Raw genomic sequence first — 56,646 nt, forward strand, 5'->3', positions numbered from 1 at the left:
CGAGGTTTTTGCCGATATCGGAAGAGGCGGGGTGTTGAAGCTGAAGAACTACAGACTTCTCGTGCTACTGCGATTTCTCTTCTGCCATTCTTCGGAGCCGAAGAATTTTTCTAGCTCATCCGCTGCATTCTCCGAGACCTGCGCATCGAGGCCGGTCAAAACAAACATCGGAAGATAGCCTTTTTGTTGGGCAAGATCATTTGCTATCGCAAGCACAGACATATCCGCTTGAGACACTGCTTGCCCGGCGAGCACGCGCTTTGCGATGTGTTCACATCCCGAGATCTGCAGGATCACCATCAAGTCAAAGTTCCGTAGCTCGTGCGCACGCCAGATGCTCTTCAGCAGGAGCGGCCCGTACGTCGAGTCGCCGGCTCTGCTTTCATGACTTGTCATGGCCTAGGCATCCGATTTGCGGGGTGGCACCCTGTAGTGTGGGCCAATTTCATGCTCAGGAACAGCGTCCTCGTCTTTCCCGTCAATATGCGTGGTAAAGATACCGTTTGACCGGTTACTTAACAACTCGCCGATGACTGGGGAAACAATCCCCTAGACGCGCTGCGGCCTGGACCAGAATGCCGGCGATAAGCCACTTGCGGCCCCACGTGTCGGAGGCGCGGCCAACCAACCTCAGCTCGTTGCTAGAAAGACCGCCATGACTACGCCAAAGACCATGACGACCGCCCGAAACAGGACGACCGGGACAACCCGCACGAGGCGGACGCCGGCGGGCGCGCCAAGGACGGAGCCGACGGCAAGGCAAATCACCGCGCCCCAGTTCACTTCGGTGGACACGATGAAGAAGATCGCTGCGACGACGTTAACCACTGCCTGTAGAAGGTTCTTTAGGGCGTTCTGTGTGATCAGGTCCGAGGCGACGAAGAACCCAAGTACGGCCAGAAGTATGATCCCTTGAGCTGCGCTGAAGTATCCGCCATAGATGCTCGATCCGAGCACGAGGAGGCTCAGCGCCACCCAGGACGTATCGTTCCTGGTCCCAAGTCCAAGGCGCTTGGCTATCAGTGGTTGAATGCCGATCAAAACTGCGGCCGAAAAGACCAAAACCGGCACCACCGACTGGAATATCGACGGCGGCAAAAACTTCAGAAGGCTGGCCCCGATAACCGCCCCTAAAGCTGCAATGGGGGCAATGCGAACGCACGTCAGTCGTTCGCGGAGGAGGATTCGTCTGTCATTCCATACTGCTGCAAGAGATCCCGGAACGAGTCCCACCGTATTCGTAATGTTTGCGGTCACGGGTGGTATGCCCACGGCAAGAAGTACTGGATAAGTCACAAGGGAGCCGGAGCCGGCAGCCGCGTTGATGATTCCAGCGGCGAACCCCGTGGCAATGACAAGCAAGATCTGGATCAGGGTCATGGCCTGAAGCCATTTCCGATAGGGGACTCCCCATCCCACAGCCGCCGGGGTGATGTAGCTTGCGCCATGCTCTGCACCTCTCTGGGAATCGGCCCCGGCACTCCGTCCTGGAACCTTGGTCTGCAGTCAGTGATTCGGCTCACTTGACTTGTAGGCAATGTATACATAGTATTATATGTATTACAACGTGATGGTGCCCACAGGTGGTGGTTCTGAGACTGTCCTCACCCGCCCCTGTACCATCGAGATATTGCGAGGCGGGAGAAACACATGAGCGTTGTGGATGAGGCTTACGAAGGTGTAAGGAGCATGCTCATCGCTGGGCATTTCAAGCCCGGCGACAAACTCCGCGAACCGGATTTGGCGACGACTTTGGGTGTCAGTAGGACGCCACTGCGCGAGGCCCTGAGGAGTCTTCAAGCAGAGGGACTTGTTACTCTCGCCGGCCGCGGTGCCGTCGTCACGAGGATGTCGGCCGAGGGGGTATACGACCTCTACCAGTACCGCGCTGTGCTGGAAGGTTTTACCGCCGAACAAGCGGCCCAACGGAACCGTGATGGAGAACTTTCACCGTCGCAGATCTCCAGCCTTTGGGCACGCGAGAAAGCAGTGGAGAATGCATCCACTGATTCGTCAAGGGTCGAATCGAATCTTGCGCTCCACCAGTACGTGGCAGAACTGTCCGGAAATAGTTCGGCCATAGAAGCCCTATCCCGGGTTTGGGCGCAGATTTCAGTTTCGAGCGCAATGAACCTGACCAGCGGTTCTTGGCGTGGCGAGATGCATGAACAACACAGGACCATCGTCGAGGCGATTGAAGCTGGCAATCCGGATCACGCATTTACCGCTGGACGAGCGCATGTCCGCACAGCTGCAGAGGTATTCCGCCGTTTGGCGACCTGACCCTGACGCTTTTATCTTCTGATTTTCCGGTACCTTAGGCGGCAGTTCGCACCCGTCTAAAACCGTGGACAACCAATAACACCGGCGCCGTCCGAGGTGCTGCGTTCTTTACTGACACCCACTCCGGGGACTGACGCATCCGGGGTAGCGTCTGGCCACCATCTTCGTTCGTTGAAGCAGGCCCTCATTCTTCGTGCGCTCTGTCGTCTGGATTAGCGCCACGCACTTCGCCGTCCCTTCCTTCAGTGGCGTCCCTTCCGTCAGGTAGCCCCTTACTTTCCCGCCATCGGTCGAAACATTTCAAGATAAGAGGAGTATTTCCATGAACTCATTAGCCAGCCCCCTGTGGGACGTTCAGTCAGTGCTGGTCCCGATTGTCGGCCAGGCACAGTCCTTCCCAGTCCGCCGCATCTATTGCGTTGGACGGAACTACGTTGAACACATCCGGGAAATGAAGGAAGGGGATGAACGCGATGCTCCGTTCTTCTTTCAAAAGCCTACCGATGCAATTGTGAGCAGCGGGGGACGCGTACCGTACCCACCGCTCACCGAGGACTTTCAGTACGAAGGCGAGCTCGTCGTCGCGATCGGAACCGGTGGGTCCGATATTCCGGGCGAAAAGGCAGAAGACCACATTTTTGGCTACTCAGCCGGAATCGACATGACCCGACGCGACCGGCAGAGGGAGGCGTTTAAATCCGGACAGCCGTGGGAGATCGGCAAAGGATTCGACCATTCAGCACCGTGCGGTGCGATTACAACTGTTCAGGAACGTGGATCACTCGAAGGCGCAGATTTGGTGCTCTCGGTCAACGGCGAAGAGCGGCAGAGGACCGGGCTTGGCTTGATGATCTGGAATGTCCCGGAGATCATCGAGAACCTCTCACGGCAGTATCGGCTGGAACGTGGAGACCTGATTTTCACCGGGACACCCGCTGGCGTCGGTGCCGTTACGCCCGGCGACGTCATTCGTGCTGAAGTGACCGGTCTCAGCGTCCTTGAGGTGACCGTGGCATGAACGCCGACCGGATCCTCCCCACTGATCGCATTGAGTACACTCCCATTCACCAGCGGGAGCGACTCGACCTCCCCGGCGGGGCACGGGTTGCCGTATGGCTGATCGTGAACATCGAAGAGTGGTCCATTCATGAACCGATGCCGCGAACAGTGCTGACACCCCCGGCTGGTGGACAACCCTCACCGGATGTTCCGAACTGGGCATGGCACGAGTACGGCAACCGGGTCGGCTTCTGGCGCCTCCTCAAAATTATCGATGAGGCCTCGATTCCAGCCGTCCTGGCAATCAACGGAAAGGCGGTCGAATCCTACCCGGAGATCGCCCGGGCCGCTGTGGAACGCGACTGGGAATTCATCGGTCACGGGTATTCGCAGAAGAACATGCAAAAGGTCGAAAACGAGCGGCTGGACATTCGCCGCACGGCCGATGAGATCGAAGCCGTCACCGGAAAGCGCCCACGCGGATGGCTTGGCCCAGGCCTTACAGAAACATGGGAAACGCCAGACCTCCTCGTGGAAGAAGGTTACGAGTACGTGTGCGATTGGGTGCTCGATGACCAGCCTGTCACGCTCCAAACCCGCACGGCGCCTATCGTCAACATCCCTTACACCCAAGAATGCAATGACGTAGCGATGATGCTCATTCAGCACCATCAGGCTAGCGAGTATTACCAGCGGGCAATCGACCAGTTCGACCAGCTCTATGCAGACTCCACAGATGCGCCTCGGGTTATGGCGTTGGTGGTGCACCCATACATCATGGGCGCGCCTCACCGGGCCAAATATCTTCGTATGGCCATTGATCACATCAAGCAATACGACCACGTGGTCTTCACCACTGGAGACCAGATTCTTGACCATTTCACCGCCAGATCACGATCCCTCACCCATCAGACCGTCTAATCGACGGCACAGCATCAATAAGTAGATAGGAAACAAAATGGAATTCATTACAGCCGGCGCAGTCCCCGAGGAAATGCCGTTCATGCCCGCAATCGTCACCAAGGGTGGAACCACAATCTGGCTCTCCGGGGCAACAGCATTTCCGCTGGTCCACAAGCACCCGCATGATCCCGCAGAGCTAAAGGTTCCGAGTGGCATCGCAGAGCAGACCCGGGCCTGCCTTAATAACCTCAGGACGGCTCTCGAAGCAGCTGGCGGTTCAATCACTGACATCGTGGAAGTGACGATCTACAACACGGATATGGACGCCCAAGACGAAGTCAACAAGGCGTACATGGAGTTCTTCGGCGATCACCGTCCCACCCGCACCCACCTGGGCGTAAACCGGCTTGTCGGCACGGAGCTGAAGATTGAAATCAGCGCGCACGCCGTTATTTCGGAGTAGCGACCCCTCGGCAAGACCTCGACTCGACGCCGCACTTCCTGACAAGTGCGACACAACCCCAATGCTCGAAACGACAACAGGAGGTGCGGCGCTATGAGCGGCGAAAAGACCTATTTGCAAGACAAGGAAGTCGCGAAAGCTTCAGTCATTGAATGGACCGGACTGTCACCCGTGGATGCCAAAGACCGGCACGGCAAAACCTGGCACATCGGCGGTCTCTGGTTCGCGGCCCAGCTCGTCCCCACGGCCCTCTTCCTAGGGGTACTGGGAGGACCATCAGGACTGGGGTTGAGCTATTGGGCTGCGTTCGGAGCCATCGTGCTTGGCAACGTCCTCGGTGCAATTGGCCCTGCGGCCATGAGCTTGACGGGTCCGAAGACCGGCCTGCCACTGCTGGCCCAGGCGCGGATCCCATTCGGGCGCGCCACCGGCGTCGTCGGCATTCTGGCGGCGTTCACGAGCGTGGCGTTCATAGCCTTGGGCGCCATCTTCGGTGCCGAAGCCCTTCAGGTGGCTTTCGGGCTGAACCCCACAGTTGCGGTACTTCTGGTTTTCGCTCTTGAGGGTCTTGTCAGTGTGGCAGGTTACCGGGTGATGCATCTCTTCGAGAGAACCATGGCCATCGTGGTGGCGGCCGGCTTCATTCTGATTTCGGCCGTCGTGATCGGCAACCTCGGAACGGTAACGGTATCAGCGGCTGGATCATCCAGCGCCGGGGTTGGATCCTTCTTTCTCATGGCAGCCATCAGCTTCGGGTTCTCCTTCGGATGGGCGCACAACGCCCCTGACTACTGCCGTTACCTTCCGGCATCGACGTCCCGGCCAAAGCTGTTCTGGGCGACGTTCGCCGGCATCGCAGTTGCCTGCGTCTGGATGGAGATTCTGGGCCTCACGGCAAGCACGATGCTCAGCCAAACCAGTCCCATGGCAGCGATTCACGCCTTGGTGGGCGGCGGTGCTATCGGCGCTTTCATCATGATCGCCATGTACCTCGGCGTCGTCGCAAATGCGACTGTTGCCCAGTATTCCGCAGGCCTGCAGATCCTTGGCGCGGGCGTTAAGCTTCCGCGGCCCCTGGTTACGGGTATCGTCACTGCCTTCGCCTTTGCCCTCACTATCTATTTGCAGACCGGAAACCTCGACGCGAAGTTCACCAACGTGTTGCTCCTTGCAACGTATTGGGTGGCGCCCTTCATCGGAATATGGCTAGTGCTCTGGGGCAGGAAACCCAATCACGAAGCCTTCATGAAGATGGCCACCACGCCCGTTGCGGTCCTTCATTCGGGGCGGTCGCCGTTGATTGCCCTAGCCGTCGGTTATGTTGCCGCCCTGCCGTTCTCCAGCACTGCCATCGGATCCGATCTCGCTCAAAGCAATAATCCTGCTGCAATATTGGTCGGCTCCTTGTCCCGTCAGATTTTGGATGGTGCCGACCTGGCATACCCTGTCGGCATCATCGTAGGGGCCATCGTTTTTGGAATCCTGACTCGCAAATCCTCTGAACAACCGATAGGAAATCCTCATGAATGAATACATCGATGCCGGTCTTGAAGCCCACTGGTCCGGGACTCTCGCCGAAGCGACGGGACTGCCAACGCCGCCGTTCGCCCCGCTGGTTCGGACCTCGGGCACCACTCTCTACCTCTCCGGACAGACGTTTCCCGTTATCGGGTCCGGAGACCAGCGACCTGCGGTCGAAGTCTCACTCGAAGAACAAACGCAAGCATGCCTCACCAACATAGACAACCTGGTTCGGGCAGGCGGGGCTCATCGGAACGACATCGTCAAAGTCACGATCTACAACACGCGCATGGATCAACAGAGCGTCGTCAATTCCGTCTACGCGCAGTTCTTCGGGGACCACCGTCCGACTCGAACGCACGTTGAGGTTTCACGGCTAGCGGACCCGGATCTGCTCATCGAGATTGAGGCCATCGCGGTCGTTTGCTAAAAGCGACGAAACAGCAAAACGATTCAACGAGCCGATGCGGCCCCGGAAGACTTCCGGGGCCGCATTTGTGAGCCATAGCGAACTCACGCCGAGACTCAACTACCCACCGCCGTCGGGCGCGTGGAAAAATGAGCGAGCAGGCGGGACCCACAGAGGTCAATGCGAGCGTCGTATGTGTATCTCGTGGAACTCTTACGAATCGAGGCGAATCATCCGTCGTAGCCATCTTCCAAAAGGGCCTTTGAATATGCCTGCTTTTTGCCCGCTTTTTGCTGGCTCGGCCCGAGACTGTCGACTCTGCTCACGGCATCAAGGTTGGAGGTGGCTCGGCACGCCGTTGAGTTCTCGACGCGGACCTAGAGCTTTCAAGTTTTGCTTCGATCCCGCTTTTGCCACTCTTCAGAGCTGAAGAACTTTTGTCGTCGTACTTCAGATTTCAAGGCAGGCTACAGCAACAGGGACGAGGACGATGGCAAAGGCGCAACGCGGGGTCAGTTGGCGCCCATTATTCGGGCCAACATGGGCCATAAGTGACCCCGCCATGCGAGGACGGCAGAAGCCCAGCCCGCCCACCGCAGTCGTACTCTCCGCGAAAGAACCGCACTCGGAACCTGCCAGCGCCACCTCCTGACCCCGAAGTCCGGTGACCCTATGCTTGTGCCATGACGCAGACGTCGATCAGCTCCGCCGCAGCGCTGGCAGAAATGCTGGCTGGGACCGGGTATCTCGCGGATGACGGCCTTGCCACGGTCGGCTACCTGGCGCTGAGCATGGAACGGCCGCTGCTTCTGGAGGGTGAGCCCGGCACCGGCAAGACTTCCCTGGCCGAGGCCATCGCCGAAGCGTTCGGACTGCCGCTCATCCGATTGCAGTGCTACGAGGGAATCGATGCCGCGCAGGCGCTGTACGACTGGGATTTCACCGCCCAAATCCTTCACCTGCGCAGCGTCGAGGCCAGCGGCGGCGCGGGATTGAGCGTCGCCGAGCTGGAAAGCTCGCTGTACGACCAACGGTTCCTGCTTGCCCGGCCCATCCTCAAGGCACTGCAGCAAAGCCCGGCCGTGCTGCTGATTGACGAGATCGACCGCGCTGACGACGAGTTCGAGGCGTTCCTGCTCGAAGTCCTCTCCACTTACCAGGTCTCCATCCCCGAGTTCGGCACGGTCAAGGCTGACACCGCTCCGATTGTCGTACTCACCTCCAACCGAACCCGCGACCTTCACGATGCACTCAAGCGCCGGTGCCTTTACCACTGGATCGACCACCCGGGACTGGCCCGCGAGGTCGAAATCGTGCGCACAAGGCTCCCGCACGTGCCGGCGCTGTTGGCCGAACAAGTGGTGCGGATCGTCCAGCAGATCCGGGCCACCAACGACGTCCTCAAACCACCCGGAGTGGCCGAGACCCTCGACTGGGCGCGGGCCCTGCACCAGCTCGGGCGCGCTGAGCTGGATCTGGCCTCCGCCTCTGCCAGCATCGGTGCGCTCTGCAAATACCGGGAAGACACCGAGCGCGTCTCCGCGGCCCTGGCCCGGATGCTTGGCTGATCCCGTGCAGTCCGCAGGGCAGCTCCCGGAGCGAAGCGCTGAAATGACAGGGCGTAGCGCCGAAAAGACAGGCCACAGCGCCGACGAGATTCTGCTGGCCTTCGCCGCAGCGGTGCGCGCGACCGGAGTAAAGGTGACTGCCGACCGCTCGCTCAGCTTCGTGGACGCCGTCGGCAGGCTCTCCTTGGATCGCCGCTCCGACGTCTTCTGGGCAGGCCGCGCCACCCTCTGCGCCTCCCCGGAGGATTTGCCCGCCTACCAGCGGACATTTGAGGCGTGGTTCGCGCCGGAGCATCCCACGGGCTACCGTCTCCAGGTCACGGCAAGCCCCGTGAGCGCAGCCGCTTTGGATAACGACGACGGCGGCGCGGACGGCGGGCGGGAACACTTGCGGGCGCTCGCCAGCAGCCGGGAGCTGCTGCGGCACCGCGATGTGGCCGTCCTTGACGACGCGGAACGCGCACAGCTGTACCGGATGTTCGAGGATCTGCCGGTGCGCTTGCCCACCCGCAAGACCAGGCGCAAACACCTTGACCGGCATGGGGACATCGACCGCATCCGGACCCTGCGCGACCAGTTGCGCCGCGGCGGAGAACCGGGGCCCCTGCGCCGCGCCCGGGCGCCACGCAAGCCCCGCCGCATGGTCTTGCTGATCGACGTTTCCGGCTCGATGGCTCCCTATGCGGACAGCCTCCTGCGTCTTGCCCACAGGGTGGTTGAAGCCGCCCCGCGGCACGTGGAAGTGTTCACGCTGGGGACCCGGCTGACCCGCGTGACGGGTGCTTTGCGGGTGCCGGATCCCGAAAATGCCTTGGCCCTGGCTGGCCGCGTGGTCCCCGATTGGTCCGGGGGTACCCGGCTCGGAGAGGTATTGCGCGCGTTCAACGACCGCTGGGGCCAGCGCGCAGTGGTGCGTGGCGCCGTCGTCGTCATCATGAGTGACGGCTGGGAACGCGGCGACCCGACCCTGCTGGGACGCCAAGCCGAGAGGCTGCACCATTTGGCACGGCGGGTCATTTGGTCAAACCCGCACCGCGGCAAAGCCGGCTACCAGCCGTTGCAGCGGGGAATCAAGGCGGTGTTGCCGCACGTTGACTACTTTGTAGGAGGACACTCAATGCAGAGCTTCGAGGAATTATTGGACGTGGTTGCCAATGCGTGAGGTCTTGGATGATTTAGTCGCCGCCATAGTTGCGGGCAACACCGTGGGACTCGGAACAGTGGTCCGCACCTTCCGCTCCGCACCCCGTCCCGCCGGGGCCGCGATGATGGTCGACGCCGACGGCAGCGCGGTTGGATCGGTGTCCGGCGGTTGCGTGGAAGGCGCGCTCTACGAACTGGCTACCAACGTGGTGCAGACCGGCAAGCCCGTTCTCCAGCGATACGGCATCAGCGACGACGCCGCCTTCGAGGTCGGCTTGACCTGCGGCGGGATCCTGGACATTTTCGTGGAGCCGGTTTCCGCTGAGATCTTCCCGGAATTGCCGCGAGTAGCGGACGACGTCGGAGCCGGTCGCCCCGTGGCGGTGGTCACCGTGATCGAACACCCGGATCCGGCCTGGCTGGGCCGCCACCTCGTGGTGCGCCCGGACGGCTTCGTCGGTTCTTTGGGTAGCGAGCGCGCGGACCATGCGGTCAGTGACGACGTTCAAGGCCTGCTGGCGGCTGGCCGCAACGCGACCCTCATGTATGGGCCGGACGGCCAGCGGCGAGGTGAGGGGATGCGCGTGTTTGCCCTCAGCTTCGCCCCGCAGCCGCGGATGCTGGTGTTCGGCGCGATCGACTTCGCCGCCGCCGTCGCACGTCAAGGCAGCTTCCTGGGGTACCGGGTGACCGTCTGCGACGCACGCGCGGTCTTCGCAACCGCAGCCCGGTTCCCGCAAGCGGACGAAGTGGTGGTGGAATGGCCGCACCGCTACCTGCAGGCACAGATCAGCGCCGGTCAAGTAGACGAGCGCACGGTGATCTGTGTTCTCACGCATGACCCGAAATTCGACGTGCCGTTGTTGGAGCTGGCACTGCGCCATGACGTGGCGTACGTAGGAGCGATGGGATCCCGCCGTACCCACCACGACCGCATGGAACGGCTACGCGAAGCAGGCCTGAGCGAGGCTGAATTGGCCAAGCTTTCCAGCCCGATCGGCCTGGACCTCGGCTCCCGCACGCCAGAGGAAACCGCTGTTTCCGTTGCCGCCGAAATCATCGCCCTGCACTGGGGTGGCGGGGGTGGACGATTGACCACCATGGAGGCCCGGATCCACCACGAACCCACGGTTGAACCGGACCATGAGGATGCGGGGTACAAACTCGAGCAGAGCTAAGGCTTTCGCCCCTTCCGAGGAGTAACCTGTGTCACATCAAGACTGGATTTCGGGCAGTCGCGCTCGTCTTCCAAGGCGACAGGAGATCCCCATGGCGAGTTCCAAGATCACCGTCGAAGTCGATAATGTGAGCTACACCGACGAAGTCGAGCCACGACTACTGCTAGTCCAATATCTGCGCGAACGGCTCGGCAAGACCGGAACATTGATCGGCTGCGACACCACAAATTGCGGCGCCTGCACCGTCCATCTGGACGGAGTCAGCGTCAAATCCTGCACTATGTTCGCGGTTCAAGCGGACGGCCACAAAGTCACCACCATCGAAGGCATGGCCACAGACGGCAAGCTCCACCCGCTCCAACAGGCCTTCCACCAATGCCACGCGCTGCAGTGCGGCTTCTGCACCCCGGGCATGATCATGCAATCCGCATCACTCCTCAGTGAAAACCCACACCCCACCGAGCAGGAAATCCGGGACGGCCTGGAAGGAAACCTGTGCCGGTGTACCGGGTACCAGAACATTGTTGCCGCGGTCCAGGCCGTTGCCGATGGCACCGTTTCCGCGGGTAGCAACGAAACCGAAACGGCAGGTGTGGCATGACCGTCACCGAAGTCGGCAAGGCACGCCTCCGCAAGGAAGATGCCCACCTGATCACCGGGCGCACCCGGTACACGGACAACCTCACGCTGCCAGGCACGCTGCACCTCGCCCTGGTGCGAAGCCCGTTCGCGCACGCGAAGATCACCTCGATCGACACGTCCGAGGCGAAGTCTTCACCCGGCGTCGTTGCAGTGCTTACCGGAGCGGATGTGGCGGACAAGCAGGGAAGCCTACCGAACGTCTGGCCAATCACAGCGGAACAGAAGGCACCCGCCCACCCGGCCATCGCCGTCGACACCGTAGCCTTTGCCGGCGAAGTGGTTGCCTGCATTGTTGCCCGCACCGCCGCAGCCGCGCGCGACGCCGTCGAACTGGTCGATGTCAGCTACGAGGAGCTGCCGGTCGTCCTGGACCTCGAGGAAGCCGTCAAGGACGAAGTGCTGGCGCATCCGGACCTAGGCACCAATATTTCGGCCACGTGGGTGTACGACTCGGGGACCGCCGGTAGCGGCAAACCGATCGCCGAGGCGCTCGAGGGTGCCGAAGTCCTCATTGAGCGCACGTACTACCAGCAACGGCTCATCCCGGCCTTCATGGAACCGCGATCCGTCCTGGTGGACCCCACGGGTGAGCAGCTCACGGTGTGGTCGGCCACGCAGATACCGCACATCCTGCGGCTTTTGCTGGCGCTGACCCTGGGCATCCCGGAAAGCAAAGTCCGCGTGATCGCTCCGGACGTGGGCGGCGGCTTCGGCGGGAAGCTGCAGGTGACCCCCGAAGAAGCCATCACAGTGCTGGCCGCCCGGCATACCGGCAAGCCATGCAAGTACACGGAGACCCGTAGCGAATCCCTGATGGCTGCCCACCACGGCCGTGCCCAAGTGCAGAAAGTGAAACTCGCGGCCACGAAGGACGGGATCGTCACCGGCCTGGATATCCACCTGCTCGCGGATATGGGCGCCTACCTGGGCTTGGTCGCCTCGGGCGTCCCGATCCTCGGCGCCTTCATGTACAACTCGATCTACAAGTTCCCGGCCTACCGCTTCGAATGCACCAACCTCTTCACCAACAAAGCATGGACCGACGCTTACAGGGGCGCCGGGAGGCCGGAAGCCACGTTCGCGATCGAACGCACGATGGACGAACTCGCCGTCGAACTCAACATGGATCCGCTGGAGCTGCGCAAGAAGAACTGGATCACGCACGAGGAATTCCCCTTCGCCACGGTCGCAGGGCTGGAATACGACAGCGGCAACTATGAGGCGGCCACGGCGAAGGCCGAGGAACTCTTTGGTTATGACGAGCTCCGAGCCGAGCAAGCCCGGCGTCGCGAAGCCAACGATCCCGTGCAGCTCGGCATCGGCATCTCTACGTACACGGAAATGTGTGGACTGGCTCCATCCCGGGTACTTGGCGCACTCCGATACGTCGCCGGCGGCTGGGACCACGCCCAAGTGCGGGTGCTCCCCACCGGCAACATCGAAGTGGTGACTGGTACCTCAGCCCACGGCCAAGGCCACGAAACCGCATGGAGCCAACTCGTGGCGGACAAACTCGGTGTGGCGTTCGAAAATATCGAGGTCCTCCACGGAGACACCCACATCTCCCAACGGGGCATGGACACCTACGGCTCCCGCTCGCTGGTTGTCGGCGGGATGGCGGTGCTCGCCGCGGCGGACAAAGTGATCGCGAAGGCCAAAGTCATGGCCGCCCACATGATGGAAGCGAGCGAAGAGGACATCGAATTCGCCGAAGGGAAGTTCAGCGTCAAGGGAACGGAGCAATCAACGTCGTTCGGCGACGTCGCTTTCGCTACGTTCGCCGGGCACGACCTGCCGGAAGGCTTCGAACCCAACCTGGACTCCGAAGCGACCGTCGACCCGGACAACTTCTCCTTCCCCCACGGCACCCACTTTGCCGCCATCGAAGTGGATACCGAGACAGGCGAAGTTTCCATCCGTAAATACGTCTGCGTGGACGACGTCGGCGTGGTGGTCAATCCACTGATCGTGGAAGGCCAAGTCCACGGCGGCCTGGCCCAGGGAATCGCGCAAGCCCTCTACGAGGAAGCCGTGCACGACGAGACCGGAACCCTCGTCACAGGTTCATTCGTGGACTACCTCGTGCCAAGCGCACCTGATCTGCCGCACTTCACGACGGCGCGCACCGAGACCCCGGCGACCACCAACCAGTTGGGTGCCAAGGGAGTCGGCGAGGCGGGAACGATCGCCTCGACCCCAGCCATCGTCAATGGCGTGTTGGACGCCGTGCGGCACCTTGGCGTGAAGGACATCAACATGCCTTGCTCGCCGTCGCGCGTTTGGGCGGCCCTCGAAGAAGCCAAGACTGCCGGAGGTGTGCAATGATTCCGAGCGCATTCGATTACGCCGCCCCTGCCACGGTCGCGGAGGCGCTCGCGGCGCTCGCCGACGCCGGCGACGACGTCAAGGTGCTGGCCGGCGGTCAAAGCCTCATCCCGGTGATGAAGCTGCGCCTCGCCGACCCGGCGATGGTGGTGGACCTGGGCCGGATCGGTGAACTATCCGGCGTCCGGGACGACGGCGATGCCCTCCTGATCGGTGCCATGACAACGCACCACCAAGTTGCCACCGACCCCCTGATCGCCGAGCACGTGCCGTTGCTGGCCAAGGCCGCGGCGACGGTGGCGGATCCCCAGGTGCGCCACCGCGGCACCTTCGGTGGCGCACTTGTGCACGCCGACCCGGCGGGCGACATGCCCGCACCGGTGCTCGCCGCGGAGGCGACGTTCATCCTGGCTGGTCCGGACGGCGAACGCCAGGTGGCAGCCGCGGACTTCTTCCAGGGGTACTTCACCACCGCCGTCGACGACGGCGAAATCCTCACCGGGATCCGGGTCCCGAAATACACGGGTTGGGGAGCGCACTACGAGAAGTTCACCCGGGTGGCCCAGCAATGGTCCATCGTCGCGGTGGCCGCTATGGTCCGTGTGGAGGGCGGCACGATCGCCGAGGCAAGGATCGGGCTGACCAACATGGCCAGTACGCCGGTGCGGGCCACCGCGGTCGAACAAGCATTGGCGGGTGCGCCGTTGACGAAGGAAGCGATCGCCGCCGCCAGTTCACATGCGGCTGAAGGGACCGAACCTGCCAGCGACCTCAACGGAGACGCGGCCTACCGCCGGCACCTGGCTGAGGTCCTGACGAAGCGTGCGGTCATCGCCGCCGCAGGACTCTAGGGGACGACGGGAGGGAAACGTGGAACTCAAACATCGCTTCGTGGTTCCGAGTTCGCTCGAGGAAACCTGGCGGTCCTTCAACCAACTGGAAGAAATTGCGCCTTGCTTCCCGGGAGCGACCCTTACCTCCGTAGACGGCGAGGGGTTCACGGGCACAGTGAAGGTCAAACTCGGGCCGATCGCCATGATCTACGCCGGCACCGGCGAGTTCGTGGAACGCAACGAGGACACGCACACGGTCGTCATATCGGCGACGGGTAAGGACAAACGCGGGAACGGCACGGCAGGTGCCACGGTGACGGCGGTACTCACCCAAGACGGCGAAGGCACCGCCGTGGACGTGACCACCGACATGAACGTCACCGGCAAGCCTGCCCAATTCGGACGAGGCGTCATCCAGGACATTTCGGACAAATTGCTGGCCCAGTTTGTTGAGTGCGTCGTTGGGAAGGCGGGTGGTGGTGCCGGAGAATCAGCCGAGCCGGCTGCCACTGGGGACGCTGGGGCGGACACTGCGCCTTCTGCTGCGCCTGCCGCCGAGGCTGCCGCTGCAGCGGACGCGGCGGGAGCGCCGCCGTCGGGCGCTGCAACCTCGGCCGCGCCACCGGTAACCCCGACGCCGGCAGCCTCCCCTCGTGCCGCGGCGCCCCAAACGGGAGGGACGGCGTCGAAACCGCCCGTCGCCCCGGCAGCAGAACTGGACCTCGGCTCGACAATGTGGCCGATCCTGGTACGCCGCTATGGCCCGACGGTACTCTTTGCCGCCCTCTTGGTCCTGCTCGTTTGGCTTATCCGAAAGCGCGATCGGGGCTGATGGTTGGTGCACCACGAGGGAGCTCCAGCATGTTGAATGCTGGAGCTCCATTCGTGTGAGTGTTGGCCTTTGCCGCCACTCAATTTGGTGCTAATTACCACTCAGTAGCGGCCTCTGGAGCACCTAACGGGGCGATCCGGCCATAGTTTTGTTTGTGGGGGATCCGCCCCCGGATGGTCCGTCCCGATGCTTCAGCCCCCCTGAGAATTCCGGACGCGGGACATTGCTTCGGGGACCCGCCGAGCGATGTCTGTGGCCGGCCACGCGGTATGGCCGGCCACACCATCCGACAGCGAAGTGAAGAACTGGGCAGGCGGGTGGCTCGTCCCGTCACCCAGTTCTTCATGAAGGCTTTACGCCCGTACGGTCTGCAACCTCGACTGCCGGTGCCCACGCAGAGAGCAGCCGAAGCGATTCCTCCGACGCCGAACCCGGCTCAGCCGGATAAACCGCAAGCGTCAGACCCGGATCCTCGGCGAGATGCATCGCTTCGAACAAAAGACTGATGTCGCCCACCACAGGATGGTGGTATTCCTTCCGGCCCGAGTAATGATGCCGGACGTCATGGGCAGCCCAACGTACGCGGAAGTCGTCGCTACGCATTGACAAGCTGCCCACCAGGTCGCCCAAGGCTTTGTCGTAAGGGTTGCGTCCAGACTCCGAGCGCAGGATGGCCACGATGTTGTTTGCCGCGAGGTTCCAATCGCAATAGAAATCGCGTGCACGGGGGTCAAGGAACGCGTAGCGCGCCGAATTGGCCGGATGCACGGGGTCTTCAAACATTTGGGCGTAAAGGGCACGGCCCAGATGATTCGCCGCGAGGATGTCCCTGCGCCCGTTCCGGACGAACGCCGGAGCGTCCGTGATGGAATCGAGCACGACCTGGATGCTGGGCCGGACCCGCGTCTGAGCTTTCGGCCGGTACTCCCGGGAACGCGCCTGGGAGGACGCATTGGCCGTGCGGGCAAGGGCGAACAAGTGGTCCCGCTCGTCGTCGTTAAGCCGGAGGCCTCGGGCCAGCGCTTCGAGCACGCCCTCCGAAACACCGGACAGGTTCCCGCGCTCGAGTCGCGTGTAATAGTCCACGCTCACGCCCACGAGCATCGCGGCCTCCTCGCGCCGCAACCCCGGCACACGGCGATACCCGCCGTACACGGTGAGGCCGGCCATCTCAGGGGTGATCCGCCCGCGGCGCGAAACCAGGAAGTCGCGCACGTCCGTCCGATTGTCCATGGACCAACGTTAAGCGCAGTCCCTCGAGCTCAGGGAGGTTCTGCCAGAACCAGTATGAACAGCCCCCTCCCATCGCCACGGCGATCGCCGTTCCATGGAAGGGAACCGAGCGCAGGAAGCAACGTCGGCGCGCAATCAGCAAGGAAAAGCCGTGCAGACCACCCACCTCACCGCAACCCGTACCAACCCGGTGCCGGGACAGACCCGGGCCGCGCTTGGCGCCGCGGCGCTCGGGAACTTCATCATCACACTCGACGCCGTGGTGGTGAACGTAGCCCTCCCCAGTATCAGGAACGACGTCGGAGGAGGCATGACCGGGCTCCAATGGGTAGTGGACGGCTACACCCTCATGTTCGCCGGGCTACTCCTCACGGCAGGTGCCGTTTCCGACCGCCTCGGTGCTCGGCGCTCCTTCGCCTTCGGCCTGGTCCTCTTCGTGATCGCGTCACTCGCGTGCGGACTGGCCCCGAACCTCGGCGCGCTCGTCACGGCCCGGTTCATCCAAGGTGCAGCCGCGGCGATCATGATGCCTACCACCATGGCCCTCATCGGGCAGACATTCCGCGACCCGAAGCAGCGGGCGCGCGCAATCGGCGTCTGGGCCGCGGCAGGTGCCATCGCCGCGTCCTCAGGTCCCGTCGTCGGGGGCTTGCTGAACCTGCTGAGCTGGCGGCTGATCTTCCTCGTGAACCTTCCCGTCGGAGTGATCGGCCTTCTCCTCCTCGCGCGGGTGCGGCGCTCGCCGCAACGGGACGTGCCGTTCGACTGGGCCGGGCAGGCGACGGCGGTCCTCGCCATGGGCGGTATCACTTACGCGACCATCGAAGCAGGAGCATTGGGACTCGCCGCCCGCACGTCCTGCTGGCCTTCGCTATCGGGATCCTGAGCCTCGCGGCGTTCGTGATAACCCAGCGCCGCGGACGCCATCCGATGGTCCCGCGAGTGCTGGCCACCTCCCGCACCATGGCCGTATCGGCCGGAATTGGATTCGCGTTCATGGTCGGCTTTTACGGACTTCCGTTCGTCATGAGCCTCTACCTCCAGCAGAACAGGGGATTCAGCTCTCTTGCCACGGGCATCGCGTTCCTGCCCATGATGGCCATCGGAGCCCTCGTCACACCGTTCATTGCGAAGATCATCGGCCGCTACGGCGCGCGCCGATTGGCAACCACCGGACTGCTCATCATGGCGGCCGGACTCGCCGCCGTCGCACTCGCCCCCGAACAAACACCTGTCTGGGTGCTGGCGGTCGCCATGATGCTCGTCGGGTTCTCCGCCCCGCTGATCATGCCGCCCACCACCGCAATACTGCTCGACCACGTTCCCGAGCAGCTCTCCGGCACAGCAAGCGGCGTGTTCAATACCAGCAGGCAGACGGGCGGGGCGCTCGCCGTCGCGGTCTTCGGCGCCCTATTGGCCGGACCCGAACCCCACGAAGGGGTGCTTGTCAGCCTCTCCCTTGCCGCCGTCGTCGCACTCGCCGCCGCGGCAGCAAGCCGGCTAATGCCGCGGACCTAGGTCTGGTCAGCCGTCCGTAGGTGTCGGCGGGGCTTGGCGTAGGCCGAACCACCTGTTCGCCGCGCCCCGCGACCCCTCGGTGAGTACGGTGAAGGGGCGCGGCTCAAGTCCACGGTCACGGACCACCTGCTCCAGGAAGTCCCGCAGGAGCCAGACGTCCGCCGGATCGGTGGCCGGATCCGCGTCCAGGGCGCGCTGCAACTGCACGTCTGTGAAGTCCAAGGAGTCGCGCAGTTGCTCCGTGCTCAATCCGGACAAATCGAGGTTCGCATGGAGCTCATCGCGGGTGGTTTGGCGTTGCTTCGAGTTCAGGGACATGGATTCTTCAACTTTGCAGTGGCGTTTTAGACAGGATCCATGTGTTCGTTGCGCCTTGTCTAGTGAACGTCACCGTGGTGACAAGGGCGCGGATCAGGGCCAGACGTCCGGCTCGGCATCGCCGTCCGGCATGGTGCCGTGCCCTACTGGCCGGTACCGGATTTTCCCCGTAGTCTTTTGGGCGGACCTGTGGCGTGCTTCACATTTTGGCGCCGTCGGGGTCCATGCTTTTACCAGACCGTCGGGACGGCAGCCCAGCGCCGTGTTTCCGTCTCGACAACGGGAAATCTATGGGCCGTCAAGAGCAGCGACGACGACAAAGAGGGTAAGCGCAGCTAGGACCACCAGGACAAGATCGCGCCCCTGCCCGGCAACGCGTGTCGCGGCTGTCCGGCGTGTTTGATTCGGCTTAACGCGTGTGGGCGGTTTCGTCGGAATCGTTCCGGGGCACGTGGCGCCAGGCCTGCCAGTCTGCAGGGCGGATCGTGGGCCGGCCAAGGAAGTATCCTTGTCCGGCATTCATGCCCAGTGCCGTGACGGCGGCCAGTTCTTCGGGGTTCTCGATGCCTTCGGCGATGATCGTGGCGCCGATCTGTTTGGCGAAGTCGACCATGGCGGCGCCCAGGGCCTGCCGGGCCGGGTCATGGTCGATCCCGGCGATCAGGGCCCGGTCGAGTTTGATGATGTCCGGGCGCAGCTGCAGGATATGGCGCATGGAGGCGTATCCTGACCCGGCGTCATCAATGGCTAGCCGCAGGCCGCGCCGGCGCAGGGGAGCAAGGGCTGCCGTCAAGGGCGCGTATTCGGCCACCGCCAGGTTTTCGGTCAGTTCAAGGACGATCCGGTCTTCCCGGAGAGCGGCTTTTTCCAGGAGCCCGGGCAAGCGGGGGTCAAGGCATGTCTGCGGGGACAGGTTCAGCGCGACATAGAGCCCGGCCGGCAGCCGTCCTGCTGCGTTGAGGGCCGCTTCGAGGGCGACGAATTCCAGTTCTCCTCCGAGCCCGACGGTGTTGGCTTCGTTGAACCAGTGCTCCGCGCCCTTGCCGTCCTCGCTCGGGAACCGGGCGAGGGCTTCAACACCAATGATTTCCCTGTCCGGCAGACGATAGATCGGCTGGAAGGCCGTTAGGATCACGCGGCCGCGGAGGGTGGCTTCGACCTGGTCGGTAATGCGTTGTTTCAGCAGTTCCCTGGCGCTTTGGGGAGGAAGGGGCCGGCTGGTGCCTTCGAACCCCGTCCCGGCCGGGCGGGCCCGGCCTGATGCTTCCATCCAGACCGGGGCCCCGTTGCGGTGGCGGCAGACCATGACAACGCCGTCCCAGCCCGATCCGTGGCTGTCCATGGCCGCCGCCACCGACCGCCGCGCGCTGGCCAGGTCCTCCAGATCAAGGACCATTTGGCAGGGCTGGCCGACGAGTTCGGCAGGGTCGTAACCCAGCAACGCCTTGCTGGCCCTGCTGGAAAAGAGGAACGTCCCTTCCGCGTCAACGGCCCACAGCCATTCCTGGCTGGTCTCGGCGACGGTTTCGATCAGTGCGTATGCGCTTCTGGCGCGGGAGCGCTCCGCGTGATTGTCCCGGATCCCCTTCAGGGCAACGAAGAACGTCACCACGATCAGGCTTGCCGCGAGCGACACCAGGACCACAACCGCCTCGCGGGAGACATCGGTACCAGAGCCCAGTGCTGCGGCGATCCCGATGGCAAAGGCGCCTTGGAGGCAAAGGACGACCAGCAGCAGCCGGCCTCCTGGAAACGACCGGATCATCCCTTGATGCCGCTGCACCATTTCATCCCCCTGACCTGGATCCCGTCCCCCACGGACCGGCACTTCAGTCAGGATAATCCTCCCCGTATGCTCGCCACCGCCATTCCGCCGAACTATGACCTTGTTGGCCTTCTACTACCGGGCGGGAGTCCATTCCTTCCAGTCCGCGGGGCGCGTGGTGGGCCGGCCGAGGAAGTAGCCTTGCCCCGCGGTGACGCCCAGGGCGGTGACGGTGGCCAGTTCCTCGGCGGTTTCGATGCCTTGCGCGATCACCACGGCACCGATGTGTTCGGCCAACCCGACCAAGGCTTCGACCAGGGAAGAACGGACTTCGTCCGTGTCAATCCCGGCGATGAGATTCCGGTCCAGAGTGATGATCTCCGGGCGCACGTGCCTGATGTGCCGGATCGAGGTGAAGAACGAGCCCGCGTGGTCGATCGCCAGGCGCAGCCCTTTGCGGCGTAGCGGAGCCAGTGCGGCAACGACCGGTGCTGGCTGCTCCCGAGTCATCGCCTCGGTCAGCTCAAGGACCATTCGGGCTGGATCCAGTGCCGTCTCCTCCAGCAGGACCGGCAGGAGAGGATCCAGGCAGGTCGCGGGGGATAGTTTCAGCGTCACGAACAGGTGCGCGGGCAATTCCGCGGCGGCGGCAAGGGCCGACTCCAAGGCCGCGAATTCAAGATCGCCTGCAAGCCGGGCGTGCTTCGCGTCGGCAAACCATTCCTCCGTGCTGCCACCGTCCTCGCCCAGGAATCTGGTCATCGCCCCGGCCCCGATCACGCTGCCATCCGCGAGGTCACGGACTGGCTGGAATGCGGTCACCAGCATCCTGCCGTGAAGAACTGCCTCGATCCGCGACCGCACCGCCGCTTCGGAGCGCGGGAAAACGGAACCGGTCAGTTGCCGCGCCCCTGCCGTGCCAGGCCCGGGCACGGTGTCCTGCATCCGGTCGCGGAACCTGGCCACGGCCCTGACGGCGATCAGGTGCTCCAGCAGCGCGGTTTCGGGATGTCCGGGATTTGCGGCAAGGCTCTCACGCAACCGCTCCTTGATCTCTTCCTGGTCAGGTCGGGACTCGGACAATACCGACTCTATGATCTCGGCAGCTTGCCGGCGGACTGGCGGTTCCTCCCCGCCAGGCGCCCGGCCATCCTGGCTCCCGGAGCCGGGCGCAGGGACAGTGCCTGGGGTGAAAGGCTTCGGCTCTGTCGACATCGACTATTCCTTTGTTCCCTGGCCTCCGGCTGAGCCCGGAAACCCACCCGGCAGCCACGCCCCTTCCCCCGAAGTCACCACCGGGAGGAACAAGCCTGCCGTGAAAAGACGGTACAACGAGACCGGCCGTTCTGTCTCCCCCACGAGACACCATCCGCGCCGTCAGGGCTGTGCTGGAATCTGAAGGTTAATGATGGTCTCGGGCTCCTTTGTGCGGCACCGATGCGACGCCCGCGCACGTCAGGGCGCGCTCGTCGGCGGGATGTGAGCGGGCGTTGGTCTGGAAGGCGCCGGACGTGAGCGGGCGTTGGTCTGGAAGGCGCCGGACGTGAGCGGGCGTTGGGGGTTACGGCGACGGCTCGCGACGTTACATGAAGTCGTGTACCGTTGTGGGTGTGAAGACGTTGACCGTAAACGAGGTACTGGCGCGCTTCGGGAAGGCCCTGGCCGATCCGACGAGGGCCGCCGTCCTCATGCGCCTGAAGGATGGTCCTGCATACTCGGGGGACTTGGCGGATGCCATCGGAGTGAGCAAACAAGTCCTCTCCAACCACCTTGCATGCCTGCGGGACTGCGGTTTGGTGGTTGCCGAGTCGGAAGGCCGGAGGGTCCGTTACGAGCTCTCGGACGCGAAACTCGCGCACGCACTGGGAGACCTCCTCGGCGTGATTCTCTCGGTGGAACCCGTCTGCCTCTGCGCGGTGCCGGAGTGCCCGCAATGAGCACCCTCGCCGTCGACCGTCGTACTATGTTGGCCCGCAGGATCCGGTTGTTCTCGGCGGCGGTGATCGGCTACAACCTATTCGAGGCGATCGTCGCGATTGCGGCCGGGGCCGCCTCCGGCTCAGCTGCATTGATCGGATTCGGCCTCGACTCGGTGGTGGAAGTGGCTTCCGCCGCGGTAATTTTCTGGCAGTTTGGCGTCGTGGACCACGAGCGCAGGGAGAAAGCCGCGCTGCGGATGGTGGCCGGCCTGTTCTTTGTCCTCGCTGCCTATCTCAGCGTCACGTCGGTGGTCAAGCTGCTGGGCGTCCAAGAACCGGTCGAATCTCCGGTAGGGATGGCTTTGACTGCCCTCAGCCTTCTGGTGATGCCGCTCTTGTCCTACGGGCAGCGCCGGGCGGGCCACGAGTTGGGCTCACGCAGCGCAGTGGCCGACTCCAAACAAACGCTTCTTTGCACCTACCTCTCCGCGGTGGTACTCGTTGGCCTCGCGGTCAACGCCTTGTTCGGGTGGGCGTGGGCTGATCCGGTGGCTGCCCTGGTGATCGCTACGGTCGCCGTGAAAGAAGGCGTCGACGCCGCCCGCGGCGATGCGTGCTGCGCCCCGGCTGCAGGGTGGACCACCGAGGCGGAGCAGTCCGGGGTTGTTGAGGGCCCGGACGATTGCTCATGCTGCGCGCCCCAAGCCACCACGATTGACTTAGGTACACGCTCCGAAGCCGGAAGGGGGAAGTCATGAGCGGGCACGACCACTCACATGCGGATGCAACCCAGGACAGGTCGCGCCTCATAGCGGCCCTCGCTGTGACGGTGTTGATCCTCATAGCCGAGATCATCGGTGCTGCCCTGTCCGGATCGCTCGCGCTGCTGGCGGACGCGGGCCACATGTTCACCGATGCTTCCGGACTGGTCATCGCCCTGATCGCGGCGTCCCTGGCATTACGCCCGCGGACGCCTGAACGCACGTGGGGATTCAAACGCGCCGAGGTCCTCGCGGCCGCGCTTCAAGCCGGGCTTCTGCTTGTGGTAGGCGGATTCGTCCTCGTTGAAGGCATCCGCCGCTTGGTCGAACCGCCCGAGGTTGGCTCGTCCGCGATGCTCCTCTTCGGCATCATCGGCCTGGCGGGAAATGCAGTGGCCCTGATGGTGCTGGCCTCGGGCCGCCACAGCAGCTTCAATTTGCGGGCAGCATTCCTTGAGGTCCTGAACGACGCCCTGGGTTCCGCAGCCGTAATCATCGCGGCAATCGTGATCAGCCTGACCGGTTGGACCCGCGCCGACGCTCTGGTTTCGCTGCTCATCGGAGTCCTGATCATTCCCCGGACGCTCCGGCTGCTCAAGGAAACCACCGAGGTCCTCCTGGCTGCCACCCCTAAGGGCCTGGACCTCCGTGCCGTCCGTGACCACATCCTCGCGCTGCCCCACGTCGTGGACGTGCACGATCTCCACGCCACGCTCATCGGCACGGGAACTCCCGTGATCACCGGCCACGTGACCCTCAAGGACGAATGCCTCACGAACGGACATTCCCAGCAGATCCTCGCCGACCTGCAGAAATGCGTTGCCGAGCATTTCGACGTCCCCGTGGAACACTCCACCTTCCAGTTGGAGACCGCCGCCCACCGCGACCAGGAACACCTCCACCACTGACGCGAAGAGCCGTGCACAACTGAAGCCAAAAACCCCTCAGCACTCGGGATGCACTGCCACCTTCACGAACGCCGCGGTTTGGTACAGGTATTGGTACGCCCAGGAGTACGTGGGCTGGGTCAGTGACACCAGCGGCAGCTGAGGCTGGTCGGCAACCATGTGGAGCTCGTCCTTGTAGCAACGCTCCACGATCACCCGGGCCCGCGTGACGTGGAACTGGGCCGTGAGGACGTTGGCGCTGTGCCAGCCATAGCGATCGGACATGCTCTTGAGGGCCCGCGCTTCGCCCTGGGTGGTGAAGGGTTCCGGATGGAAGCAAATCACCCGGTAGGACATGTGTTCCCCGCAGATGTCCGCAGTGAACCGGCCGTACTTGTCCACGGGACTCGACACAGCGAGGGTAGGCGCGTAGCCCTCGTCCATCAGTTTTTCGGCATAGTCCATGCGGGAGTCGGGCGGACCGAGGACGAACACCACATCCGCGCGCTGGGGTTCATCGGACTGGGGTTCCACGTAGAGGAAAATGCCTGCGATCGCCCACACGAATCCAAGGGAAGCTGCTATTGCCAACCACCTCACAACAAGGCGGTTCCGTCGCCTGGGCGCCGGAGGCTGCGGCGCGGCCTGTGCCTCGGGTGTGCGAATAAGGGTCATACCGTCCTCTTACCAATGCGGAATGCGGGCGGCAGCGCTGCACCCGTCCAACTCTACCCAGTGCGGAGCCGCGACGCACTACGCGGAGGACCCCCTACTGCAGCTTCATGAGGTTGTGCGTCGCGGGCCCCTCCAGCAATTTCCCCGTAGGCGAGAACCGCGAGCCGTGCAGCGGGCAATCCCAGGACTTCTCGGCGTCGTTCCAGCGCAGGATCCCGCCGAGGTGCGCGCATTCGGCGGACACCCGGCACACCGTGCCGTCCACCGTGCAGACCGCGGCAGGCTTGCCGTGGAACAGTCCTGTGACGCCGGTGCCCTCCTCCGGGTTGGTCTCCTCGGTGATTGCCGGCCTGTCCTTGAGGGCTGCCTTGTCCTGGAAATTCTGCCGCTGGGTTTCGATGTTGAAAGAGATCGCCGAGCCAGCTCCGCGCGGCGACGTGATCCGGTGGTGGATGGTCTTGGCCCACTCGTGTTCGCCGCTCCCGGTGATCGCGGAAACCACATCCAAAGCCGCAACCACCCCGTTGGTCATGCCCCACTTGTTGTAGCCCGTGCCGAAGAAGATCTTTCCCCGGCCCCTCGGGAACTTCCCGAAGAACGGCACGAGGTTCACGGCCTGGTAGTCCTGGGCGGCCCATGTATGCGTGACTGTCGCGTCGGGATAGTACTGCTGCGCCCACCCGAGCAGCTGGTTGACGTGGGACTGCGGCGACGGTGCCCGGCCACCCGCGTGCCCGAACCCGCCCACCAAAAGGAGGGCTCCGCCGTCGGGCACTGGATAGTCGCGCAAGGACCGCGTGGGCGGTTCGGCGGACAGGTACATCCCGGGCGGCGGGCTCATGCCGTCCGGGAGTCGCAGGGCGGCGGCGTACGAGCGGTTGGGGCGAAGCTTGGCGAAGTAGAGGCCGCGGTCCAGCATGGGCGTTCCGGTGGCGAGGACCACGTTTCCGGCGCGGACCTCGCCGCGACGGGTAACTATCGACAGCGGGTCGCCGTTATGGACGTTCATGACCCGGATGCCCTCCACGATGCTGCCGCCGCCCGACCGCACATCCATCGCCAGTGCGTCCAGGACGTCCATGGGGTTGAACTGTGCCTGGCGGGGGAGCCGCAAGGCGGTTTCGACGTCGAATGGCAGCCCGGTGTCCGCGGTAATCTCGACGGCGAGCCCGGCCTCGCGGGCCACTTCCGCTTCCTCGTGGAGCCGCTCGGCCCCTACCGCCGTGGTCGCGAAGGTGTAGGCGTCGCGGTACTGGAAAGGCACGCCGCGGGATTCCAAGTAGTTGAGCAGCCAGGCCTGGCCCGCCCGGTTCGCCTCGACGTAGGCGCTGACCACGTTCGGGGCGTATTGGCGCCGGAGGTGGGACAGGGCTGTGCCCTGCAGGAGACTGAGCTTGGCTGTTGTGTTTCCGGTATTGACCGCGCCGATATATCGGGCTTCGAGGACCAGGACCTTGCGCCCGGCCTGCGTCAGCATGAGCGCCGTCGCGAGGCCTGTGATGCCGGCACCCACCACCACGGTGTCGTAGCTGCTTCCGGGGGTGAATTCGTCAGGGCTGGTGGCGCCGGCGGCACCCCCGTCCGGTCCTCGCCCGTCTAGCCACAGAGAAGTCATAGCAGTCCCATGTCCCTTCATCCGGGCACGATCCACACCGGAATTAGCGCGGTGGCGGCCCGGTAGTGCCAGAGAAGCAGAACGCCGGGAGAGAAGCAATAGGGGAGCAGATCCCGACGGCGCGGCGCAGCACCGAAGGTGCGGAACGGCCGGGCCGCGCGGTCCGGGCAGGCGACGCGACGCGCCCAAAGTAATAGTGGACAGACAGGTCTGTCTCTACCCGCCCGCGAGTAAAATTGGTGTCACCATGAGCTCGCCAGACGCTTCGGACATCCCCAGTCCGGCATCGTTGCCAGCCGGACAAACGACCACGAGAGATGATGCGGTGGATCGCATCCTCGACGCCGCCTACGAACTGTTTTCCCGGCGCGGAATCCGTGCTGTGGGCATTGACCAGCTCATCGAGCGGTCAGGGGTAGCGAAGGCCACCTTCTACCGGCACTTCCCGTCCAAGGACGATCTTGTGCTCGCCTTCCTGGCGTTGCGGGACCAGATCTGGACCGTGGACTTGATCATCTCCGACGCCCGGAGCCGCGGAAACACTCCCGAGGAGCAACTGCTGGCCATCTTCGATGTTTTTGGTGACTGGTTCAAACGGGAAGACTTCGAGGCATGCTCGTTCATCAACGTCCTGCTCGAGATGGGCCGTGAGCATCCGTTGGGGAAAGCCAGCATCGCCTACCTAGCCAGGATCAGGGGACATGTCCGGGAGTTGGCCGAAGAAGCCGGGCTGGAGCGCACCGAGGAATTCGCACGCTCCTGGCACATCCTCATGAAGGGCTCCATCATCTCGGCCACCGAAGGAGATGCCCTCGCGTCCAGGCGGGCGCAGGAAATGGCCGTGTGGCTGATCGACCACCATCGCGGCCACGTCCGCGTTCCCGCGTCGTGAGGTGGCCTGGATCCCGTGAGGGGCCTGGCATCGGTGAGGTGAGCCCCTAAGCGCTTGCCGTCCGCCGGCTCCTGGCAGGCGCCGTAAGGTGCACGGTGTGCTCCGTGTGTGCGCCCCAAGCAGCCCATTCCCGTGGCTGCACTGACGGCCGGCCCAAGTGGAAACCTTGGCCGAGCGCGATTCCCAAACCGGTAACCGTGGCGAGCTCGTCCTCCGTTTCAATGCGCTGCGCGGACAGCACTGCGCCGATTTCCGCTGCGAACGCCACCTCGGCTTCCACAAGTTCCTGCCGGAGCAGGTCCCGGTCCAGGCCCGATGCCAGGTTGCGGTCGAGCTTGATCATTTCCGGCTTGAGGCGGGAAATGTGGCTGACGGCCGCGAAGTAGGAGCCCGTGTTCTCGATGGACAAGCGAACGCCGGCGGCGCGCAAGGGCTTAAGGGCGGCGTCGAGCGAAGCCGATTGGTCATGGAGGAACCGGCCCGTGAGTTCGAGGACTACACGGCTGGGAGCCACCGGAGAATTGTCGAAGAGCACATGGAGCCGCGGATCGATGCAGGCGACGTGGGAGAGCTTGAGTGCGACGAACAGGTCTTGCGGCAGTTCTGCCGCGGTCGAGAGTGCAGACTCCAGCGCGGCGAATTCAAGGTCCGTCCGGAGTCCGGAATCCTCGGCCTCCGCGAACCAGTAGTCCGCGGGATCTCCGCCGTCGCTGACGAAGCGGGTCAACGCCTCGGCGCCGACCACTGCCTGAGTGCGGAGATCGAACACCGGCTGGAAAGCGGTGACCAGCATCCGGTCGCGGAGGACGGCCTCAAGCCGTGGGCTGCCATGGGGTTCGGAAGTTTCGTCCTGCGGCTCGTCGGACTCGGGAGCCGGTTCGGGTTCTGCAGAGTCCGGGTCCGCCGCAGGAACGACCATGCCGGACTCCTGCTCCTTCAGTGAAGCCAGATGTTCCAGCAGCGCAATTTCCGGCCGACCGGGATGGGCCTCAAGGTGCTTTCGAAGTTGTTCGCGCACCTCCTCGCTCGTCTCTGACGAATCCGCCAAGACTTCATCAATGATCTCCAGGACTTGGCTGCGCAGCCCCAGGAGCTCATTGGTGGACGGCCTGATGGTCTCGGAGGTGGCGTGCCCCAGCGCCTCGGCCACTGCGAGAGAAGACGGCTTTTGCGTCGACATATAGTATTCCCTTACCTGCAGATCCGGCTGAGCCCGGGTCCTACCAAAAGGAATGGTACAGCTAAACAAACCGGTCAGTCCGAACTGTGAGGAAATCGTTGCGCTCTATTTACACGTGTTCACTTGCGCCCGGTTCACGATCCTCCCAGCTGCGCGTGGGTAGAATCAAGGCCTGAACACCGCCGGAACGCAATTGAAGACGGAGTAACAATGGCAGCATGGCTCGAAGTCGGCCCGGACAACTACGTGTTGGAGACCGAAGGATGCCTCCTCAACACCGGCCTCGTTGTAGGAACTGAACGAGCCATGGTGATCGACACCGGTTGCGGACCCCGCCAAGGCAAGCAGATCCTCGCCGCGGTGCGCGAAAAGACCCAGTTGCCCCTCGTCGTCGTCAACACGCACGCGCACTACGACCACTACTTCGGCAACGCGGTTTTTGCCGACGATGGCGTCATCGAGTTTTGGGGGCACGTCAACACTGCCGCGACGATCGACGACGACGGCGACCACCAGCGGCGCTTTGTCGCCGCCACTGAGCCCGAGATGGCAGCGGGCAAGGGCGAAGCCGTGGAGATCGTGATCCCGAACGCCATCGTCAAGGACCAGCCCGTCCTGGTGGACCTCGGCGGATTGACCGCAACCTTGTTCTACCTGGGCCGAGGCCACACAGACGGGGACCTCCTGGTGGGAACGCCCTCCACGCTCTTCGCGGGCGACCTCGTAGAGCAAGGCGCCCACCCCTCCTTCGAAGACTCCTACCCGGAGGAATGGGCCGACGCGCTCCGCCACATCTCGGCATTGCGCCACCGCTACGAATACCTGATCCCGGGCCACGGAAAGCCCTGCAGCGACCAGTTCGTGAAGACGATGGCTGACACGATGACCACAGCGGTACGGCAAGCCAGGCAGTCGATCCGGGACACGCCGTCGGACGCTACCAAGGCGATTCCGGTGCTTCCCTACGGACCGGAACAGTCACGCTGGTTCATCAAGCGGCTCCAGGAGACTGCCGCCCACCACTAAGGTGCGGATGGCTCGGGCGGATCCGCTCGAGCCCCACGCCGGGCCGCCTAGGCTGCGGATGGTGCCAGAACCGGCGGTGCGGCAAACTGCTTGCGGGCCCAGCGGGCGAGCTTCTTGCCCTTGCCCTTCCACCAGTTGTCCTCGTCCTTGTCGTGGTGCCAGCGGAAGATGATCGCCACCATCACGAAGACGCCCATCACCAGGTCCGTCCACGACAAGCGGATGACGTCTTCCAGCACGCTGACCCCCATGATGAGGATTGACGGCACGGCGAGCGTCCTGAAGATGGTGCTTGCAACGTAGCGGCGATGAGACCTCGGCACGGACAGGGCGCGGACCATGTCGAAACACAGGCACACCACCACCAAGGTCTGGCCGAGCGTCATCAGGAGCAGCCCCGGCAACGAACCCGCGAACGCGGCAGCCGATTCCATTCCCGCGCTCATCGGACCGTCTCCGCATCGGTGCGACCCGCGAAGGGCAGGGCAGGATTACAGAATGCAAACATGTGAATGACCCCCAGAGATCAAGTATTGCGGTTGAGACCAACTGGGATTCATTCAAGCTTTCACAGCAGGTACCCGTCACGAGTAGCGGGTACTCCATTATGTTGCCTAGGTACACTTGCCTGCCTGAGTAATACTCGGCCCGGTCGGCGATTGACTACTCGGAAGAAGATCCCGCAGCGACCGGCAATGCCACTGTGAACGTGCTTCCCCGGCCGGGCTCGCTCTCGCAGGTGATGCTGCCGCCGTGGCGCTCCACGATGGATTTGGTGATAGACAATCCCAATCCGATTCCGGGAATCGAGGCCTCGCGTGCGCTGCTGGTGCGGAAGTACCTCGTGAAGATCCGGGTGGTCTCGTCCTGGGTCATGCCCATGCCGGTGTCCTCGACCTCGAGCCGGACCCAGTCGCGGTCGCGTGTTGCGCGCACGCTCACAAGGCCGCCGCCCGGCGAATACTTGATCGCGTTGGACACCAGGTTGTCCAACGCCTGGCCCAACCGCAGGGGGTCGGCGTCCGCCCAGAGGGGAGCAGGCACCTCGGCGACGAGGCCCACGTTGGCGGCATCCGCCTGGGCTTGGGCGGAGACCAGGCTGTTCTCCACCAATCCAGCCAGGTCCGTAGGCCGGAGGCGGATGCCCTCCACCGCCGCGGCAGAGGAGAGGAGATCGTCCATCAAGGCCCGGAGCCGCTCCGCGTTACGTTCGGCTACCTCCAAGCCGGTCCGCGTACGAGGTTGCAGTTCCGCCGAGCCATGGAGCACCAAGTCGAGGTTGCCCAGGATGGACGTCAGCGGGGAACCGAATTCGTGCGAAACGTTGGCCACCAGTTCGTCCTTGGCGGCAAGGGCTTCCACCACCTCAGTCACGTCCCGGAAAACGATCACGGCCCCGCCGAAGTCGTCGTCGCCGTCGTTCTTCATGCTCCGTGCCGCGGTAGAGATGGCCCGCTGTTCCGAACCCGAACCGAACCACACGAGATAATCCGAAAAAGTCTCGCCCTGGACCGCCCTTTGAACGGGACTCTTCTCCTTGGGAAGGGGAGTCAGCCGGTCCTGTCCGAATATCAAGCGTTCGGCCTCAGCCGTGCCTTCGCCGGGGGTCAGCAGGCGAAGGAAATCCTTTTGCTGGTTATTGGTCAGGAGCGTTCCGCCCTTGGAATCCACCGCGACAATTCCGACGTCGATCGTGTCCAGAATTGTCTTGAGCAGCGTCTCGCTCCGCCTGCTGGCGGTGAGCAAATGCCGCAAGGCCTGGTCCCGCTGCTTTACCCGCCGTTGCTGCAGGACAGCGAACGAACCGGCCAAACGAATCGACGCCGCCACCGCAAACATCATGAGCGGCACAATTACCGCGGCGGAAATGTACGTGGACCCGGGATTTGGCTGGTGCGAAATCAATGGTGGAAGCGCAATGATGAATGGCGCCGCAAAACTGAGAATAAGGCTCCAATTAGGCATCAAGCCGGAAGCCGACAACCAGATCACCGGGAACAGCGACACGAGGATAAGCGACGGTATGGCCGGGATTGCGCCATTCCGCGTGAAGAAGATGGCCACCAAGTCCAAGAGCGGAATTGCAAGGTTCGCGCTGGGCGGCAAGCGCTCCCACGGAACCACCAGGCAGGCGAGGAAAAGGATCCCATGGAAGATGGCGCCTGTCACAAACATCGAGTTCTGGATCAGGGTCGGCCAATGTGCCGGAGCCGCGACCACCAAGGCCGCTATGGTGAGCGTCAGTGGTAATTCGCAAAATGCCAGCCGTACGCGGGGTGTGAGCCTCCTGAAGAAACGGTTTGCCACGCGTAACAAAGGCTGCTCACCCAAGGTTGTACCTTTCGCTGAAGCGTCGCGGTCCAATTACTGTTCCACATATTAGGTGCTATGTGACGGCAATGCTTGTATCGTAGGAAATCGGGTGATACTTCCCGCATTGCGCTGGGCTGTGCGGCGGTACACCGACTCGAGGATATCAATGAGCGAGCCTGGGGTAGCTGTTGTCATTGAAGACGACGAAGACGTCCGGAATTTGGTGGACGCCATTCTCAAGGAAGCTGGTTTTGAGGTGCACTCCGCCTCAACCGGCCGCGAAGGCGTGGAAGTCGTACGCCATCAAAAGGCCTCCGTGGTCACCTTGGATGTCGGTCTTCCAGATATGGACGGCAATGAAGTCCTGCGCCGAATCCGGCAATTCAGCGACGCTTACGTGGTGATGCTGACGGCCCGTCGCGAAGAGCTGGACACCTTGACCGCATTCCTGACCGGCGCGGACGACTACCTCAAGAAACCGTTCCTGCCCCGCGAATTACGTGCGCGCGTGACGGCGATGATGCGGCGGCCACGCGTGGGTGTTCCGGAGCCGACCGGGGACACCGGACGACCGGAGCCTGACCGCCAGCCCCGCGACGACGCCGCGATCGAGCACAACGGATTGGCCGTCAACCACAAAACCAGGACAGTCACGCTCCGGGGTTCAACGCTCACGTTGACGAGGAGCGAATTCGATTTGCTGTTCGACATCCTCCGCCACCGTGGAGGAGTCCGGACGAAAGCCGACCTTGTTCGGGCGGCCCGTGGCGATTACTACGACGACGACGCCTACATCAGCGAAGCCGATGAACGGGCCGTTGAGACCCACATTGGCAACCTTCGACGCAAGCTCCACGAGGATGCGCAATCGCCGCGGTTCCTGCAGACCGTCCGCGGAGTCGGGTACCGGCTGGCGCCGGCGAGGACCGATTAGGCCGGAGCGCCGTCGTCCGCCAACTGCTTCCGGAGTACGTAACTGGACCTAAGCTCGCCCACGGTAAGACGGCCGCATTCGCCCACCTCGTGGAGGAGGCCGCGGGCCGCGAGGAAGTCGTTGGTCCGCAAGAATCCCTCCAACTTTGCCGCCAGACGCGCAAGCCGAACACCGCCCACCATGGCGGAAGAGGTCCTCAAGCTCAGGACGGCGTCCAAAGCCGCGGCTTCGTCGCCACGTCCGACAGCAGCCGCCAGGACTTCATAACGCATGCCCCAGAGCTTCGCGAAGTCTCCGGCAAAGCTCCGGGCGATCGATGGATTATCCACTTGGTCTTCCAAAAGCTGGAATTCCGCAAGGTCCAGGATGGGATGCTCAGCAAGCTCGGCGGGAGGTGCCCCGACGGAATCGACGGACGCACCGGTAGGGCCAGAGCCTTCCGCTCCGGTAGTTTCGCTGGCACCTGAACTGAACATGACCCAATGCTACTTTCCGAATTTCGAAAGAAACCGATCTTATGCAGATCCTGAGGAAAACTTAAGCCTTTCTTGACGTAGCCGAATTTAGCCGCTGGAATGCAAGTAAACCGCGGGGAATTCTTATATCATCCGCCGCCGCTGAAGGAGGAAATCGCATTGATGACAGCCGGACCCAGGATCGCGATGAACAAAACCGGGAAGATGAAGAGCAGCAGCGGAAAGAGAACCATGACCGGAAGCTTCATCGCCTTTTCTTCAGCGCGTTGCCGGCGCTTCACCCTCATGACCTTCGCCTGGACCCGAAGGACCCGGCTGATGGCGATGCCGTACGTATCTGCTTGGATCACGGCTTGCACGAAGCTCCGGAGTTCCGGAACATTCGTGCGTTCTCCCAAAGCCAGATAGGACTCGCGGCGGCTGCGTCCAACCTGCATGTCCTGGAGCGTTCGCACAAGTTCCTCAGCCAGCGGTCCCTTTCCATTTTCCCCGGCGCGCGCCATGGCCCCTTCGAATCCAAGCCCGGCCTCCACTGAAATCAACATTTGATCCATCGTGTTGGCGAGTTCCAACTGCATTGCTTTCTGGCGTTCCTTGCCTTTGCTATAAAGCATCAAATCCGGAATAAAGTATCCCAGCAATACCACGAATATCCCGACCAGCTTGATAATCCCGCTTGAGCTGTTGCTGGCGAGGAACAAACCAAAAAGGGCGCCACAGAGGCCGAGCGCGGGCTTGGCTGCGAGGACGCGTCCCAAGGGCAGGGACGGTGGCCGACCGGCCAGGGAAAGGAGCTTATCAAGCTTGTGGACGTAGCTGCCCGGCGTGAGCCTGTAGCCAATGCGCTCCAACACAGCGGTTTGCCTTTGTTCCTCGACTGCGGCGACATCGTAGCCCTGCGCGAGCAGCTCCCTCACTGCGCGCTGGGCTTTGCGGTCGACGGAGAGGAAGGACCACAAGAGGTAGGAAAGCGGCAATGGCACCAGCAGCAACGACAGGAAGAGCATAGGATTCATGCCACACCTCAAAACTTCAAGTCGATGATTTTGCGCATCCACAGACCACCGATGGTCATGAGGATGGCCGACGCCGCGATCATTCCCCAACCGAGTGGATGCGTGAACATCGGTTCCATATAGCCGGGATTGACCACCATGAGCATCGTGACGATGCCGAAGGGAAGGGCCATGAGGATGTATCCCGAGAACTTTCCTTCCGCGGCCAGGGACTTGATATGTCCCTTGATTTCGCTCCGTTCGCGGATGGTCTCGTTGACTTGGTCCAACACTTCAGCCAGGTTTCCGCCCACTTCGCGGTTGATTTGGATCGCTTGGGCTATCCAGACGAAATCCTCGCTTCGCATGCGTTCGGCGGTGTCGTTGAGCGAGTTTTGAAGATCCCGTCCCAGGCTTGTCTCCGTGATGACGCGGCGCATCTCTTCCGATGTTGGAACGGCTGATTCGGCAGCCGCTGCATCAATTGCTCGAAGAATACTGTGACCGGCTCTCAGACTGCCCGCGAGCAATTGCAAGGTGTCTCCGAGCTGGTCATCAAACTTTGTACGCCTTTTGCCCGCGAGGAATCTGACGACGAGTTTTCCGACTAGTGGGGCCGCGAGGAAGAACAAAACCGCCAGCCAGGGGCCGCCCACAATGAGGCCAATCAAGGCCCCCACGAACGCACCGGCGATCACCAGGATGAAGAACTCCGCTTGGCGCATTCGAAGGCCGGCGTTTTCCAGTTCTTCGCGGTTGAACATCCGGATGTTGCGTCGGGTCAGGATGCCGTGAAGCTGGTCGGTGGCTGAGCCCGTAAATCGGGTTAGCTGGGACCCTGTGCCCACTTCGTATGGCCGGCGGCGATCCACCGGGACCTCGTGTGCCTTTGGCAGGATGACCGCCACCCCGAATAGAAGGATGGCTAAAAGCATCAAGGCCATTCCGAATAAGAGCATCTCAGCCCCTTGGTGAGGTCAGCGGAGCGGCGAAAACTCCCGGTGAGACCCGGATCCCCAGGTCTTCGAAGCGGTCGATGAACCGGGGACGGATTCCCGTTGGCACCGGCCGTCCGAGGAACACTCCATGGGCGTCGACGCCGGCCGAGTAATCGAAAACAAAGGCGTCCTGGAGGGTGACAATATCCCCTTCCATGCCTTGGACTTCGGTCACATGGGTGATGCGCCGCGTTCCGTCGCGTAAGCGGGAGATTTGGACGATGAGGTTCACCGCCGACGCTATTTGCTCACGGATCGCGCGCAACGGAAGGTCCATGCCCGCCATGAGCACCAATGTTTCAAGGCGCGCGATTGCATCCCGTGGCGAGTTCGAGTGGACAGTGGAGAGCGAGCCGTCGTGGCCGGTATTCATGGCCTGCAACATATCCAGCGATTCTCCACCGCGGACCTCGCCCACCACGATCCGGTCTGGGCGCATGCGGAGCGAGTTCCGGAGCAGGTCGCGGATTGTCACTTCGCCTTTGCCTTCGGTGTTCGGCGGCCGGCTCTCGAGCCGGACCACGTGTTGCTGTTGGATCTGCAGTTCTACCGCGTCTTCAATAGTGACGATGCGGTTGTCCTCCGGGATGAAGGCGGAGAGGACATTCAAAAGCGTGGTTTTCCCGGTTCCCGTACCGCCGGACACGATGATGTTCAGTTTTGCCTTGACGCAGGCGTTGAGGAGTTCGGCCATCTCCGGCGTGAGGGTTCCGAAGTCGATCAGGTTCCGGACGGTCAGGGGCACCTTGCTGAATTTGCGGATGGTGAGGGAGGAACCCCCGACGGCGAGTGGAGGGATCACGGCGTTGACGCGGGAGCCGTCTTCAAGCCGTGCGTCGACGAGGGGCGATGACTCGTCGATCCGGCGCCCCACCTTGGAAACGATCCTTTCGATGACCCTACGGAGATGTTCCTCCGAGTTGAATCCCGAGTCCGTGAGGGTCAGCTTGCCTCGCCGTTCCACGTAGATCTGGTCCATCCGGTTGACCATGATCTCGGTGACTTCGGGATCGTCCAGCAAACGCTGCAGTGGGCCGTATCCGAGGACGTCGTCGGCAACATCGGCCACGAGACGGCTGCGCTCATCGGGGGAGAGGGGCACCTGCTCTGCGTCGACAATTCGAATGAGTTCTTCCCGGGCCGTGGCACGCAGTTCCTGCTCGCTCACCGTGGAGTCGTTGAACCTGGTACCGAGCCGCTCGAACAAGGCCGTCGCGGCACGCTGCTTCAGGGCGGCGAAAACGTCCACCGGTTGTTGGGCCCTCGGTTTAGGCGTATCCACTGTTTCAGTGATCTTCAGTGGGGTCTGGGGTTTCGCTACCGGGCTGGGCTTGACCGGCGGCAGATCTGCACGTGCGCCTGGGGACGCCGCATCCGGGTCTTCCGCAGCTTGTAAACGCTGGGACAGTTTCACTAGACCACCACCCTTCTGTGGAGTTTGCGTTGGGCAGTGGCGCGCCAGGCCGGGTTGAAGCGTTCAACCAGCTGCTTGAATCCTTTGACGGCGGGGTCCTTCACGGCCTCCTGGAGCACGGGGATTCCGCGATTGGTGGAGAACGCTACGGCCTTCGACCGAGGGATGCTGATGTCGACTGGGGCACCGACAGTCGATTCAACATCCTGGACGGACAACCCGGACTTCGAATCGGCCATGTTGAGCACCACGTGGCGCGTTTCCGGAAGCAAGTTGAGCCTCCGGAGGATGTCCAAACCGGAACGAAGACCACGAATGCTCGGAACGTCCATGCCTGTCACCCACACTGCGTCTGTGCATTGTTCAAGGGCCGCGAGGCCGATCTCCGGTAATCCGGGTGCCGTGTCCACCACGACGTACTGGAATTGTTCGGCCAGTTGTTCCAACAGCCGTCCTACCTGGTCCGGCGAAATTTCATCAGCCTCGACCGGACTCTTGGGGGCGCACAAGGCGTAAATGCTCGCCGGGTGGACGGTGAGGAAGGCTTTGAGGACCAAGGAGTCCTGGCTGGCCGCCGGCGTGACGGCATCCGTAACTGTGTGTTCCGGAGTGAGATAGAGGCCCGAAGCCACATCGCCGAATTGCAAATCCAGGTCCACGATCACCACGCTCATGGGCGCAATCTTTCCAAGTCCCACCGCGATGTTTGTGGCGATGGTCGTCTTGCCTACGCCACCCTTGGGAGAAAAAACGCCGATCACGAGGCCCTTGGGCGCGCCGGATTGCTTTGGCTCTGCGGTTCGCTGACGGCTGGCGAAGGACTGGCAGGCGCGCTCCAGCGTGACTCTCATCTGGGCCAGGTCCGCCGAGGGGCTCATGATGTCCCGGATTCCGGACCGCATGGCCTGGAGAACGAATCCATGGTCCGGGTCGCTGACGAGGATCACACTCAGTTCAGGCAGTTGCACGTCGAGGACGGTGGCAAGGCGTAGTGCGTCCTCCTCTGGGACTTCCGGTCCCAGGATCAGCACTTCGAGTTGTTCCTGGTTGAGTGCGCCGAACAATTCCGCGGGGTCGGAAGGCAAAGTGCTGGTGAAGAACGTCTGGACGCTCCCAGGTAGACCGCCCGCAACCGCCTGGCGCAGGCGCTGATCGAATTCGGTGTTCGGGGTAATCAGGACAAACCGGCTCATCGGTATACCCCGCCCGGCTGGATGACCGTGGGTCCACTGTCCTTGGCGTCCAGAGACTCCTTGCTGAGCCAGATTTTCTCGAACTCTGCCGCGAACACGATCTTCGACGCGTCGACGTCGCTCACGGCGACCGTTAAGAGGAGCGAGCCCGTGGGGAGGCTGGTGTCGCTGGGATTGGCGGCACCGGAACTCGGTGCCGGCGCAGGCTGTTGACTCGCCGCCGTTTGCGGGGCGCGCTGGACGGAAGTCACGAGAACCTTGGGGATGGTCAGTTCAGTGCTGGGTTTGTCCGACTTCGCGTCAACTCCGCCGCTGGACATGGAAATGAAGATTCCCACATGGTCGCCAGGGACAATCCGTCCGCCCACAACCCTTTGGGGCTCCAGTTGAAAGGAGACCTCCTGGAGACCTGCTGGCACCTTGACATCGCCCGGGGCTTGGAGGGCGTCCGGGGCCACCAACCGCTCGGACACCAGCGTCTCGCCCGGGACGAGGTCGACGGCGGCAACTTTGCCCGCGGAATCGTTCAGGGAGTGCACGGCCGTTTGGGGGACGGCCGATTTAGGGAGTTGCTCTGCGGTCAGGGAAGCCTGCATTGCATTGACGGGAGTTCCTGCGGGAATCGCAGTCTTCACCACGAGGACGTCAACAGGGGAGAGATTCTGGACCGCCCGTTGGTCTGCGCCCTGGGCGTAGGAAAAGACGAGAATCACTCCGATGACGGCCAACAGTGCTGCTGCCGAGCCTGCCAACAAGCGGGACTTCACTGACTGCTCCTGTGCTCTGAGAGGGTTTTGGAACTAGCTGATGAGGCGGACAATCGTGGCTCCGTACGCGTCCACCGGGCCCAGCGAATAGCCGTCCGCCAAGGACACGTACTTCACGAAACTCCCGATGATTCCACGGCAGTTTCCCGTGCAGGCCAGCGCGTTCCCGACATCCGAATTCGTGTTGCGGAAGGCGTCCGGGACAGTGTTGTTGCCGCTGAACTTCCACCCGGCCACCTTGAATGCGGCGAAGGACACGAGGTGGTAGACCGCACCGCTGCCTGTTCCCGTGACCGAGTCGAAAACAGGGAGCAAGACAATCACGTCGCGACCCGCCGTAATGGTGTCTGCCCACTTTTGGAGGGTGGCTGAGCAGTTGTTTGGCGTGCTGTTCCCGGGGGCGCTCCCGCCTTCGCTTGTCGCGAGGTTGATGGTGCCGCCGCACGCGCCCGTATCCTGGACGATCCAGCCGTAGCCGCCCGCAACCGTGGCGCCCGAAGGGCCATAGTTGCAGCTGGGGTTGGCTCCCGTTCCGTGGTCCTGGAGGAGCTGGAGGGCCCCGCCGATGTATCCCTTCACCTGGCAGATGGAATACGCGAGCGGAAACGCCGTCCGGCCCGCAAGGGCGCTGCCCCACTGGACGCTCGAAGTAGCTAAGACGTCGGAAGTGTTGAACCCCAGCACCCGGGCGAAGAAGAGCGATACGGAGTTTGGCGTTCCGCCGGACTGCTGCGCTCCCGCAGTCACTGTCACTTTCCGGTTGGTGAGGTCGACGCTGAGCGACTTGACGTTGTTCAGGCCGTCTAGCGCGTTCTTGTTGGCAAGGCTTGTAGCGAGCGGCGATGTGGAAGAACAATTCGGATCGCTCGTGTTCGAGGCGCATTTCTGCGCCACGCCCAGGGCCGCGGCGTCTGCTCCGTTCTGGACCTGCGCCTTCTCCGAATAGAGCATCCCGACGTCGACGGCAAGCGCCGCGAAGCCGAGGAGCACCACCAGGAGGAGGGCGACGAGCACGGCGACCGCGCCGCGCTCGCCGTCGTCGCCCGTGCTGTCCCCGCAAAATGCCAACGCCCGGAGCCTCAGCCGCTGCATACCATCACTCCAACGCCCTGCATGGAGAACGGACCGGCGATTCCGGTGAGCGTGCTGAGGGTGTAGTTGATTGTCACGGACATCTGCGCCCCGGATGTGCAGCTGGCCGGACTAAACGTGAAATTGGTATCAGCCAGCTTGGGGTTCAGTGTCACCGCCGCATTCTTCGCAGCGGTTTTGGCGGCCGTCTGGTCATTTGAGATTGCCATGACGCGCACCCCTTCCCGCGCTGCGTTGGTGAGCGAAACCTGGGCGTTGTAAGCCCTCCCGAACTCCATGATTCCGAGGACCAGCAGCACCAGAATGGGTGCCACCAACGCGAATTCGACTGCCGCGGCACCGCGCTCTGATGCCTTGGCCATGGTTATTGCCTTTCCGAGGAACGGGTAGTCCGATGCAAGCCGAGTGGCGGCGTCCGAACGCCGCCGCCACTACAAAATTGCTTGGTGTGCCTCACGTGGCTTTCAAGGCACCGTGACGACGGCTCTTAGGCGCAAGTACCACCACCGGCAGACGTTCCTGCCGTGTAGGTCTTGCCCGACACAGAACACTGGACCTGGGTGAACGTGTCCTTGACAGTGCCGCCGAGGAGCGTTACCGCGACGATGATTACCACGGCGATAAGGGCAACCATGATGCCGTATTCGACAGCGGTGGCGCCGGTCTCGTCATTCCGAACGCGGGATACGGACTTCAGGAAAACGGAAAGCATCTAAACTCCTTCGTGACTGGTACTTACGAGCGAGAGCAGGACAGGCGCCCGCTACGCGCAGGTGCCACCACCAGCGGAAGTTCCCGCGGTATAGGTCTTGCCAGCCACAGAGCACTGGACCTTGGTGAACGTGTCCTTGACGGTTCCGCCCAAAAGCGTGACGGCGACGATGATCACGACTGCGATGAGGGCGACCATAATGCCGTATTCGACGGCGGTTGCGCCGGTTTCGTCACGACGGACACGGGAGACCTGGTTTGTGAACAGAGAAAGCATGTGAAACTCCTGAGCGAGTTGGGGAGGCGGGCTGGCCCAGTACCAGCCCACTAGCAAGGTAGCAACGGAAAATACCCCAAAGGTCAGTCCTTGGCACATCCTGTGGGAATGCTCGCCAAGCTGCGCATTTCTTGTGCGAAAGCTAGGGAAAACCCGCTTCGCGCGGGGAGTCAGGCCCCCGGAAGACTCAGCTCCCCTGAAGACTCAGGGGAGTGCCGCCGTTGGCCTCGCAGCTTGGAGCTGGGACGCGTTCAGCTTTGCCCAAGGCGAGTCGGCCGCGCCTTCGATAGCTGCTTCCGGGCTGTCGCCCTGGGTCCACCACTTGGCCTCGAATGCCAAGGCGTCGAACATGATGCGGTCGCCCTGGTGGTAGCTCTTCTCGGGCACCCACTGGGGGAACGTCCCAGGAGCCACGGTCGCTTTGGGGCTGGGCTTGTCCCCGGGCAGCACAGGGCCTACGAGTTTCCACGGCGTGGCACCGCCTTGGAGGACGGGGTTGTCCGGGACATCCCCGCGCGTCCACCATTTGGCTTCGTAGACGCTCCCGTGCCACACGATCCTGTCCGCGGCCACGTACGCCGCATTCGCGTTCCACACCGGGTAGGGGCTGGTCGACGGATCATCTGCTGCGGCCGTCGCGCTGCTGGTTGTTGGCGAGGGAGCCGCGGCCTGGGTGGGAAGTCCCACATCGTTTGCCAAGGTGGCCGAGAACAGCTGGGAGCCCTGGTCGATTCCGCTGCAGCCGTCGGAAACCTTGCTCAAGTCCGGATAGTTGGGGCTGCAGGTCCGGTCGCGGTTCATGGACCACATGGACACCCTGCCGAGGTTCTTGGACGTGACGAAGCCATTAATCGTGGCGGCGTCGGCCAAGGTGAAGACTTCGCCCGCTGTATCGTTCTGGCCGATCATCACCGTGACGCCCAGCTTCCGCCAGAGGGTTTCGCTCCCAAGGTCCGTTCCGGCGTCGTGATACAGGTTGGCGAGCTGATTGTGTGCGGCCTCGGCGGCCGCGCTCGCTGCCTGGGACATGCTCTCCGAGGCCGCCTTGCTGCCTCCGAAGTCCATGGCCATGACGTTCACGCCTTCAAGGTCCACCCCGCCGGCCAAGGTGCGCGCCACCATGTTCCGGCCGTCCGCGGTGAGGCCATTCGGGTCGGCCGGAAGCGTCAGCCACACAGAGAGCGGTTTTCCATTCGCCTTGTGTTCTTTTTGGAGGGCGGCAATGGCATGCGCCCTCCGGTCCGCGGCCGCGGTGTCGGCCAAGGCGGGTCCTTCGACGTCGAGATCGATCGTGGTGAGGCTGTAGCGGTCAACGATCTGCCGGTAGGCGGCGGCGAGGGCGTTCGGGTCCGTGCAGGAAACGGCGAGCTCGGAGTTGATCAGGCCGCCGAAGGACACGGCCGCCGTCCCGCCGAGCTGGCGCAAGCGCGCGATCCGGCGATCCAGGTCAAGGTCGCTCGCGGCCTGGTCCGGGCTGTAAGCGGCACCCCAAGAGGGAGTACAACCCTGCTTCGGATCGGCGACGACGAAGGAGAGAACCACGGCCTTCGCACTGGGCACAGCAGGGTCTTCGAACGCGAAACGCGGAGTGGCAGTGACGTCCACATAGCCGGAAAACGCCGACGGCATGGTGGCAGCAACGCTCACGTCCTGAACGTTGCGGACTCCGAAGTATCCGGCCGCGACGAGCGCGATCACAATCGCACACAGGACACCCAGGCGTGGCAGCGACAAGCGGCGGCCGGGAAAGCGTTTGGACACAGAAGACCCCCAGGGATTCCAAGAAAAAGACCTTCGCGGATGCCTGGAAAAGATCTCATTCCCGTGGATTTGCCCCGGTGTGCGTAGCATTTCCTTGAGTCCTATGGGAACCCCGCGTTCTTCGCCTATCATAGGGGCGCACTGGGGTGCAGTCCGTTACATTACGCTGCACTGTGCCGTGTGCCCGCTGGGGGCCCACGGACCTCGGATGGGGACACATTGCCGGAACCGATTGCGTTGCTTCGCCCTGACGCCCAGGGGCCCATGGAACTGCCTTCCTCCAAGAGCCGAAGGCGGCAATGGGGGGCCGAGAAACGCTCGGAGCCGCTCTCGATCGTCCACCCCACACCGTCGCGGCGGAAGATCGTCCTCGGCCGCATCGGCATCCTCACCACTATGCTCGCGTGGATCGGTTATGTGGTCACCACCGTGCTCAAGCAATTGGTGGACAACCCCGGTGCAGGGTTCCGCTTCGGCGTCGAAACCCTCTCGTATCTCGTGGTTGTGACGTTCCTGACGTTTTCCGCCCTCATGTACCTGACGGCCCGGCAAGGTGCCTTGACGCGCTTCCGCAACCACCGGCGTGTCCCCCGCGGCGAACTCGACCGCCACTTCTTCGACTATTCCGACGGCGTCACCGTGCTGATTCCTTCGTACGCCGAGGAACCGGAAGTTGTCCGGGGCACCATGTGGTCCGCGGCGCTGCAGGAATTCCCGGACCTCCGGGTTGTGCTGCTCCTCGACGATCCGCCCTTCCCCAAGGATTCCGACGTCCTCCGCAGGCTTGAGGCAACCCGGGCGCTTGCCGGACAGATCGAAGAAACCCTCCGCGAACCGGCAATGCGCGTCAATGCCGCATATGCCGCGTACCGGACGCTCCTGCTGAAGGGCGAGGAGTTGGTGCCCGGCACCGAGATCCAGAGGCTCATCGACGAGTACGAGTATGCCGCGGCCTGGCTTGAAGGCATGGCCGAGACCGAAAGCGTCGAAGACCACGTTGATGAGTTCTTCGTGGACCTCGTCCTCATGGGCCTGGCCCGGGAACTGCGTCTGGTGATCCTGGCCCTGACCGCCGCCAAGGCGCAACGTACCTCGCCCGGCGGGCAAAGGATCTCCGAGCTGTACGCGCGCCTCACCTGGATCTTCAACGTCAAAGTCACCACGTTCGAACGCAAGCGCTTCGCCAGCCTCTCCCACGAGGCCAACAAGGCCATGAACCTCAACGCCTACCTCTCGCTCATGGGCGGACGGTGGCTTCGGGAAGAGACAGCCGACGGAACAGTGCTGCGTCCGACGGCGGCCCTCGCCGAAGCTGCGGCCGTCGGTGATGCCGTGGTCACCGCTGATTCGGCCGGGTCTGGTGCCGACGTCGACTTCCTGGACGTCCCGGACACGACGTATGTCTTGACGTTGGACGCGGACTCGCTCCTCCTCCGCGACTACTGCCTCCGCTTGGTCCACCTCCTCGAATCGCCGGGGAACGAAAACGTGGCCGTCACGCAGACCCCGTATTCTTCCTTCCGCGGCGCCCCCACCCGTATCGAGCGCATCGCCGGGGCCACCACCGACATCCAGCACATCCAGCACCAAGGCATGACAAGTTATGGCGCCACTTTCTGGGTGGGTGCGAACGCCGTGATCCGCAAGCAGGCGTTGGAAGACATCGTCGAGATCTCCACGGTGGGCGGTTTCGAGGTGAGGACCTACATCCAGGACCGCACCGTCATCGAGGACACTGAGTCCAGCGTGGACCTCGGCAAGCATGGATGGACCTTGGTCAACTACCCCGAACGGCTCAGTTACAGCGCCACGCCGCCGGACTTCGGCTCGCTCGTGGTGCAGCGCCGGCGTTGGGCCAACGGCGGCTTGTTGATCCTGCCCAAGCTCGTGGAGCAGGTCCGCAAGCGGCGCGGCACGGACCGTCCCTTGCTCTTGCGTGAAGTCCTGCTCCGGGTCAACTACATGGCTTCCATCACGTGGGCGAGCTTTGGATTGCTGTTCCTGCTCGCGTACCCCTACGACAGCAGGCTCCTCAGTCCTTTGGTGTTCCTCGCCGCGCTGCCCTACTTCCTCGCCATGGGCAGCGATCTTCGGGATTGCGGCCACCGGTTCAGCGACATTTTCCGGATTTACGGGTTCAACCTGGTGCTCCTGCCCGTCAACCTCGCCGGTGTCCTGAAGTCCCTCCAGCAAGCCCTCACCGGGGACAAGATCCCGTTCGTCCGTACCCCGAAGGTAAAGGACCGCACAGCGGCACCCGCTCTCTACGTCCTGGCGCCGTACCTGATTGTGGCGTTCTCCTTGCTGACGGTGTGGCGGAACTGGGAACTCGGAAACTGGGGCAATTTCGCCTTCGCCGCTTTCAACGCCGTGATGGCTGCCGGAGCGATCCGCTCCTACATCGGCTTGGCGAATTCAGGAGTGGACATGTACCTCGGTGTCCTGAACTGGCTGTACGTGGCCCCGAAGAAGCCGAAACCGGAGGCCCCGGCCATCATTCCGAAAACCCCGGAGCAAACCGATTGGGAGTCCTTGCTCTACCACGGTGACCGCCGCTTGAACCGCGACCTGCGCGGCAAAGGGGATCGCCGCAAGCGCGCCGGGGCGCTCTAACAGGGGCGCCGTGTACAGTTCTGCTGGATCACCTAGGCCAAGGGTGCAGCCGATCCGCGGGATTCCGCGCCTCGGCTGAGGTCCGCTCCTTGGTGATCCAGCAGAATGTACCGCGACCAGTCGGTCACGGCGCGGCCGGTACGTCAGGTTTTGCCGCAAGCTGGGCCTAGACTTGCTGGTTGGAGCAAACGAAACGAGAGCTGCGGTGCACAACGCCGCGAGTCTTAGGGGACAGGACAAATGCCGGATTCCGCGGACAAAGAAAACCGCGCCACTGCACCGAGCGAAGGGCAGCCCGAGCTTTTGCGGCGCCGCGATCGTCGGCGTGCAGACGGTGATGACGCTTGGACAGGAGCTATGCCGATCATTACGCCCGACTCCGAGACGCCCGCGCCCGCAGCGGTGCCGCTCCAAAGCCGAAGCTGGGCTGAAGCAGCGGCCGCCGCAGATGCCGCAGCCAACGCCGCGGATGCCGAAAAGGGCGCGGCAGCAGAACCCGAAAATGCGGCAAGCAAAAGCCAGGCATCTGAGGTGAAGAACGCCGGAAGCGAGGGTTCGACGCCGGCAGCACAGGCCGCGGAGGCCGGCCCGACTCCCGCGCGGGCGGGCCGAGCCGCCGCAGCGAACGCTCCAATCTCAGACTTCATTACCTCTCCCGGTTCCTTCGTCAAAGAACAAAAGCCCCGTCCCGTCGGAGGCTTCCGCGGGATGTTGTACAAACTCACAGGCGGCGCTTGGAACCTCGGGCCCAGCGCGAAGCAACGCGAAGAAGACGAGCTGGCACGCCGTATTTCCCGGCAACTCCAGGGCAGCTACAACACCGCCGTCCTGAGCTTGAAGGGCGGAATCGGGAAGACGTCCACCACGGTGGGTGTTGGCCTCACGCTCGCAGAGTTCCGTGGCGACCCTCCTTGTGCCATCGACGCCAATCCGGATTCCGGAGACCTCGTGGAGCGCGCCCTGGGTGAAGGCATCTACCAGAAGGCCACCCCGCGCACCATCACGGACCTGCTCAAGAACGTGGAAAACGTCGATTCGCTCACGGCCCTTGCCCGGTACATGCACCACGCGGGCAGGTTGCACCTCATTGCCGGCGAGCAGGATCCGGAAGTCTCCGACTCGTTGACGGCCGAGGAATACCTGCGCATCCGCCAGCTCATTTCGGCCTACTATTCCGTAGCGTTGACCGACTGCGGCACTGGTGTCACGCACAATGCCATGAAGGGCATCCTGCAGTCAGCGGACAACCTCATCATCGCCGCCGGCTATGCCGTGAGTGGCGCGAAGCGTGCCCGCAGCACGCTCCAATGGCTCGCGAGCCATGGCTACGAGGACCTCGCCCGCAACGCGATCGTGGTCATCACGGACAAGGACGAGGTGTCCTCCCGCGTGGACAAGAACGCGATCGAGGAACACCTCGCGGGGATTTGCCGCCAGCTGATTGCCGTGCCGCACGACAGGGGAGTGGCCGACGGCGACCTCGTCACGTTGGACGTCTTGCGCCCTGATACGCGCCGCGCCTACAAGGAAATCGCGGCCGCGATCGTGGACGGCTACGTGTAGCGAACAACACTCTAATCACTACTTGCATATCGCTTCATTCGGGCCATTTCATACTCGAGTGCTACTTGGATTGCAAATTTTCGGATCGCCTAACTTTTTCCTAGAGTGGCTCCTGGACCACCCCTTTTAGGGGGTCCTCGCGCATGACCGGGAACTGGGCCCGGGCACGGCGCATTGCCATCCGTCGCGCCATCGACTTCTGCTGTGCCCGCGTCACGACCGTGCGGCCAGCGCCCAGGAGCCTTGCTTGATCCCGAAAAACCTCGCTTTTGCCGTTGTTGCCCTCTTACTGTTGATCGTGCTGCCCAGCGCTTCGCCCAGTTTGCTCGGTTCGTCCCGGCCAGCCGCCAACACAGTGCCCGACGCCGGTCCGGCGCCGATTGCCAACGCCGCGCCCGCCGCTGAGGTAGCGCCCGTTCCCGCAAAGACGCCTGAAGCGGCACCCGCTCCAGCACCGACCGCGGAACCGCGGGCTGCCGCAGCCGCCGCGCCGGCCGCCGTCGTACCCCAAGACGTGGTACCTCAAAACGCGGTGCCCCAAAATGGCCAGGAAGGGCCGAACGGTTCGGTGAAAGTCCTGGACACCACCGCCGCGATCACGGATCCGGCCTGGTTCCGGCAGGCTTATGCGGAGGGGTTCCGGCTGTACGTGATGCACTCGACCGTGTGGGGCACGTGTACGCCCTGGCAGAGGACGCAAGAGCAATTGAAGATGGCGCTTGACGCCGGACTCAAGATCGCGGTCTACACCCGCGATGCCTCGTGCTGGGAGGGCGGCATCAAGGCCGCAGGCCCGTATATTCCGCAGTTGCAGTTCTTCGCTTTGGACGTCGAAACCGGGAGTTCCCCGGTGACCCGCGCGATGGTGGATGGCGTGCGGAGCCTCGGCGTGCGGCCAGTCATCTACAGCGGCAGCGGAATGTGGCCGGGACTGATGAGCAACAGCAAGGCGTTCGCGGACGTTCCCTTGTGGGACACCGATACGAGCAACCTCGACTATTCAAGCTGGACGCCGGACCACCTGGCACCCGCGCCGGTTCAGTATGGCGGCTGGAACACGAACGGCACCATGAGGATCGGCATCCAGCAAAAGTTCGAACACAACCTCAACGGCATCAACGTGGACCTGAACTCGTTCAGCGCGGGTTTCCTGAAATAGCGCCTAGTTCTCGGTACTCCGGGCGGCTTCCGAAGGTTCGGCCGAAGGCTCCTCCCTCGCTTCGAGCAAGGCCGTGAGCCGCTCCACCTGCGTCCTGAGGCGCCGAAGCTCCTCGAAGACAGGCGCCTCGGCGGCGTCGAGTTCTGCCGCCGTTTCGACGGCCACGGACTCAACCATCCACGACGCCACGGAAGCGGTCACCAGGCCCAGAATTGCTATTCCGCCCACCATCAGGCCTGCGGCGACGCATCGTCCCAGGACCGTAATGGGGTAGTAGTCTCCGTAGCCGACGGTCGTGATGGTTGTGAGGGCCCACCAGACCGCATCGCCGAAGGTCTTTATATTCGCGCCGGGTACGTTTTCTTCGGCATCGAGGCCGGCCAGTGCGCCAGCATAAATCAGGAGGGCCGCAGCTCCGAGGACATACACCAGCACGCGGCTGCGGAGGGCGTTGCCGCCGATGCGGTGCACCACTTGCAGGAGGCTGACCAGGCGCAGGAGGCGCAAGGGCCGGAGCGCGGGCAAGGCAACAATGGCGAGTTCGTGCAGGTTGCGGAAAAACCATCGAACGCGGTGCGGCGCGAGATATAGGTTGATGAAGTAGTCCACCACGAACACGGCCCAGGTTCCCCAAATGAGGACTTCCACCACAACGGCCTCGGTATTCACGATGACCTGGACTGAGAAGGCGGCAAGAAACACCATGGCCGCCACGAGGAGGGGCCACTCTGACCGCTTGCGCCACTGTTCCTGTGTCACGGTCCTAGTGTCCTTGCGTGGTCGATCGCGGCCAAGGACACCGCGCTGGCCGCCAGCCTGACCGCGTGGACCCGGTACCATGTTGCCAACAACGGGGTCCGCAATTCAGGGTCCAAGGGCTCCGGGCTGAAGAACAGCTTGGGGTTGACCGACCGCAAAAGGTACGCCGTGGCGGCGCCGCCCACCACCGAACTCGCGGCCGCGAGCACGAGCCAAGGCCGCCGTCGCGGCCTGTTCCACGAAGTGACCGTCGCGGCGATAACCAAGGGCACATTCAACGGCGCAACGGGGGCGTAATACCGGCCGGGACTTCCGGCACCAAAAGGCGACCTCGGCAATTCGGGGCTCGGCGCCGAGCCCGCGACGCGGTGCGGAATCTTGGCAACGCCCTCGTACAGGTTGCCGAAGAACCAATGGGCGTGAGTGAGTTCCGCAGCACGCAGGAGCCGATCGGCAGCCGCCCTGCGCCGATTCAGTGATACATCTCTCATGTCGACAAGATACTCCTTCGCCGGGCCTTCGGCTCAGGCGAAAAGCCTAGGATGAAGGGGATGACAACAACCAACACCGTCCAACCCTTCAGCCTCCGCAGCATTGCCCTGCCCGCCTTCGGGCCGGCACTGCTTTTCAGCATCGGCGAAGGCGCGGTGTTGCCGGTAATTGCCTTGTCCGCGCGCGATCTGGGCGCGTCCGTGGCAGTGTCCGCACTGGTGGTCACCCTGATCGGCCTGGGGTCCTGGTTCTTCAACCTGCCCGCGTCCCTCATCACCATCAAGTTCGGCGAACGGTGGGCGATCGTGGTGGCAGGCGCCGCTGGAGCCCTGGCCTTGCTGGCCGCAGGATTCGCTCCGCTCCTGGCGCACAACGGAGTCTGGCTGCTCGCAGCGGCGATGACCGTCGTCGGGATGACCGTCAGCGTCTTCAACCTGGCCCGCCAGAAGTACCTCACCGAGGCGGTCCCGGTCTTGTATCGGGCACGGGCCTTGTCCACCTTGGGCGGGGTGACCCGGATCGGCATGTTCATCGGTCCGTTCGTGGGTGCGGCGGTGATGCAGTTCGCGGGCATCAGCGGAGCGTACTGGGTTGGCGTGGTGGGCATGGCCGCCGCGTCCGTCTTGTCCCTCACCATCCCGGACCTCGTGCTCCCGGACGACGTCGACGGCGGCCCCAAGGCTCCCGAGCCCACCCTCCGGGGCGTTGCGGTCTCCCACGCCCGGGTCTTCCTGACTGCCGGCACGGGAATACTCCTGCTGAGCGCGCTCAGGGCTTCCCGGCAGGTGGTCATTCCGTTGTGGGCGGACCACTTGGGCCTCGACGCCACGCACGCTTCACTGATATACGGCTTGTCCGGAGCGATCGACATGCTCGTCTTCTACCCGGCAGGCAAGCTCATGGACCGCAAAGGACGCCTGTGGGTTGCCGTGCCGTCCACCATCATCATGGGCATCGCGCTTTTCCTGATCCCGTTCTCTGCCGGGTTCGTGGGCCTGCTCCTGGCCGGTCTGCTGATCGGCTTCGGTAACGGCATCGGTTCCGGCCTCATCATGACCCTCGGCGCCGACTTCTCGCCAGACAAGGGCCGCGGCCAGTTCCTCGGATTGTGGCGCTTCATTTCCGACGCCGGATCCACCGGCGGACCCGTCCTCCTCTCAGCCCTGACCGCCGCGATATCCCTCGCCGCCGGCGTCTGGGCCACAGGCTTCCTGGGCCTGGCAGCGGCGGCCGTGTTCGCCGTCGCACTCCCGAAACTCAAGCACCACAGGAACTACTAGCCCGACGGCGGGTGGCGGCTCCCAGCGTTCGATCAGGAGCCTTCGGTAAAATGAATCGAATGTTCTCGGTCATGTCGCCTCCGCATTCGCAAGCAACTACGAAAACTACCCAGCCGAAAAGCACTCCCGCGGGGTCTTCCCGGCCCGATATCGGGACCTTGACGGCATTGCGGTTCATCGCCGCGTTGTGGGTTGTACTCTTCCATCTCCAAGCATTGCGGCAGACCTTCCTGGCGCCGGTTTACGATCTGTTCGGCCCCGTTATCGCCAACGGCGACCTCGGCGTGGACGTGTTCTTTGTCCTCAGCGGCTTCATCATCACCTACACCTACCTGGACCGGCTTGGACCGCAGTTCCGGTGGCGCGCGGCCGGCGATTTTGTCTGGGCGCGCTTTGCCCGGATGTGGCCGGCGTTCGCCCTGGTGGTGGGCGTCCTCGGCCTGTGGTTCGTGTACGGGACCGCGCAGGAAAACGCGTCAACATGGTCGCTGCAGACCCAAACACCCGATCTGTCTCCCTGGGGTCTGGCCAAGCAGTTGTTGATGGTGCACCTCTGGTTCCAGCCGACCACTGACGGCGCGAGCTGGTTCGGCCCCGGGTGGACGGTGAGCGCGGAATGGCTCGCCTACCTCGCGTTCCCCCTGCTGGCGCTGCCCCTCTTCCGCTTGCGGACATTGCATCCGCTCGCGGCCATGGCGGCTTCGATCGTGGTCTTGCTTCCTACCGCAGCCTGGGGTCCGGACCTTCCTGTCGATTCGGGGGCTCAGCCGTTCCACTGGCTGTTGCGCATCGCCTGCTGCTTCACCTCCGGTGCCTTCGCCTGCCTTGCGACCCGCAACGCCGACCGCCTCAAACTCAACCCGGCACTTGCCGGCCGCGGCGCCGTGTTGCTCGGAACCGCCGTCGTCATCTTCCTGGCGCTCGCCGGCAAACCGGGTCCGGGACGGCTCGCCGTCCTTGCCTTCCCGCTTCTTATCGCTCTGCTGAGCCTGGCCCGCGGACGGCTCAATGCGGCGTTGTCAGCCCGCTGGCTGCAATTTGGCGGCCGGAGCTCCTACAGCCTGTATTTGGTGCACATGTTCTTCATCTACCTCTTCTACTGGATCAACCGGGACTGGCCAGCGGGTGCGGCTCCCTTGATGACCAACCTGCTCGCGGCGGCGTGCCTGCTCGAGATCGCCTTTGGCACCTGGGTGATGTTCAAGTTCGTCGAGGAACCGGCACGGAAACGGCTACGCTCCATGGTGCCGCGGCCGGTTTACGCTTCCTAGGGTTTTTCAGCCTTTGGCCAGCAGCTCGTCGAGCTTTTCGTAGCCCTCGGTCATGCCGTATTCCATGCCCGACGCCATGATGGCTTCGAGTGCTTCTTTCGACGGGAAGACCGAGTGGCCCCGCAAGCGGGTGCGGCCGTTGGGAAGCGGTTCGAAACGGAGGATGTCCAGGCTCACCTCATGGGGTGCCCCGAGGAATTCGAAGGTCTGGATGATGAGTTCGTTGTCGATGACGGTGTGGATCACGCCGCGGAAACCATAGATGTTGCCTTCGGCGTCCTTTTGCTCGAATCCGTATCCTCCGCCGGTGCGGAAGTCCCAATGGGTGATCGTGCTTTCGAGCCTGCGCGGCCCGATCCATTGGACGTACAGGTCCATGTCTGCGTGCGCCCGGAAGACTGCCTCCACGGGCGCTTCGAATTCGCGGACGATGTCGGCGTACGAGGTGCCGGGAACGGCATCGATGAGCACTGGATTGGTCATGATTCCTTCTCCTTCATTCGTTGCGGGCTATTCGTTTCTGGCTGTTTGTTGCGGGGCGGCCAGTAGGGCATCCAATTGCCGGTAGCGCGCCTCCGCTTCCAGCCGGTACCGATCGATCCACGAGGTAAGGCGTTCCAAAGCTGCTGCGTCCAAGTGCACGGGACGGCGTTGGGCGTCCCGCGTCCTCCAGACGAGGCCCGCCGCTTCAAGCACAGTGATGTGCTTGGACACGGCCTGCAAAGTGATGTCGAACGGCTCTGCAAGCTCGCCGAGCGTCGCGGGACCCCTGCTGAGCCGTGCGACGATCGCCCGCCGCACCGGATCTGCCAGTGCCGCGAAGGCCTTGTCGAGGGAGTCGTCCGTCATCTCTTTGTCAACTACTTCGTTTATCAATCAGTTGGTTTACTAAACGATAGACCTCGGTGGAGGACGCGTCAACGGGTTTTTGGCGTCGCCGGAGGCGGGTCCTACGAAGCCGGACGGCCGGCAGCTAAAGCGCGTGCCGCCGTCGGGCACTCACGCCGAAAAGCCACGTGGCGGCCACTGTCGCGAGGTAACCGGCGATGACAATCAGCGAGACACCGGCCCAGAAATAGTTCGTCGTGCTGTTTTCCTGGCCGAAGCCGGGGGCGATCCTGATGAGGGAATACACGGCCACCGCCGCCGACGCGATCCCGGCCATGGCCGACAACAGCGCCCATAATCGGGAGGACGCCCAATGGTCGCCGCGGCCGTCCTGGACGTTCCAGCGGTTTCCCGTGCGCAGCACCAGCCACCCGGCCGGCAGCATGACCGCGCCCACCACGAGGAAGGCCGCAACGACGTCGGCCGGGCGGTGCCACTGGTTGACCAGAGTGGACACCCCGGCCGCGACCGCGAATGTGCCGCCCAGGAAACCGGCCAAGGGCCGCCACCTCGGGGACACCACCAGGAACACCGCCGCGGCCGCCGACGCGGCGAGCGTCGTGTGGCCGGACGGCAAGGAATTGAGCTCGATGGTCTGGACCCCGCGGAACGGCCGGTCCGGGAACCAATCCTTCAAAAGCTGGGTGGCCAGGTTCGCCGCCACACACGCCACGAGCGCGATCCCGGCCGCCTTCCAGCGGCGCCGCATGATCGTGACGAACAAAACCACGACGGCGGCAATCACCACCGAAATGACCGGCAGCCAGTCGAGGAACTGGGTTGATGCACGTTCGGCCGGACCATTGAGGGTTGCCGCCTCCACCAAAGCGGACTCGTCGATGTACTGGCCCGTGGTGGTGCGCACGAAAAAGTAGTACGTGCCGGCCAGCGCGATCACGCACGACAAGGTTGCCATCACGAAAAGGAAGCCCGATCCCGTGCCTGCCCTCGGCGCTTGACCGGTCCTTCGGGTGGTCGGGAGCCCTCTGGTCCTTGGATAAGTCATTACTTTCAGGGTCCCATACCCAGCTGGGGTTTGCCCTGACGTGCATCAGGACGGTTGTTGCCCGGAGAGGAGTTCCTCATAGAGGGCCAGGTGCTCGGCGACCATCCTTTCGGCGCTGAAGTAGGTTTCCGCCGCATCACGGCAGGCTCCTCGGTCCAGTGTTGCCGCGGCAATCAAGGCGTCCGCCAACTCGAGGGGAGTGGTGCCGAGGTAGCCGGTGGCTCCCTCGGACACGATTTCCGGGGCGGATCCGCGATGCGTTGCCACCACCGGGGTTCCCGTGGCCAAGGCCTCGATCATGGCCATGCCGAACGGCTCGGACCACTGGATGGGATTCAGCAGCGCCACCGAGCGGCCCAGGAGGCTGTACTTTTCCGTCGCGTTCAATTCGCCAAGGTACTCAACCCCCGGGCCGAGCATGGGAGCGATGACGTCGGAGTAGTAATCCTGTTCCTCCGCGCTGTACATCTTGGCCCCGATGCGGAGGGGGACACCGGCCAGTCGCGCCGCTTCGATCGCTTCAGGCAAGCCCTTGCCCGGATCCATCCGGCCAAGGAAGCTGGCATAGCCGCCGTCGCCTGCTCCAACAGGGATCGACGACGTGTCGATGCCGTGGTGGATCACCCGGCGCACGGCGATCCGCGAGGAAGATTGCGCCTGATGATGCGAAATGGCGACGATGGCGGTGTCCGCGGACATGGCTTGGTAGATGTCGTGGTTCTCCTCGGAGAAGGGGAGATGTGCTGTTGCAACCATGGGCATGTTCCCTGGCCGATGCCGGTAAAGCGGTCCGGCGAGGGTGTGGTCGTGGATGATGTCCATGTCCGCCATCGCGGCGAAGGCAAACGCGGCGTGCCTCAGTTCGTCGACTCCGAAGCCGATCCGCGATCCATCCGCCGGGGCCGGGCCCGGAATCTTGGCCACTGGACATGTGCTCCCGAACGCCGCCGCGAGAAGGACCTCGTGCCCCGCAGCCGACAAACCCCGCGCGAGGATGTCCACAACGGCCTCGGTCCCGCCATACGCCGGCGGCGGGACCGGAATCCATGGCGGGGCCACCAAACCGATGCGCACTACCGCCCCCCGTTGGCGCTGTAAACATCCAGCAGGTCCGCGAGCGGCTTCCGCGGCCCCCGATGCAGCTCGACGTCTTCAGGCAAATTGGCCACGCGCGTAATCCCATTGACGAAATCCACCGCTATCCGTGATCCGGCCAGCGGAATGTTGCGCACCCGGATGTCCCCGAAATCCGCTGGAACCACCGGCGCAAGCCACAGCCCGCCATGCGTGAGGCAAGGGTCGAAGCGGAGCAGCACGCGGAGGAGATGGACCGGCGTGGCGGCCGCCCAGGCTTGCGGGGAACATGAGGAGGGATAGGGAACGGGCGAACCGTAGCTCTTCCTGTCCAAACCGCAGAACAATTCCGGGAGCCTGCCGCCGAAGGCCTCGGCTGCGTCGAGCAACCCTGTGATGATGCGCCGGGATTCGTCGATGAAGCCATAGCGCATGAGGCCTGCGGCAATGAGGGCGTTGTCGTGCGGCCATACCGAACCGTTGTGATAGCTGGCCGGGTTGTAGGCTGCCATGTCCGAGGCCAGCGTGCGGACGCCCCAGCCGGTGAACATCTCGCCGGACATCAACCGTTCCGCGACCAACGGAGCCTTGTCGTCGTCGACGATTCCGCTCCAAAGGCAATGGCCCATGTTGGAGGCGCACGAATCCACGCGGCGTTTGTCGCGATCGAGGGCGACGGCGAAATAGCCACGATCCGGAAGCCAGAACTGTTCGTTGAACCTACGCTTTAGCTCGGCCGCGCGGGACCCCCATAGCTCGGCCAATTCCATGTCGCCGTCAACCTCAGCCATGAGCGCGCGGCTGAGATAGGCCGTGTAGACGTAGCCCTGGACTTCGCACAGGGCGGTTGGCGGCTTGGCAATGGTGCCGTCGGCAAAATTGATGCCGTCCCCGGAGTCCTTCCACCCCTGGTTGAACAGGCCGTGCTCCGTTGCGCGTTCGTATTCGACAAAGCCGTCCCCGTCAGCGTCCCCGTAGTTTCGGATCCATTCCAAGGCCCGGTCCAATGCCGGCAGAAGCGAAGCCGTGACTTCGGAACGGAAGCCCCAGCGCGTCAGCTCCCCGGCCAGGGTGACGAACAGCGGCGTGGCATCGACGGAGCCGTAGTAGGCGCTGCTGCCGCCCAAGGCAAGGCCCGTGGCGGCGCCGAAGCGGACCTCATGCAAGATCTTCCCCGGTTCTTCTTCGCTCAGGGGATTCACGGTTTTGCCTTGGTGGTCCGCGAGCGTTTGGAGCGTGCCCAAGGCAAGCGATGGATCCAAAGGAAGGGTCATGAAGGACGTCAACAGGGAATCCCGGCCGAACAAAGCCATGAACCACGGGGATCCGGCAGCCACCACCGTCCTTCCCGGATGGTCGGGGTCGAAGATCCTCAATGATCCAAGGTCTGCCCTGCTCTGGTTCAGGACCTTTTCGAAAGCCTTGTTGCTGAACTCGGTGGTTGTGACCCTCTCGTCCCACTCCTGTTGCCGCTCCTCTGGTACGTCCACGGGTTGTTCGCTGCCCCAGACCGGCGCATCAGCTTCCGGCCGCACGCCTTCGATGCTCGGAATGGCCGTGACCACCGTCGACCAATGCTTTTGCGGATCAATCGTGACCTCGTAGTTCAGGACGTCACCGTCAACATCGGCGCCCGGAGCATCAATGGTGACCTTGACAGGGTGGTCCTGCTTTCCCGACTCAATGCGTACCTCGCCGTTGCTTCCACGCGACAAATGGATGCTCTCGTGATGCGCCCGGCCTTCCTTGACTTCGAAGATGTCCGCAAAGTCCGCGTTGACCGTGAGTGACAGCGAGAAGTTGCTTGGCTTGGTGGAGAAATTCCTGATCGTGATTTCTTCCCGGACGCCGCCGAACATGCTCCGCCGTCGTTCGATCAGCAAATGGCTGTCCGCGACCCCATCCGTGCGTGCCGGGCGACCGATGAAGTCAGCGCGGAACGGCTCCGGAACGATTGAACTCAGCGACTCGACGGCGTGCCCATTGATCTTCAGTAGCCAGTTCGAGACAAACCGGGTGTCCCTGAAGAACATCCCGTGCGGCGCCGATTGGTCCATGTCGCCGTTGGCCGCCGAGACGCAAAACGACGTTCCGGCCAGCAACGTCACCGCGCCGGCGCCGGGGGAACCGGCAAGGTTCTCTGCGTTCCAACCTGTCATCAGGGGCTCCGAAGTTGGGGATGGGGTGTCCTCGCCGTTGGGGCGTAGTGGCGGGGTGGGGTGTCGACGGCGGTGGGTTGGGTGCGTTGGTGGGTGTCGACGGCGGTGGGCGGGGTCGGGCGCGTCGGGCGGGTGTCGACGGCGGTGGGCGGGGTCGGGCGCGTCGGGCGGGTGTCGACGGCGGTGGGTTGTGCGGTCTGCATCAGCGTATTCTCCGCGCCGCCGAAAATGAACCCTCTTGCACGTATGGCCGCTCCCTTCCCGACGCCCGCTCACATATGTGCTCTTTTTCCTAAACGCTCTTCCACTTATTGCGGTTTTTTCCGAACGCTCGAGCACAAGGGCGGGTGGATGTGAGCGGGGGTTGGTGAAAGGGCGGGTGGATGTGAGCGGGGGTTGGTGAAAGGGCGGGTGGATGTGAGCGGGGGTTGGTGGAAGGGCGGGTGGATGTGAGCGGGGGTTGGTGGAAGGGCGGGTGGATGTGAGCGGGGGTTGGTGGAAGGGCGGGTGGATGTGAGCGGGGGTTGGTGATGAGCGTGAAACATCGCGATGTGACGCTTGAC

The 56,646-nt window shown here is 63.3% G+C and carries 57 protein-coding genes and 1 pseudogene; 27 read left to right on the forward strand and 31 right to left on the reverse strand.

Going from position 1 to position 56,646, the window contains the following annotated elements; translation table 11 throughout:
• Positions 1–48: 48 nt before the first annotated feature.
• Together E1809_RS12970 and E1809_RS12975 are read right to left on the reverse strand one after the other, a co-directional pair.
• Positions 49–300, reverse strand: coding sequence for a hypothetical protein (locus tag E1809_RS12970; RefSeq protein WP_133204650.1), 252 nt, complete (start codon positions 298–300; stop codon positions 49–51).
• 330 nt (positions 301–630) lie between these two features.
• The gene (locus tag E1809_RS12975; RefSeq protein WP_133204651.1) at positions 631–1,380 is read right to left on the reverse strand and encodes a sulfite exporter TauE/SafE family protein; all 750 of its coding nucleotides are present in this window, start codon (positions 1,378–1,380) and stop codon (positions 631–633) included.
• A 270-nt stretch (positions 1,381–1,650) separates the two neighbouring features.
• On the opposite strand from E1809_RS12975, the gene E1809_RS12980 reads away from it, so the two are divergent.
• From E1809_RS12980 to E1809_RS13040, 13 genes are all read left to right on the forward strand, one after another.
• Entirely contained in the window at positions 1,651–2,283 is a 633-nt protein-coding gene (locus tag E1809_RS12980) for a GntR family transcriptional regulator (RefSeq protein ID WP_133204652.1), read from the forward strand.
• A 322-nt stretch (positions 2,284–2,605) separates the two neighbouring features.
• A complete protein-coding gene (locus E1809_RS12985; protein WP_133204653.1) occupies positions 2,606–3,301 on the forward strand; it encodes a fumarylacetoacetate hydrolase family protein in 696 nt (231 codons plus the stop codon).
• The gene (locus E1809_RS12990; RefSeq protein ID WP_205754177.1) at positions 3,298–4,203 is read left to right on the forward strand and encodes a polysaccharide deacetylase family protein; all 906 of its coding nucleotides are present in this window, start codon (positions 3,298–3,300) and stop codon (positions 4,201–4,203) included. The genes E1809_RS12985 and E1809_RS12990 overlap by 4 nt, the downstream gene beginning before the upstream one ends.
• Before the next feature lie 37 nt (positions 4,204–4,240).
• Positions 4,241–4,648 carry a RidA family protein gene (locus tag E1809_RS12995; protein ID WP_133204654.1) on the forward strand — a complete coding sequence of 136 codons (408 nt, stop codon included), beginning with the start codon at positions 4,241–4,243 and terminating at the stop codon, positions 4,646–4,648.
• Between the two features lie 93 nt (positions 4,649–4,741).
• On the forward strand, positions 4,742–6,178 hold the full coding sequence (locus E1809_RS13000) for a purine-cytosine permease family protein (protein ID WP_133204655.1): 1,437 nt from the start codon (positions 4,742–4,744) through the stop codon (positions 6,176–6,178).
• Positions 6,171–6,599: a RidA family protein gene (locus E1809_RS13005; RefSeq protein ID WP_133204656.1), complete on the forward strand. Its 429-nt coding sequence runs from the start codon at positions 6,171–6,173 to the stop codon at positions 6,597–6,599. Before E1809_RS13000 ends, E1809_RS13005 begins: the two co-directional genes overlap by 8 nt.
• 662 nt (positions 6,600–7,261) lie before the next feature.
• Positions 7,262–8,146, forward strand: coding sequence for an AAA family ATPase (locus E1809_RS13010; RefSeq protein ID WP_133204657.1), 885 nt, complete (start codon positions 7,262–7,264; stop codon positions 8,144–8,146).
• Between the two features lie 43 nt (positions 8,147–8,189).
• Positions 8,190–9,308: a vWA domain-containing protein gene (locus E1809_RS13015; protein WP_133204658.1), complete on the forward strand. Its 1,119-nt coding sequence runs from the start codon at positions 8,190–8,192 to the stop codon at positions 9,306–9,308.
• A complete protein-coding gene (locus E1809_RS13020) occupies positions 9,301–10,467 on the forward strand; it encodes an XdhC family protein (RefSeq protein ID WP_133204659.1) in 1,167 nt (388 codons plus the stop codon). The genes E1809_RS13015 and E1809_RS13020 overlap by 8 nt, the downstream gene beginning before the upstream one ends.
• A gap of 91 nt (positions 10,468–10,558) precedes the next feature.
• Positions 10,559–11,068 (forward strand): (2Fe-2S)-binding protein, encoded by a 510-nt coding sequence (locus E1809_RS13025; protein WP_133204660.1) that lies wholly within the window; start codon positions 10,559–10,561, stop codon positions 11,066–11,068.
• Positions 11,065–13,434 (forward strand): xanthine dehydrogenase family protein molybdopterin-binding subunit, encoded by a 2,370-nt coding sequence (locus tag E1809_RS13030; RefSeq protein WP_133204661.1) that lies wholly within the window; start codon positions 11,065–11,067, stop codon positions 13,432–13,434. Before E1809_RS13025 ends, E1809_RS13030 begins: the two co-directional genes overlap by 4 nt.
• The gene (locus E1809_RS13035) at positions 13,431–14,285 is read left to right on the forward strand and encodes an FAD binding domain-containing protein (RefSeq protein ID WP_133204662.1); all 855 of its coding nucleotides are present in this window, start codon (positions 13,431–13,433) and stop codon (positions 14,283–14,285) included. The genes E1809_RS13030 and E1809_RS13035 overlap by 4 nt, the downstream gene beginning before the upstream one ends.
• Positions 14,286–14,304: 19 nt before the next feature.
• Positions 14,305–15,099, forward strand: coding sequence for an SRPBCC family protein (locus E1809_RS13040; protein ID WP_133204663.1), 795 nt, complete (start codon positions 14,305–14,307; stop codon positions 15,097–15,099).
• Positions 15,100–15,441: 342 nt separating this feature from the next.
• Here E1809_RS13040 and E1809_RS13045 read toward each other — a convergent pair whose 3' ends face one another.
• A complete protein-coding gene (locus tag E1809_RS13045) occupies positions 15,442–16,332 on the reverse strand; it encodes a helix-turn-helix transcriptional regulator (RefSeq protein WP_133204664.1) in 891 nt (296 codons plus the stop codon).
• Between the two features lie 151 nt (positions 16,333–16,483).
• On the opposite strand from E1809_RS13045, the gene E1809_RS27735 reads away from it, so the two are divergent.
• Both E1809_RS27735 and E1809_RS27740 read left to right on the forward strand, forming a co-directional pair.
• Positions 16,484–17,218, forward strand: a complete 735-nt coding sequence (locus tag E1809_RS27735) for an MFS transporter (protein WP_205754178.1) — start codon at positions 16,484–16,486, stop codon at positions 17,216–17,218.
• Positions 17,219–17,232: 14 nt separating this feature from the next.
• Positions 17,233–17,850: an MFS transporter gene (locus E1809_RS27740; RefSeq protein ID WP_205754184.1), complete on the forward strand. Its 618-nt coding sequence runs from the start codon at positions 17,233–17,235 to the stop codon at positions 17,848–17,850.
• A gap of 6 nt (positions 17,851–17,856) precedes the next feature.
• On the opposite strand, the gene E1809_RS13055 is transcribed toward E1809_RS27740, so the two are convergent.
• From E1809_RS13055 to E1809_RS13070, 4 genes and pseudogenes are all read right to left on the reverse strand, one after another.
• Entirely contained in the window at positions 17,857–18,168 is a 312-nt protein-coding gene (locus E1809_RS13055) for a DUF2316 family protein (RefSeq protein WP_133204665.1), read from the reverse strand.
• 7 nt (positions 18,169–18,175) lie between these two features.
• Positions 18,176–18,277, reverse strand: a pseudogene (locus tag E1809_RS27985) (ATP-binding protein); the annotation flags it as partial.
• A 300-nt stretch (positions 18,278–18,577) separates the two neighbouring features.
• A complete protein-coding gene (locus E1809_RS13065) occupies positions 18,578–19,933 on the reverse strand; it encodes a sensor domain-containing phosphodiesterase (RefSeq protein ID WP_235835580.1) in 1,356 nt (451 codons plus the stop codon).
• Between the two features lie 135 nt (positions 19,934–20,068).
• The gene (locus E1809_RS13070) at positions 20,069–21,148 is read right to left on the reverse strand and encodes an EAL domain-containing protein (protein WP_133204666.1); all 1,080 of its coding nucleotides are present in this window, start codon (positions 21,146–21,148) and stop codon (positions 20,069–20,071) included.
• A gap of 395 nt (positions 21,149–21,543) precedes the next feature.
• On the opposite strand from E1809_RS13070, the gene E1809_RS13075 reads away from it, so the two are divergent.
• Genes E1809_RS13075 through E1809_RS13085 form a run of 3 tightly spaced genes read left to right on the forward strand, consistent with a single transcriptional unit; the run spans position 21,544 to position 23,521 of the window.
• A complete protein-coding gene (locus tag E1809_RS13075; protein WP_205754179.1) occupies positions 21,544–21,870 on the forward strand; it encodes an ArsR/SmtB family transcription factor in 327 nt (108 codons plus the stop codon).
• Positions 21,867–22,610, forward strand: a complete 744-nt coding sequence (locus tag E1809_RS13080) for a cation diffusion facilitator family transporter (protein ID WP_133204667.1) — start codon at positions 21,867–21,869, stop codon at positions 22,608–22,610. The genes E1809_RS13075 and E1809_RS13080 overlap by 4 nt, the downstream gene beginning before the upstream one ends.
• On the forward strand, positions 22,607–23,521 hold the full coding sequence (locus tag E1809_RS13085) for a cation diffusion facilitator family transporter (protein WP_133204668.1): 915 nt from the start codon (positions 22,607–22,609) through the stop codon (positions 23,519–23,521). Before E1809_RS13080 ends, E1809_RS13085 begins: the two co-directional genes overlap by 4 nt.
• Before the next feature lie 36 nt (positions 23,522–23,557).
• Here the strand turns inward: E1809_RS13085 and E1809_RS13090 are convergent, their stop codons facing one another.
• Both E1809_RS13090 and E1809_RS13095 read right to left on the reverse strand, forming a co-directional pair.
• Positions 23,558–24,175: a YdcF family protein gene (locus tag E1809_RS13090; RefSeq protein WP_133204669.1), complete on the reverse strand. Its 618-nt coding sequence runs from the start codon at positions 24,173–24,175 to the stop codon at positions 23,558–23,560.
• Between the two features lie 94 nt (positions 24,176–24,269).
• Positions 24,270–25,790, reverse strand: coding sequence for an FAD-dependent oxidoreductase (locus E1809_RS13095; RefSeq protein WP_133204670.1), 1,521 nt, complete (start codon positions 25,788–25,790; stop codon positions 24,270–24,272).
• Between the two features lie 247 nt (positions 25,791–26,037).
• Between E1809_RS13095 and E1809_RS13100 the strand changes: the two genes are divergently transcribed.
• The gene (locus E1809_RS13100; RefSeq protein WP_133204671.1) at positions 26,038–26,682 is read left to right on the forward strand and encodes a TetR/AcrR family transcriptional regulator; all 645 of its coding nucleotides are present in this window, start codon (positions 26,038–26,040) and stop codon (positions 26,680–26,682) included.
• 46 nt (positions 26,683–26,728) lie between these two features.
• Here the strand turns inward: E1809_RS13100 and E1809_RS13105 are convergent, their stop codons facing one another.
• Positions 26,729–27,862 (reverse strand): EAL domain-containing protein, encoded by a 1,134-nt coding sequence (locus E1809_RS13105; RefSeq protein WP_133204672.1) that lies wholly within the window; start codon positions 27,860–27,862, stop codon positions 26,729–26,731.
• Positions 27,863–28,072: 210 nt separating this feature from the next.
• Between E1809_RS13105 and E1809_RS13110 the strand changes: the two genes are divergently transcribed.
• Positions 28,073–28,888 (forward strand): MBL fold metallo-hydrolase, encoded by an 816-nt coding sequence (locus E1809_RS13110; RefSeq protein WP_133204673.1) that lies wholly within the window; start codon positions 28,073–28,075, stop codon positions 28,886–28,888.
• A gap of 47 nt (positions 28,889–28,935) precedes the next feature.
• Here the strand turns inward: E1809_RS13110 and E1809_RS13115 are convergent, their stop codons facing one another.
• Positions 28,936–29,334, reverse strand: a complete 399-nt coding sequence (locus E1809_RS13115; RefSeq protein ID WP_374102634.1) for a hypothetical protein — start codon at positions 29,332–29,334, stop codon at positions 28,936–28,938.
• A gap of 217 nt (positions 29,335–29,551) precedes the next feature.
• The gene (locus E1809_RS13120; protein ID WP_235835581.1) at positions 29,552–30,730 is read right to left on the reverse strand and encodes a sensor histidine kinase; all 1,179 of its coding nucleotides are present in this window, start codon (positions 30,728–30,730) and stop codon (positions 29,552–29,554) included.
• Here E1809_RS13120 and E1809_RS27405 point away from each other — a divergent pair.
• A complete protein-coding gene (locus tag E1809_RS27405; protein WP_235835582.1) occupies positions 30,729–31,271 on the forward strand; it encodes a hypothetical protein in 543 nt (180 codons plus the stop codon). The genes E1809_RS13120 and E1809_RS27405 overlap by 2 nt on opposite strands.
• 96 nt (positions 31,272–31,367) lie before the next feature.
• Positions 31,368–32,135 (forward strand): response regulator transcription factor, encoded by a 768-nt coding sequence (locus E1809_RS13125; RefSeq protein ID WP_133204675.1) that lies wholly within the window; start codon positions 31,368–31,370, stop codon positions 32,133–32,135.
• Here E1809_RS13125 and E1809_RS13130 read toward each other — a convergent pair.
• From E1809_RS13130 to E1809_RS13180, 11 genes are all read right to left on the reverse strand, one after another.
• The gene (locus E1809_RS13130) at positions 32,132–32,611 is read right to left on the reverse strand and encodes an Hpt domain-containing protein (protein ID WP_133204676.1); all 480 of its coding nucleotides are present in this window, start codon (positions 32,609–32,611) and stop codon (positions 32,132–32,134) included. The genes E1809_RS13125 and E1809_RS13130 overlap by 4 nt on opposite strands.
• A gap of 128 nt (positions 32,612–32,739) precedes the next feature.
• Complete coding sequence (locus E1809_RS13135) at positions 32,740–33,627, reverse strand: type II secretion system F family protein (RefSeq protein ID WP_133204677.1); 888 nt, start codon at positions 33,625–33,627, stop codon at positions 32,740–32,742.
• Between the two features lie 8 nt (positions 33,628–33,635).
• On the reverse strand, positions 33,636–34,565 hold the full coding sequence (locus E1809_RS13140) for a type II secretion system F family protein (protein WP_133204678.1): 930 nt from the start codon (positions 34,563–34,565) through the stop codon (positions 33,636–33,638).
• Position 34,566: 1 nt separating this feature from the next.
• Positions 34,567–35,886: a CpaF family protein gene (locus tag E1809_RS13145; RefSeq protein WP_308166726.1), complete on the reverse strand. Its 1,320-nt coding sequence runs from the start codon at positions 35,884–35,886 to the stop codon at positions 34,567–34,569.
• 131 nt (positions 35,887–36,017) lie between these two features.
• The gene (locus E1809_RS13150) at positions 36,018–37,211 is read right to left on the reverse strand and encodes an AAA family ATPase (protein WP_133204680.1); all 1,194 of its coding nucleotides are present in this window, start codon (positions 37,209–37,211) and stop codon (positions 36,018–36,020) included.
• Entirely contained in the window at positions 37,208–37,978 is a 771-nt protein-coding gene (cpaB, locus tag E1809_RS13155) for a Flp pilus assembly protein CpaB (RefSeq protein ID WP_205754180.1), read from the reverse strand. The genes E1809_RS13150 and cpaB overlap by 4 nt, the downstream gene beginning before the upstream one ends.
• Before the next feature lie 33 nt (positions 37,979–38,011).
• Complete coding sequence (locus E1809_RS13160; RefSeq protein WP_133204681.1) at positions 38,012–39,070, reverse strand: Tad domain-containing protein; 1,059 nt, start codon at positions 39,068–39,070, stop codon at positions 38,012–38,014.
• Positions 39,058–39,432 carry a TadE family protein gene (locus E1809_RS13165; protein ID WP_133204682.1) on the reverse strand — a complete coding sequence of 125 codons (375 nt, stop codon included), beginning with the start codon at positions 39,430–39,432 and terminating at the stop codon, positions 39,058–39,060. The genes E1809_RS13160 and E1809_RS13165 overlap by 13 nt, the downstream gene beginning before the upstream one ends.
• A 125-nt stretch (positions 39,433–39,557) precedes the next feature.
• Positions 39,558–39,782, reverse strand: coding sequence for a Flp family type IVb pilin (locus E1809_RS13170; RefSeq protein ID WP_133204683.1), 225 nt, complete (start codon positions 39,780–39,782; stop codon positions 39,558–39,560).
• Between the two features lie 51 nt (positions 39,783–39,833).
• Complete coding sequence (locus E1809_RS13175) at positions 39,834–40,058, reverse strand: Flp family type IVb pilin (RefSeq protein ID WP_133204684.1); 225 nt, start codon at positions 40,056–40,058, stop codon at positions 39,834–39,836.
• 204 nt (positions 40,059–40,262) lie between these two features.
• Positions 40,263–41,819: a chitinase gene (locus E1809_RS13180; RefSeq protein WP_165962309.1), complete on the reverse strand. Its 1,557-nt coding sequence runs from the start codon at positions 41,817–41,819 to the stop codon at positions 40,263–40,265.
• Between the two features lie 264 nt (positions 41,820–42,083).
• Here E1809_RS13180 and E1809_RS13185 point away from each other — a divergent pair, with 264 nt between their 5' ends.
• From E1809_RS13185 to E1809_RS27080, 3 genes are all read left to right on the forward strand, one after another.
• Entirely contained in the window at positions 42,084–44,432 is a 2,349-nt protein-coding gene (locus E1809_RS13185) for a glycosyltransferase family 2 protein (RefSeq protein ID WP_133204686.1), read from the forward strand.
• Positions 44,433–44,789: 357 nt separating this feature from the next.
• The gene (locus E1809_RS13190; protein ID WP_235835583.1) at positions 44,790–45,995 is read left to right on the forward strand and encodes a MinD/ParA family ATP-binding protein; all 1,206 of its coding nucleotides are present in this window, start codon (positions 44,790–44,792) and stop codon (positions 45,993–45,995) included.
• Between the two features lie 247 nt (positions 45,996–46,242).
• Positions 46,243–47,154, forward strand: coding sequence for a glycoside hydrolase family 25 domain-containing protein (locus E1809_RS27080; RefSeq protein ID WP_133204688.1), 912 nt, complete (start codon positions 46,243–46,245; stop codon positions 47,152–47,154).
• A 3-nt stretch (positions 47,155–47,157) separates the two neighbouring features.
• Here the strand turns inward: E1809_RS27080 and E1809_RS13200 are convergent, their stop codons facing one another.
• Together E1809_RS13200 and E1809_RS13205 are read right to left on the reverse strand one after the other, a co-directional pair.
• Positions 47,158–47,913, reverse strand: coding sequence for a potassium channel family protein (locus E1809_RS13200; protein WP_133204689.1), 756 nt, complete (start codon positions 47,911–47,913; stop codon positions 47,158–47,160).
• Positions 47,910–48,404 (reverse strand): DUF1772 domain-containing protein, encoded by a 495-nt coding sequence (locus tag E1809_RS13205; protein ID WP_133204690.1) that lies wholly within the window; start codon positions 48,402–48,404, stop codon positions 47,910–47,912. The genes E1809_RS13200 and E1809_RS13205 overlap by 4 nt, the downstream gene beginning before the upstream one ends.
• A gap of 60 nt (positions 48,405–48,464) precedes the next feature.
• Between E1809_RS13205 and E1809_RS13210 the strand changes: the two genes are divergently transcribed.
• A complete protein-coding gene (locus E1809_RS13210) occupies positions 48,465–49,685 on the forward strand; it encodes an MFS transporter (protein ID WP_133204691.1) in 1,221 nt (406 codons plus the stop codon).
• A 50-nt stretch (positions 49,686–49,735) separates the two neighbouring features.
• Positions 49,736–50,956: an acyltransferase family protein gene (locus tag E1809_RS13215; RefSeq protein WP_133204692.1), complete on the forward strand. Its 1,221-nt coding sequence runs from the start codon at positions 49,736–49,738 to the stop codon at positions 50,954–50,956.
• 6 nt (positions 50,957–50,962) lie between these two features.
• Here the strand turns inward: E1809_RS13215 and E1809_RS13220 are convergent, their stop codons facing one another.
• The 6 genes from E1809_RS13220 to E1809_RS13245 form a co-directional block, all read right to left on the reverse strand.
• Positions 50,963–51,439, reverse strand: a complete 477-nt coding sequence (locus E1809_RS13220) for an SRPBCC family protein (RefSeq protein ID WP_133204693.1) — start codon at positions 51,437–51,439, stop codon at positions 50,963–50,965.
• A 27-nt stretch (positions 51,440–51,466) separates the two neighbouring features.
• A complete protein-coding gene (locus E1809_RS13225) occupies positions 51,467–51,805 on the reverse strand; it encodes an ArsR/SmtB family transcription factor (protein ID WP_133204694.1) in 339 nt (112 codons plus the stop codon).
• 124 nt (positions 51,806–51,929) lie between these two features.
• The gene (locus E1809_RS13230; protein WP_133204695.1) at positions 51,930–52,850 is read right to left on the reverse strand and encodes a phosphatase PAP2 family protein; all 921 of its coding nucleotides are present in this window, start codon (positions 52,848–52,850) and stop codon (positions 51,930–51,932) included.
• A gap of 45 nt (positions 52,851–52,895) precedes the next feature.
• Positions 52,896–53,924 carry a glycosyltransferase gene (locus E1809_RS13235; protein ID WP_133204696.1) on the reverse strand — a complete coding sequence of 343 codons (1,029 nt, stop codon included), beginning with the start codon at positions 53,922–53,924 and terminating at the stop codon, positions 52,896–52,898.
• Entirely contained in the window at positions 53,924–56,083 is a 2,160-nt protein-coding gene (locus E1809_RS13240; RefSeq protein WP_133204697.1) for an amylo-alpha-1,6-glucosidase, read from the reverse strand. The genes E1809_RS13235 and E1809_RS13240 overlap by 1 nt, the downstream gene beginning before the upstream one ends.
• Positions 56,083–56,286 (reverse strand): hypothetical protein, encoded by a 204-nt coding sequence (locus tag E1809_RS13245; RefSeq protein WP_133204698.1) that lies wholly within the window; start codon positions 56,284–56,286, stop codon positions 56,083–56,085. The genes E1809_RS13240 and E1809_RS13245 overlap by 1 nt, the downstream gene beginning before the upstream one ends.
• Between the last annotated feature and the right edge of the window lie 360 nt (positions 56,287–56,646).

Source organism: Arthrobacter terricola (assembly GCF_004354015.1).
GTDB lineage: Bacteria > Actinomycetota > Actinomycetes > Actinomycetales > Micrococcaceae > Arthrobacter > Arthrobacter terricola.

Coding starts and splice junctions, on each gene's coding strand:
- E1809_RS12970 (WP_133204650.1), bottom strand. CDS start 300: ATGGTGATCCTGCAGATCTCGGGATGTGAACACATCGCAAAGCGCGTG.
- E1809_RS12975 (WP_133204651.1), bottom strand. CDS start 1,380: ATGACCCTGATCCAGATCTTGCTTGTCATTGCCACGGGGTTCGCCGCT.
- E1809_RS12980 (WP_133204652.1), top strand. CDS start 1,651: ATGAGCGTTGTGGATGAGGCTTACGAAGGTGTAAGGAGCATGCTCATC.
- E1809_RS12985 (WP_133204653.1), top strand. CDS start 2,606: ATGAACTCATTAGCCAGCCCCCTGTGGGACGTTCAGTCAGTGCTGGTC.
- E1809_RS12990 (WP_205754177.1), top strand. CDS start 3,298: ATGAACGCCGACCGGATCCTCCCCACTGATCGCATTGAGTACACTCCC.
- E1809_RS12995 (WP_133204654.1), top strand. CDS start 4,241: ATGGAATTCATTACAGCCGGCGCAGTCCCCGAGGAAATGCCGTTCATG.
- E1809_RS13000 (WP_133204655.1), top strand. CDS start 4,742: ATGAGCGGCGAAAAGACCTATTTGCAAGACAAGGAAGTCGCGAAAGCT.
- E1809_RS13005 (WP_133204656.1), top strand. CDS start 6,171: ATGAATGAATACATCGATGCCGGTCTTGAAGCCCACTGGTCCGGGACT.
- E1809_RS13010 (WP_133204657.1), top strand. CDS start 7,262: ATGACGCAGACGTCGATCAGCTCCGCCGCAGCGCTGGCAGAAATGCTG.
- E1809_RS13015 (WP_133204658.1), top strand. CDS start 8,190: ATGACAGGGCGTAGCGCCGAAAAGACAGGCCACAGCGCCGACGAGATT.
- E1809_RS13020 (WP_133204659.1), top strand. CDS start 9,301: ATGCGTGAGGTCTTGGATGATTTAGTCGCCGCCATAGTTGCGGGCAAC.
- E1809_RS13025 (WP_133204660.1), top strand. CDS start 10,559: ATGGCGAGTTCCAAGATCACCGTCGAAGTCGATAATGTGAGCTACACC.
- E1809_RS13030 (WP_133204661.1), top strand. CDS start 11,065: ATGACCGTCACCGAAGTCGGCAAGGCACGCCTCCGCAAGGAAGATGCC.
- E1809_RS13035 (WP_133204662.1), top strand. CDS start 13,431: ATGATTCCGAGCGCATTCGATTACGCCGCCCCTGCCACGGTCGCGGAG.
- E1809_RS13045 (WP_133204664.1), bottom strand. CDS start 16,332: ATGGACAATCGGACGGACGTGCGCGACTTCCTGGTTTCGCGCCGCGGG.
- E1809_RS13055 (WP_133204665.1), bottom strand. CDS start 18,168: ATGTCCCTGAACTCGAAGCAACGCCAAACCACCCGCGATGAGCTCCAT.
- E1809_RS13065 (WP_235835580.1), bottom strand. CDS start 19,933: ATGATCCGGTCGTTTCCAGGAGGCCGGCTGCTGCTGGTCGTCCTTTGC.
- E1809_RS13070 (WP_133204666.1), bottom strand. CDS start 21,148: ATGTCGACAGAGCCGAAGCCTTTCACCCCAGGCACTGTCCCTGCGCCC.
- E1809_RS13080 (WP_133204667.1), top strand. CDS start 21,867: ATGAGCACCCTCGCCGTCGACCGTCGTACTATGTTGGCCCGCAGGATC.
- E1809_RS13085 (WP_133204668.1), top strand. CDS start 22,607: ATGAGCGGGCACGACCACTCACATGCGGATGCAACCCAGGACAGGTCG.
- E1809_RS13090 (WP_133204669.1), bottom strand. CDS start 24,175: ATGACCCTTATTCGCACACCCGAGGCACAGGCCGCGCCGCAGCCTCCG.
- E1809_RS13095 (WP_133204670.1), bottom strand. CDS start 25,790: ATGACTTCTCTGTGGCTAGACGGGCGAGGACCGGACGGGGGTGCCGCC.
- E1809_RS13100 (WP_133204671.1), top strand. CDS start 26,038: ATGAGCTCGCCAGACGCTTCGGACATCCCCAGTCCGGCATCGTTGCCA.
- E1809_RS13105 (WP_133204672.1), bottom strand. CDS start 27,862: ATGTCGACGCAAAAGCCGTCTTCTCTCGCAGTGGCCGAGGCGCTGGGG.
- E1809_RS13110 (WP_133204673.1), top strand. CDS start 28,073: ATGGCAGCATGGCTCGAAGTCGGCCCGGACAACTACGTGTTGGAGACC.
- E1809_RS13115 (WP_374102634.1), bottom strand. CDS start 29,334: ATGAGCGCGGGAATGGAATCGGCTGCCGCGTTCGCGGGTTCGTTGCCG.
- E1809_RS27405 (WP_235835582.1), top strand. CDS start 30,729: ATGAGCGGCACAATTACCGCGGCGGAAATGTACGTGGACCCGGGATTT.
- E1809_RS13120 (WP_235835581.1), bottom strand. CDS start 30,730: ATGATGTTTGCGGTGGCGGCGTCGATTCGTTTGGCCGGTTCGTTCGCT.
- E1809_RS13125 (WP_133204675.1), top strand. CDS start 31,368: ATGAGCGAGCCTGGGGTAGCTGTTGTCATTGAAGACGACGAAGACGTC.
- E1809_RS13130 (WP_133204676.1), bottom strand. CDS start 32,611: ATGTTCAGTTCAGGTGCCAGCGAAACTACCGGAGCGGAAGGCTCTGGC.
- E1809_RS13135 (WP_133204677.1), bottom strand. CDS start 33,627: ATGAATCCTATGCTCTTCCTGTCGTTGCTGCTGGTGCCATTGCCGCTT.
- E1809_RS13140 (WP_133204678.1), bottom strand. CDS start 34,565: ATGCTCTTATTCGGAATGGCCTTGATGCTTTTAGCCATCCTTCTATTC.
- E1809_RS13150 (WP_133204680.1), bottom strand. CDS start 37,211: ATGAGCCGGTTTGTCCTGATTACCCCGAACACCGAATTCGATCAGCGC.
- E1809_RS13160 (WP_133204681.1), bottom strand. CDS start 39,070: ATGCAGCGGCTGAGGCTCCGGGCGTTGGCATTTTGCGGGGACAGCACG.
- E1809_RS13165 (WP_133204682.1), bottom strand. CDS start 39,432: ATGGCCAAGGCATCAGAGCGCGGTGCCGCGGCAGTCGAATTCGCGTTG.
- E1809_RS13170 (WP_133204683.1), bottom strand. CDS start 39,782: ATGCTTTCCGTTTTCCTGAAGTCCGTATCCCGCGTTCGGAATGACGAG.
- E1809_RS13175 (WP_133204684.1), bottom strand. CDS start 40,058: ATGCTTTCTCTGTTCACAAACCAGGTCTCCCGTGTCCGTCGTGACGAA.
- E1809_RS13185 (WP_133204686.1), top strand. CDS start 42,084: ATGGAACTGCCTTCCTCCAAGAGCCGAAGGCGGCAATGGGGGGCCGAG.
- E1809_RS13190 (WP_235835583.1), top strand. CDS start 44,790: ATGCCGATCATTACGCCCGACTCCGAGACGCCCGCGCCCGCAGCGGTG.
- E1809_RS13205 (WP_133204690.1), bottom strand. CDS start 48,404: ATGAGAGATGTATCACTGAATCGGCGCAGGGCGGCTGCCGATCGGCTC.
- E1809_RS13210 (WP_133204691.1), top strand. CDS start 48,465: ATGACAACAACCAACACCGTCCAACCCTTCAGCCTCCGCAGCATTGCC.
- E1809_RS13215 (WP_133204692.1), top strand. CDS start 49,736: ATGAATCGAATGTTCTCGGTCATGTCGCCTCCGCATTCGCAAGCAACT.
- E1809_RS13220 (WP_133204693.1), bottom strand. CDS start 51,439: ATGACCAATCCAGTGCTCATCGATGCCGTTCCCGGCACCTCGTACGCC.
- E1809_RS13225 (WP_133204694.1), bottom strand. CDS start 51,805: ATGACGGACGACTCCCTCGACAAGGCCTTCGCGGCACTGGCAGATCCG.
- E1809_RS13230 (WP_133204695.1), bottom strand. CDS start 52,850: ATGACTTATCCAAGGACCAGAGGGCTCCCGACCACCCGAAGGACCGGT.
- E1809_RS13240 (WP_133204697.1), bottom strand. CDS start 56,083: ATGACAGGTTGGAACGCAGAGAACCTTGCCGGTTCCCCCGGCGCCGGC.
- E1809_RS13245 (WP_133204698.1), bottom strand. CDS start 56,286: ATGCAGACCGCACAACCCACCGCCGTCGACACCCGCCCGACGCGCCCG.